Here is a 43,066-nt window from a genome sequence, read left to right on the forward strand (position 1 = left end):
CGTGGTGATGCGGCGGGCGAAGCGGTGGGCCTTGAGGATGTTCATGGTGGACTTGTTGATCAGGCTGCGCCCGTGGATGCTCGTGACCACGTTGTTCTCGCGGTACAGGCGCCCGATGAGCGGGATCATCGCCTCGGCCAGCGCCTCACGTTCCAGCCACGTCTCATGCGACCCGGCATCAGTCCCGGTATCGGCTCCGGCGTGGTTCTCGGTCCTGTCGTACGGCAAGGCGGCGTCCTTTCGGGCACCGGGGCACCCCGGTGCGGACTCATCCAGCCGGGCGGCGACGCAGGGGTAGCGCCAGGCAACAGCGACTGGTCGTGTCCCTTCATTAGACCGTCCCGCACTGCCCTGCACCAACTTCATGCTGAGTACGGCGGAATATGGAGCACGCGGCCCCGGTTGCACCGGAGAGACGACCCACCCACCACAAGGAGCACTGCATGAGCGAGTCCACCACCGTCGAGAAGGCCGATTTCTGGTTCGACCCCCTGTGCCCCTTCGCGTGGATCACCTCGCGCTGGATGGGGGAGGTGGAGCAGGTCCGCGACATCTCGGTGGACTGGCACGTCATGAGCCTGTCCGTCCTCAACGAGGGCCGCGATCTGCCGGAGGACTACCAGGCCCTCATGGAGAAGGGCTGGGGGCCGGTCCGCGTCATCATCGCCGCGGCCGAGCAGCACGGCGACGAGTACGTCAAGAAGCTGTACGACGCCATGGGCACGCGCATCCACATCGGTCAGAACAAGGACTTCGACGCGGTGATCCGCGAATCGCTCGACGAGGTGGGCCTGTCAACCGAGCTGGCCCGGTACGCGCACTCGGACGAGTACGACACGCAGCTGCGTGCCTCCCACAAGGACGGCATCGACCGCGTCGGGGACGAGGTGGGGACGCCCGTCGTCGCCTTCAACGGCACGGCCTTCTTCGGGCCCGTCCTCACGAGGATCCCGCGCGGCGAGGATGCCGGCCGGATCTTCGACGGCGCCGTGCTGATGTCCGGCTTCCCGGAGTTCTTCGAGCTCAAGCGCTCCAGGACGTCCCGGCCCACGTTCGACTAGATCTGCCGGAACGTGAGCAGGGGACCCACCATCCGGTGGGTCCCCTGCTCGTGGTCGGGCCGGGGAGCTACTCCGCGGGCTGCGGCACCAGCTCGACGTCGGAGACGGTCAGGACACCCTCGCCCTCCGCGAACCGGAGGTCCTTCGCGTTGCCCGCGGCCAGCAGGTCCGCCATGCCGGCCCTGACCTGCTCCACCTGGGCGGCAGGGGCGGTCACGACGGCCGTCTCCACCTCGGTGCGCTGCTTGACCTTGGCCTCGGACTTCGCCTTCCGGATGCCGCCGAGGGCCAGGGCCACCGAGGTCAGCACGCCGGCGTCGGACGAGTCGGGCAGCGCCGAGAGCGCGTCGGCACCCGGCCACGCAGCCTGGTGCACCGAGCCCTCCCGCCACCAGCTCCAGACCTCCTCGGTCGCGAACGGCAGGAACGGTGCGAAGAGGCGCAGCAGCGCGTCCAGCGTCGTCGCCAGCGTGATCTGGACCGACTGCGTCGCCGCATCCCCGGCGTCTCCGTACGCGCGATCCTTGACCAGTTCCACGTAGTCGTCCGTGAAGGTCCAGAAGAAGGACTCCGTGAGCTGGAGCGCCCGGGCGTAGTCGTACTTCTCGAACGCGGCCGACGCCTGCTCCGTCACGGTGCGCAGCTGCGCCAGCAGGGACAGGTCCAGCGCCTCCGTGACCCGTCCGAGCATGCCCTCCCCGACGGATCCCTCGGTGACACCGAGGTTCAGCACGAACTTCGAGGCGTTGAGCAGCTTGATCGCGAGCCGGCGCCCGATCTTCATCTGGTTCACCTCGTACGCGGTGTCCGCGCCGAGCTTCGCCGAGGCCGCCCAGTAGCGGACGGCGTCGGCGCCGAACTGCTCCAGCACGTCCGTGGGAACCACCACGTTGCCCTTGGACTTCGACATCTTCTTCCGGTCGGGGTCCAGGATCCAGCCGGAGAGGGCCGCGTGCTTCCACGGCACGGAGTCCTGCAGCGCGTCTGCGCGGACCGCGGTGGAGAACAGCCAGGTCCGGATGATGTCGTGCCCCTGGGGGCGCAGGTCGAACGGGAACACCTTCCCGAACAGGTCCTCGTCCCGCGCCCAGCCGCCGACGATCTGAGGGGTCAGGGACGACGTCGCCCACGTGTCGAGGACGTCGCTGTCGCCGATGAAGCCGCCGGGCCGGTTCCGGGCGGATTCCTCGAAGCCCGGGGCCGGATCGGCGGCGGGATCGACGGGCAGGGACTCGAGCGCGGGGAGGACGGGATCCTCGTACTCCGGCTCGCCGTCGGCATCGAGGCGGTACCACACAGGCACGGGCACGCCGAAGAACCGCTGGCGGGAGACGAGCCAGTCACCGTTCAGGCCCTCGATCCAGTTCTCGTACCGCGAGCGCATGAAGGCCGGGTGGAAGTCGATCTCCCGGCCGCGCTGGATCAGGGCCTCACGCTTGCCGGCGTCACGTCCGCCGTTGCGGATGTACCACTGGCGGCTGGTCACCACTTCGAGGGGCTTGTCGCCCTTCTCGTAGAAGTTGACCGGGTGCGTGATCTTCGTCGGTTCGCCGTCGAGGTCCCCGCTGTCGCGGAGCAGGGCGACGACGGCCTCCTTGGCGCTGAAGATCGTCTTGCCGGCGAGCTGCGCGTAGTTCCCGCGGGCGCGCTCGGTGGCGATCCACTCGGGTGTCTCGGAGCGGATGCGTCCGTCCCTGCCGACGACGGCGCGCGTGGGCAGTTGCAGCTCACGCCACCAGGTGACGTCGGTGAGGTCGCCGAAGGTGCAGATCATGGCGATACCGCTGCCCTTGTCGGGCTTGGCGAGCGGATGCGCCTTGATCTCCACCTCGACGTCGAACAGGGGGGAGGTGACCGTGGTCCCGAACAGCGGCCTGTACCGCTCGTCATCGGGGTGCGCGACGAGCGCGACGCAGGCGGGCAGCAGTTCGGGGCGGGTCGTCTCGATGTGGATCGGTGTGCCGTCGGGCGCGTGGAAGGCGATCCGGTGGTAGGCGCCGGGCTGCTCCCGGTCCTCGAGCTCGGCCTGGGCCACGGCGGTGCGGAACGTGACGTCCCACAGGGTCGGTGCCTCGGCGAGGTAGGCGTCCCCGGCCTTCAGGTTCTCGAGGAAGGCGCGCTGTGAGACGGCACGGGACGTGTCGTCGATGGTCCGGTAGGTGAGGTCCCAGTCGACCGACAGCCCGAGGGTGCTGAACAGGTTCTCGAAGACCTTCTCGTCCTCGACGGCCAGCTCCTCGCAGAGCTCGATGAAGTTCCGGCGCGAGACGGCATCGAAGTCGCGCTGGTTCCTGGCCGGTTCGGCCGGCGGCCGGTAATCGGCGTCGTAGGCCACCGAGGGGTCGCAGCGGACGCCGTAGTAGTTCTGGACGCGGCGCTCCGTCGGCAGGCCGTTGTCGTCCCACCCCATCGGGTAGAAGACGTTCGCGCCGTTCATCCGCTTGAAGCGGGCCATCACGTCGGTCTGCGTGTAGGAGAACATGTGCCCCACGTGCAGGGAGCCCGACGCCGTGGGCGGGGGAGTGTCGATCGAGTAGACCTGCTCGCGCGTGGTGTCGCGCCGGAAGGTGTACGTGCCGTCCTCGCGCCACTGCCGGGACAGCCTCTCTTCGAGGCCCTCGAGGGCGGGCTTGTCGGGAACGGAAACGGGCTGGGGGGAGGGCGTGTCTGTGCCCTGGGTGGTGTCGGCCATCCCTCCATTGTTCCCTACGTTGCATCCCGCACTCTCCGCGGGTCGAGGTCACGACACCCCCGGCCGCCTCAGGGCTCGGAGATGAGCGTGGCGCTCGGCCGCTCGAGCGATGGGGCCAGGGCCCTGATGACGATCGCGGCGCCGATCAGCGTGGTCCCCATCGGGATCAGCGCCCAGCGGACGAGCGTCATGACGATGTCCACGAGCCCGACGCCGATGGCTGCCGACGGCCCTGCTGATGCGGCGAGCAGACCGATCAGGTGCGGGAGCAGCACGAGGACGAAACCGCCCGCGATGACCAGCGTGATACCCCAATGGACACATCGTCGCGCTGTTGATTCCATGGTTCCCCCCGATGACGGACGACTGCGTGTCCGTGCAGTGTAATCGCGGCCGGGCGCCCACCGACGATTCCCGCGCCGCCGCTCGGGTTCCGGCCCCTCCTGGTCGCTGCTGCGTCAGGGTCGACAGCCGGCCCGGACGCCCGCGGCCCATGATCGCAGCCCCCTCGCTACAGTGGCTCCATGACCCCGACACCGCCCGCCACGCTCGGCGCCCCCGTGAATCCCGCCCCTCCTGCCCTGCGTGCGATCGTCACCGGGGCCAGCTCCGGGATCGGCGCAGCGACAGTACGCGCCCTGCGCCGCGATGGGTGGGACGTCGTCGCCGCGGCCCGTCGCCTGGACCGCCTCACGGCGCTCGCGGACGAGACGGGCGCGACGCCGGTGGCCCTGGATGTCACCGACCAGGCGTCGGTGGACGCCTTCGCCGCCGAGGTCACGGCGGCAGGCCCGGTCCACGCCCTCGTCAACAACGCCGGCGGTGCCTTCGGCGCGGACCGCGTGGCGGACGCGGTCACGGCGGACTGGGAGTGGATGTACAACGTGAACGTGCTCGGCTCGATGCGCATGACGCGAGCCCTGCTGCCCGCACTGCGCGACGGCGGCCAGGGCAGTGTGCTGTTCCTGACCTCCACCGCCGCGCTCGCGGCCTACGAGGGCGGGGCCGGGTACTGCGGGGTGAAGGCGGCGCAGGAGTCGATGGCACGCTCGCTCCGGCTCGAGGAGGCCGAGAACAACATCCGGGTGATCGAGGTGTCCCCGGGCATGGTGCATACGGAGGAGTTCTCGCTCAACCGCCTCGGCGGGGACCAGGGGGCGGCCGACAGGATCTACGAGGGCGTCGGACACCCGCTGACCGCCGACGACGTCGCCGGCGCCGTGGCCTTCACCCTCAATGCGCCGCACCACCTGAACATCGACCAGCTCGTGCTGCGCCCGCTCGCGCAGGCCGCGAACCACAAGGTCCTGCGCGGCTGACACCCCGCTCCGGTACGAGGGCGAAGCCTCAGACCCGGGCCGTCACGCCGAGCCGCACGGAATAGTTGTCCATGGTGCCGGGCAGCGGATTGCCCGGATCGAGCGCCTGGCCCTCCTCGATGCGGAGGTCGTGCCCGTCGACCAGCGAGGCCAGGGCGGCGCTGGTCAGGAGCAGCACCAGCTGCTTCCCGGGGCAGACCACCGGTCCGCCGCTGAAGGGCACGAGCGGCCAGCCGTCGTCCTCGTCCGTCAGCCAGCGCTCCGGGGCGAAGTTGTGGGCGCTGCGCAGCGAGCGCTCGTCGCGGTGGAAGTACGGCGCGTAGATCAGGATCCCGCAGTCGGCCGGCATGAGTCCCTGCGCCCACTGGACGGGCTGCGTGGTCTGGCGGAGGATCATCGGGGTGGTCGGCCACAGGCGCAGCGCCTCGAGGACGCTCGCGCGCAGGTAGGGGAGGTGGCGCCGCCCCGAGGTGTCGGCGTCGATCTCGCGCCGCGCCGCCGCCATGGCCTCGGGGTGGGTCGCGAAGACGGTCAGGGCGCGGAAGACCGCCATCCCGGCGGGGTCGAAGGCGAACAGCCACTGCGGCACCTGGTGCGCGGGCTCGGCGTCGTCGCCCTTGGGGGCCGCCGCCATCACGGAGGCGAGGCTCCCCGGCTCGGCGTTCGCGAGTTCGTCGCTGATGCCCTTCAGGAACCGGGCCCGCGTCTTCCTCCGTACGGGCTTGAGGAAGGACCAGTTCCCGTCCTTGCGCAGCCGGATGATCATGGCCGTGAGGTTCTTGTCATCGCGGGCGTGGTCGCCGAAGACCACCCGCCGGACCACGCGGTACCAGGCGTCGAGGAAGTCGCCCCACGGGAGGGACCCGGTGCGCATCGCCTCGTCCAGCAGCCCCTGCATCTCCTCCTCGACAACGGGGACGAACGTGGCCGCCAGGTGGTGCACGGGGTGGTCCGTGTCGAGCACCTGCTCCTGGAGCGCGCGGCGCACCGTGCGGACGGGGCCCCGCGAGATCAGGGAGTTGTAGGGCTGGAAATGCGAGAGCGCGGCCTTCTTCTCGCTGCTGGCGGGGGAGAACGGCTCGGGCGAGCGCGCCAGCACGGTGTTCGCGTCCCCGGGGGCGAGCACCATCGCCTGCTTGCGCACCGGCAGTTTCAGCATCAGGGGGCCGTCGGGGTACCGGGCGTGTACCTTCTTGACGATGCCCACGGCCCTCGTGTCCAGGTCCAGGCGCGCGGTCAGGCCCACCGCCCACGGCCGTCGGATGATGGGTCCCTTGGCGACGGTGGGCAGGAAGACGCCCATCAGCAGCCGCGCGGTGTCGAGCGCGGACGCGGTGGGGAGGCCGGTGGTGGGCATGCGGTATCCATCCTGTTGCGGTCGGGGACCCCTCCAGCCTGCCAAGCCCACGCCGCGACCACAACGCATTTCCGTACCGGTCACGGGCCCGGGTTCTGTGCAGCGGCGCTTTCGACAACGAATTGACCGCGGCGCTAGACTTGGCGTACAGGCTTCGACCCGGCGATCACCGGTGAGCCTCCGGAAGAAAGGCCGGCCTTCGCGGCGGCCCGTAGAACCGGACGGGACGGCCCGTCACAGCCGGGAAACGAGCGGCGGCCCCGCCCGCAGTGCCCGCGAGACGCGGCACGGCGGACGACGGCGGCAAGTGAGGTGGTACCGCGGGTCCAGTCCCCGGCAACCGGTCAGGCAACCGGTGGCAGGCGGAACGGATGCCCGTCCTCACGGCAGGATTCCTGCTCCACCCGACGCCGCCGTACACAGGATGAGAACCATGCCGCAGATCTACCCCAAAGCAGTGTCGCCCGACGAGGCCGGTACCCCGGCCACGGGGACCAGTGCCTCCCCGCGCTTCCCCGAACTCGAGGAGCGCGTCCTGCGCTACTGGCAGCAGGACGGCACCTTCCAGGCGTCCATCGACGCCCGTGAGGCCGGAGCGGACGGCTCCAACGAGTTCGTGTTCTACGACGGTCCGCCGTTCGCCAACGGGCTGCCCCACTACGGGCACCTGCTCACCGGGTACGCCAAGGATCTCGTGGGGCGCTACCAGACGCAGCGCGGCCACCGGGTGGAGCGGCGCTTCGGCTGGGACACGCACGGGCTGCCCGCGGAGCTCGAGGCGATGAAGCAGCTCGGCATGACCGACAAGCAGCAGATCCTCGCCATGGGCATCGACAAGTTCAACGACGCCTCCCGCGCCTCCGTCATGAAGTACGCGGGGGAGTGGCGCGACTACGTCACCCGCCAGGCACGCTGGGTGGACTTCGACAACGACTACAAGACCCTCAACCCCGAGTACATGGAGTCCGTGCTCTGGGCCTTCAAGACCCTGCACGAGAAGGGCCTCACCTACAGCGGCTACCGCGTACTCCCGTACTGCTGGAACGACGAGACGCCGCTGTCCAACCACGAGCTGCGCATGGACGAGGACGTCTACCAGGACCGCCAGGACCAGACCGTCACGGTGACCTTCCCGATCCTCGCCGGCACCACGGGGCTGTCGAAGGAGCTCGCCGGCGTGCAGGCCCTCGCCTGGACGACCACGCCCTGGACCCTGCCCACCAACGCGGCGCTCGCGGTGGGGCCGGACATCACGTACGTGGTGGTGGAGGGCGAGCGCGAGGGCGAGTCCGGGCGCTATCTCCTCGCGGAGGACCTGCTCGGCAACTACGCCAAGGACCTCGGCTTCGCCGACGCCGCAGCCGCCCGCGACGCCGTCACCTCCCGGCATCGCGGCTCCGAGCTGGAGGGCCTCACCTACGAGCCCCTGTGGGACTACCTCGCCGATCCCGAGGAGGGCGGGTACCGCAACGGGTTCCGGATCCTCGTGGCCGACTACGTCACGACGACGGACGGTACCGGGCTCGTGCACCAGGCACCGGCCTACGGCGAGGAGGACCAGAAGGTCTGCGAGGACGCCGGCATCCAGGTGATCCTCTCCGTCGACGAGGGCGCGAAGTTCCTGCCCCTGTTCGGTGCAGGGCCGCTCGCGGAGATCGTGGGCCTGCAGGTCTTCGACGCGAACCGGCACATCACCCGTGCGCTGAAGTCGGCGGGGCGCCTCGTGCGCCAGGCCAGCTACGTGCACAGCTACCCGCACTGCTGGCGGTGCCGCAACCCCCTCATCTACCGCGCCGTCTCCTCCTGGTACGTGGAGGTCACCAAGATCCGCGACCGCATGGTCGAGCTGAACCAGGACATCACCTGGATTCCCGGCAACGTCAAGGGCGGCCAGTTCGGCAAATGGCTCTCCAACGCACGTGACTGGTCCATCAGCCGCAACCGCTTCTGGGGCAGCCCCATCCCCGTGTGGGAGTCGGACGACCCCGAGTACCCGCGCACCGACGTGTACGGGTCGCTGGCCGACCTGCAGGCCGACTTCGGACGCCTGCCCCTGAACAAGCAGGGCGAGGTGGACCTCCACCGGCCCTTCATCGACGAGCTGACACGCCCCAACCCGGACGACCCGACCGGGCGCTCCACCATGCGGCGGGTCGAGGACGTCCTCGACGTCTGGTTCGACTCCGGGTCGATGCCCTACGGCCAGGTGCACTACCCGTTCGAGAACGGGCAGTGGTTCGACACGCACAACCCGGCCGACTTCATCGTCGAGTACATCGGGCAGACCCGCGGCTGGTTCTACATGCTGCACATCCTGTCCACGGCCCTGTTCGACAGGCCCGCGTTCCGCAACGTCATCAGCCACGGGATCGTGCTCGGCTCCGACGGGCAGAAGATGTCCAAGAGCCTGCGCAACTACCCGGACGTCTCCGAGGTGTTCGACCGCGACGGCTCCGACGCGATGCGCTGGTTCCTCATGGCCTCCCCGATCCTCCGGGGCGGGAACCTCGTGGTGACCGAGCAGGGCATCCGGGACGGTGTCCGCCAGGTGATCCTGCCGCTGTGGAACGTCTGGCACTTCTTCAGCCTGTACACCAATGCGGCGAACGGCGGCGAGGGCTACGAGGCGAAGGCCGTCACCCCGGAGGCGGCCGGGCAGCTGGCGGAGCCGATCGACCGCTACATCCTCGCGAACACCGGCAACCTGGTCCGGGATCTCACGGAGGCCCTGGACGCGTTCACCATCAGCGACGCGTGCGAGTCCCTGCGCCGCTACCTGGACACCCTGACGAACTGGTACGTCCGGCGCAGCCGTCAGCGGTTCTTCGACGAGGACACCGACGCGTTCGACGTGCTCTACACCTGCCTCGAGGCGGTGTGCCGGGTCGCGGCCCCGCTGCTGCCCCTCGTCACCGAGGAGATCTGGCGCGGCCTCACCGGGGGCCGCTCCGTCCACCTCACCGACTGGCCCGACACGGCGTCGTTCCCGGCCGCCCCCGAGCTGGTGGAGCAGATGGACCGCACCCGGCAGATCTGCTCCGTGGGCTCCAGCCTGCGCAAGGCGGCGAACCTCCGGGTGCGCCTGCCACTGCGCGAGCTGACCGTCGTCGCCCCCGGCGTCCAGGGCCTGTCCGGCCAGTTCCAGGCGATCATCGCCGACGAGCTGAACCTCAAGGGCGTCCGCCTCATCGATTCCGCCGACGCCGAGCCGGCCGAGTTCGGCATCACGCAGCGCCTCGTCGTGAATGCCCGCGCGGCCGGTCCGCGCCTCGGCAAGAACGTGCAGGGCGCCATCAAGGCCGCGAAGTCCGGGGACTGGTCCGTGGACGACGACGGCGGCGTCACCGCGGGCGGCCTCGCCCTCGAGCCGCACGAGTACACCCTGGACACCGTGGTGGAGGGCAACGACGCCGCGTCGAAGGCCGTCACCGTGCTGCCGGGCGGCGGGTTCCTCGTCCTCGACACGGAGGTCACCGCCGAACTCGCGGCCGAGGGCACCGCACGGGATGCCATCCGCGCCGTCCAGCAGGCGCGCCGGGATGCCGGCCTCGAGATCAGCGACCGCATCGTCACCACCATCCGTGTCGCCCCCGACCAGGTCGCCGCGCTCGAGGCGAACGCCGACCTGATCGGCGCGGAGACCCTGACCGTGGAGCTGCGCATCACCGCGGGCGAGGATGCGGACAGCGACTTCACCATCACCGTCGGAAAGCAGGAGCAGCAGCATGGATGAGATCAACGGCACCGGGGAAGCAGCAGCCGGTTCCGGGCTCGATGCCTTCTCGGTCGAGAGCGTGTATGCCGAGCTCCTCAGCCGCGCCCCGGAGAACAGGATGGAGCCGCGTATGGCCCCCCTGCACCGGGCCATGGAGATCCTCGGGGAACCGAACCGGGCGTTCCCGATCATCCACATCACCGGCACCAACGGCAAGACGTCCACGGCCCGGATGATCGAGAGCATCCTGCTGGCGCACGACCTGCGCACGGGCCGGTTCACGAGCCCGCACCTCTCGCGGGTGACCGAGCGGATCAGCATCGACGGCGAGCCCGTCGCGGACGAGACCTTCGTCCGCGTCTGGGACGAGATCAAGCCCTACCTCGACATCGTCGACGGCGAGCTCCTCGTCGCCGGTGAACCGCGCCTGACCTACTTCGAGTGCGTCACGATCCTCGCGTTCGCGATCTTCGCGGACGAGCCGATCGACGTCGGCGTGATCGAGGTGGGACTCGGGGGCGTCACCGACGCCACGAACGTCGGTGACGGACAGGTGGCGGTCGTCACGCCCATCTCCCTCGACCACACCGAGCTCCTCGGTGACACCGAGGAGGACATCGCCCTGGAGAAGGCCGGCATCATCAAGCCCGGCGCCTTCCTCGTCAGTGCCATCCAGCCCCGCGACGCCGCGCAGGTGCTCCTGGAGCGGGCCCGCGAGGTCGGTGCGGAGTTCCGTTTCGAGGGCGTCGAGTTCGGGGTGGAGTCCCGCACGGTCGCCGTCGGCGGTCAGGTGGTGTCCATCACCGGCCTCGCGGGCCGCTACGGGGAGCTGCTGGTGCCCCTGCACGGGGAGCATCAGGCGGAGAACGCGGCCGTGGCCGTCGCCGCCGTCGAGGCGTTCCTCGGCGCGGGAGAGCGGGAACTGCAGACGGACCTCGTGCGCAACGGCCTGCGGGCCGTGACGTCCCCGGGCCGCCTCGAGGTGGTGCGCACCGCACCGAGCATCATCGTGGACGCCGCCCACAATCCGGCGGGCGCCCGCGCGGCCGCGAAGGGCGTCAGCGAGGCCTTCGACTTCAGCCGACTCGTGCTGGTGATCGGGGTCCTCGAGGACAAGGACGCCGCCGGGATCCTCGCCGAGCTCCACGAGGAGCTCGGCGGCATCCTGGAGGACGTCTGCCTGACCCAGTCCACCTCGCCCCGCTCCGTCCCCGCAGCCGACCTCCTGCAGGCCGCCCTTTCGGCGGGGTTCGCGGAGGAGAACATCAACATCGCCCCCGGCCTGGACGACGCCCTCGAGTGGGCCGTGATGAAGGCCGAGGAGAACAACGACCTCGCGGGAGGCGTCCTCGTGACCGGCTCCATCACCGTGGTCGGGGAAGCCCGCACGCTCCTAGGGAAGTAGGCAGAGCATGGCACGCATGACCAGGGCGCAGCGCGAGTGGCGGCCCGGGATGCCGAAGAAGCGCCGGTCCACGAAGATCCTGTTCGCCTCGACGGTCCTCGTGCTCGAGGGCTTCGTGGTCCTGTTCGCGACCCTCGCCGTCTTCGGGCTGCGCCGCGACGAGATCTCGCCCGCCGTCATCCTGACCTCCGGACTGATCCTCAGCGTCGTCCTCATCCTCACCTGCGCCGTCCTGACGAAGCGGTGGGGGATCGCGCTGGGGTGGATCCTGCAGCTCGTGATCATCGCGGGCGGGTTCCTCGAGCCGGCGATGTTCCTCGTCGGGGCCGTCTTCGCCGTGACGTGGCTCTACGGCCTCCGCCAGGGCGCCCGGGTGGACCGCGAGAACGTGGAGCGGGACCGTCTGCAGGCGGAATGGGAGAAGGCGAACCCCGAGTAGCTGCGCCTTTAGTAGAGTCGGACGTGATATCCATCCTTCGCGCCGTCCCGGACGGCGCCCACCCCAGGAGTACATCATGAGCGTCGAGCGCACCCTTGTCCTCGTCAAGCCCGACGGCGTGGCCCGCGGCCTGACCGGCACCATCCTGTCCCGCATCGAGGCGAAGGGTTACACCATCGCCGAACTCAAGCAGGTCCACGCGAGCCGGGAGCTGCTCGAGGAGCACTACTCTGAGCACGTCGGCAAGCCCTTCTTCGAGCCGCTCGTCGAGTTCATGCTCAGCGGGCCGATCGTCGCCGCGGTCTTCGAGGGCCAGCGCGTCATCGAGGGCTTCCGCTCGCTCGCGGGCGCCACGGAGCCGACGACGGCGGCGCCGGGCACCATCCGCGGCGACTTCGGCCGTGACTGGGGTGTCAAGGTCCAGCAGAACCTCGTGCACGGATCGGATTCCGCGGAGTCCGCCGAGCGCGAGATCGGTATCTGGTTCGCCTGATCCCAGCGGGGCACGGATGCTCCGGGTCGTGTGCCCGGGGCAACCGCCTTGGTAGGTTAGGGCGATGATGACCTACCAAAGACTGGGTTCCTCCGGGCTCAGCGTCTCCACCGTCGGGCTCGGCTGCAACAACCTGGGCAGGGCCGGCACCACCTCCGAATCCCAGGAGGGCACCGACGCCGTGGTGCATGCCGCGCTCGACGCCGGCATCACCCTCTTCGACGTCGCCGACATGTACGGCAAGGCACCCGGTGTCAGCGAGGTCCAGTTGGGCAAGGCGCTCGGCAGCCGTCGCGACGACGTGGTCCTCGCGACGAAGTTCGGTCTCGACATGAGCGGCGTCAACGGTCCCGACTGGGGCGCGCGGGGTTCCCGCCGCTACATCGTCCGCGCCGCCGAGGCGTCGCTGCGGCGGCTGGGGACGGACTGGATCGACCTCTACCAGTACCACGCACCGGACGCCCTGACGCCCATCGAGGAGACACTCGCGGCCCTGGACGACCTCGTGACGAGTGGCAAGGTCCGCTACCTCGGGCACTCCAACTTCGCCGGCTGGCAGATCGCGGAGGCCGAATTCACCGCGCGGAGCGCCGGCTACACGCCGTTCATCTCCGCCCAGAACCCCTACAGCCTGCTGGACCGGCACCTGGAGCGCGAGGTGGTCCCCGCGGTCGAGGCCTACGGGATCGGCGTCCTGCCGTACTTCCCGCTCGCCAACGGCCTCCTCACCGGCAAGTACCGCCGCGACGAGGTCCCCGCCGGCAGCCGTTTGACCCATTCGCGGAAGAACGTGCTGGAGACCGCGGACTGGGACCAGCTCGAGGCGTTCTCCGCATTCGCCCGTGAGCGGGACCTGACCGAGGTGCAGGTGGCGTTCTCCTGGCTCGCGGCCCAGCCCTCGGTCGGCTCCGTGATCGCCGGTGCCACCTCACCGGAGCAGGTGCGCCAGAATGCGCAGGCCGCCGCGTGGACGCCGTCGCACGAGGACCTCGCGGAACTCGACCGGATCTTCCCCCGGCCTGCTGCCTGAATCCGGACGCCGCACGGGAAAGGCCCCGACCGATCGGTCGGGGCCTTTCCCGTGCCGTGCGGTGCGCTGGATCAGCCCCGGTGGAACGTCTTCCCGAGGACACGCTCGGACGCCCCGACGCGGTCGAGGTAGGGCGTGATGCCGCCGAGGTGCATGGGCCAACCCGCCCCCATGATCATGCACAGGTCGATGTCCTCGGGAGCCGCGACGACCCCCTCGTCCAGCATGCGCCCGATCTCGTCCGCGAGGGCGTCCTGCGTGCGGCGCAGCACCTCGTCGGCGGTCGACGGCGTGCTCCCACGCTCCATCAGCGCGAGGGTCTGCTCGGGGACGGTCTCCGTGCCGTCGTCCTGCTTCTCCCATAGGCTCTTGACGCCGGCGTCGATCAGCTTCTGCTGGTTCGCCGAGACGTGGAAGCGGTTCCCGAACGCGGTGTGCAGCGACTCCTGCACGTGCTGGCCGACGGGCAGGCCCACCAGGGCGAGGAGCCTGAAGGGCGTCATGGGCAGTCCCATGGGCCGCAGCGCGTTGTCGGCGGTCGCGGCGTCCGTGCCCTCGTCGAACACGGCCGTGATCTCACCGAACATGCGGCCGAGGATGCGGTTCACCACGAAGGCGGGAGCGTCCTGCACCAGGACGGCATTCTTCTTCAGGCCCTTCGCGAGGACGAAGGCCGTGGCGAGCACGGTGTCGTCCGTCGTGGGCGCGCGGACCACCTCGAGCAACGGCATGGCGGCCACGGGGTTGAAGAAGTGGAAGCCGACCACGCGCTCAGGGTGCACCAGGTCCGCGGCCATCTGGGCCACGGACAGCGAGGACGTGTTCGTCGCGAGGACGCATTCGGGCGACACGACGGCCTCGACCTCCGCGAAGACCTGCTTCTTGACCGACAACTCCTCGAAGACGGCTTCGATCACGAAATCGGCGTCGGCGAACACATCCTTGGAGACGGACCCGGTGACGAGCGCCTTGGTCCGGTTCGCGGCGTCCTGCGACAGGCGCTTCCTGCCCAGCATCTTGTCGATCTCGGCGTGCACGTACGCGACGCCCTTGTCCACGCGAGCCTGGTCGATATCCGTCATGACCACCGGCACCTTGAGCTGGCGGGCGAACAGCAGGGCGAGCTGGCTCGCCATGAGCCCGGCGCCCACCACGCCGATCTTCGAGACCGGGCGGGCGAGCTTCCGGTCGGGGGCCCCCGCCGGACGCTTGCCGCGCTTCTGCACGAGGTCGAGGAAGGCGTACACGGTGGCGTGGAACTCGGGTGTCTGCATCAGTTCGGCCAGGGCCGCGCACTCGGCAGCGGCGGATTCCTCCTGCGTCCAGGTCAGGCCCGCCTCGAGGAGGTCCAGGACCCGCGAGGGTGCGGGAGCGGCGTTGCCGGTCTTCGCCTCGACGAAGGCGCGTCCGGCGGCGACGGCGCCGGTCCATGCGGCGTCGTCGTAGTGTGCGAGTTCACTGCGCCGCCGTGCGACGACGTCGGCCTCGCCGTCCCTGAGCACGCGGGCGGCCCAGAGGAGGGACTGCTCCACGAAGTCGGCGGGCTCGAACAGTGCGTCGGCGATGCCCAGCTGGTGGGCGGAGCTGCCGTCCAGGCTGCGGTTGTTGCTGAGGGGGTTCTCGATCATGACCTTGACGGCGTTCGCGGGCCCGATCAGGCGCGGGAGGCGGTAGACGCCGCCCCAGCCCGGCACGAGGCCGATGAAGGCTTCGGGCAGTCCGATGCCGTTGGCGCCCGAGGACACGGTGCGGTAGTTGGCCGCGAGGGCGATCTCGAGTCCGCCGCCGAGCGCGACGCCGTTGATGAAGGCGAAGCTCGGTACGCCCATGTCGGCGAGGAGGTCGTACGCCTCGTGCCCGAGTTCGGCCATGAGGCGTCCGAGGTGCTCTGACTTCACGCTCTTGACCGTGCTGAGGTCCGCGCCGGCCACGAGGAAGTAGGGCTTGCCGGTCACGGCGACGGCGGCGATCTCGCCGCGCGCGGCGCGGTCCTTCAGACCCTCGAGGGTGCGGCCGAACTCGATCAGGGTGTTCGGTCCCAGGGTGGTGGGCTTGGCGTGGTCGAGGTCGTTGTCGAGCGTCACGAGCGCGAGGACGTCGCCGCCAGGGAGCGGGATGTCCTGGACGTAGGAGTGGGTGACGATCTCGGTGGGAACCAGTGCGGCCAGTTCGTCGTAGCGTTCGAAGCTCATGCTGCATCCTGTCCGTAGTTCGCGTGGTGGGGGTTCTCCCAGATGACGGTGGCACCCATCCCGAGCCCGATGCACATGGTGGTCATGCCGTAGCGGACGGCGGGGTCCTCCTCGAACTGGCGGGCGAGCTGGTTCATGAGCCGCACGCCCGAGGAGGCGAGCGGGTGCCCGACGGCGATGGCACCGCCGTAGCGGTTGACCCGGGGATCCTCGTCGTCGATCCCGAAGTGGTCGAGGAAGCTCAGCACCTGGACGGCGAAGGCCTCGTTGATCTCGAAGAGTCCGATGTCCCCGATGTCCAGGCCCGCCTGCCGCAGGGCCTTCTCCGTGGCCGGTACCGGACCGATGCCCATGACCTCGGGCTCCACGCCGGCGAAGGCGTAGGCGACCAGGCGCATGCGTACGGGCAGTCCGAGCTCGGCGGCGGCGTCGGCCGAGGCGAGCAGGGCCGCTGTCGCGCCGTCGTTGAGGCCGGCGGCGTTGCCGGCGGTGACCCGGCCGTGGGCGCGGAAGGGTGTGCGCAGGCTTCCGAGGTCCTCGACGGTGGTGCCGGGACGGGGCGGTTCATCGACGGTGTTCAGGGTCCAGCCGGCACCCGGCTTCCTGCCGGCGACGGGCACGAGGTCGGGCTGGATGCGTCCGGCCTCGTAGGCCGCGGCGAGCTTCTGCTGGCTGCGGACGGCGTAGGCGTCCGTGCGGTCCTTGGTGATCGCAGGGAAGCGGTCGTGCAGGTTCTCGGCGGTGTTGCCCATGTTCAGGGCGGCCGGGTCCACGATGCGCTCCGACTGGAAGCGGGGGTTGGGGTCCGCGTCGGCTCCCATGGGGTGGTTCCCCATGTGCTCCACCCCGCCGGCGATGACGACGTCGTACGCGCCGAAGGCGATGCCCGACGCCGTGGTGGTCACCGCGGTCATCGCGCCCGCGCACATGCGGTCGATCGCGAAGCCGGGGACGGTCCGGGGGAGCCCGGCGAGGAGGGCGGTGGTCCGGCCGATAGTGAGTCCCTGGTCGCCCGTCTGCGTGGTCGCGGCGATGGCGACGTCGTCGACGCGCTCGGGCGGCAGCGAGGGGTTCCGGCGCAACAGGTCGCGGATGCACTTCACCACGAGGTCGTCGGCCCGCATACCGGCGTAGATGCCCTTGTCACCCGCCTTGCCGAAGGGGGTACGTACTCCGTCGACGAAGACGACGTCGCGGACGGCGCGCGAGGCACTCCGCGTCGACGTGGTCCCGGTTTGTAGGCTCACCTGTTGCTCCTCTTCGAGATGTTGATCCGCGATTATGTTACTGGTCGGTAACATAGCGTGCAAGCGGTCGGTCCGAGGAGAGGTCGGGTCAGCCGGCGGACGCTTCCTGGTCGGCCTGCCGGCCCTTGGCAGCGAGGGGATCCGGGTCGAGGAAGGCCACCGTGATGATGGCCGCGACCTGCTCGATCTGCCACGGACGCGCGCCGAGCTCGGCCAGGGCCGCAGAGACGGACTCGAGCGAGAGGTCGGCGGGAGGCCGCCACGCGATGCGGCGCAGGTAGTCCGGGGTCAGCAGGTTCTCGACCGGCATGCCGAGCGTCTCGGCGCGGTGGGCCACCCTGGGACGCGCGGTCTGCAGGCGCGCGGCGGCCTCGGGGTCCTTTTCGGGCCAGACCCGCGGAGGTGGCGGGGCGTTCGTGGAGATGTGCAGCGGCGGGAGGTCGGTCACCTTCTTGGCCTCGCTGATGCACTTGAGCCAGCGCGGGGCCTCCTTCTGGGCCGCGCGGCCATGGAAGCCCTTCGTCGCCAGCAGCTGCGGGACCGTGGCAGGCATCGCCTTGGCGGCCGCGATGATGGCCGAGTCCGGGATGAGGCGCCCCGGCGCCACGTCGCGGCGCTGCGCGAGGTCCTCGCGCTCGGACCAGAGCTGCCGGACGGCCGCGAGCTGCCGCCGGTCCCGCAGCTGGTGCAGGCCGGAGGTGCGGCGCCACGGGTCGACGCGCGGCTCGGCCGGCGGGGTCCGGCGGATGTGTTCGAACTCCTCCTCGGCGATCGCGAGCTTCCCGTCCTGCTGCAGCAGGTCGGCCAGTTTGTCCCGCAGCTCGGTCAGGACCTCGACGTCGAGCGCGGCATAGCGGAGCCATGGCTCGGGGAGCGGGCGCTTGGACCAGTCCGCGGCCGAGTGCTCCTTGGCGAGGCTGAAGCCGAGCTGCGACTCGATCACGGCGGCGAGGCCCACGCGGGGCAGTCCCGCGAGGCGTGCGGCCAATTCCGTGTCGAAGAGCCGGTCCGGCCACATGCCCAGTTCCGCCAGGCAGGGCAGGTCCTGGCTCGCGGCATGCAGGATCCACTCGACGCCGTCGAGGGCGTCGTCGATGCTGCGCAGGTCGTCGAACGGCTCGGGGTCGATGAGCCAGGTACCGGCGCCCTCACGGCGGATCTGCACGAGGAACGCGCGCTGACCGTAGCGGAAGCCGGAGGCCCGTTCGGCGTCGACTCCTGCGGGCCCGGTTCCGGCGGCGAGTGCGGCCGCGGCCCGCTCGAGCCCGGCCGGGGTGTCGATGACGAAGGGGACGCCGTCGCGCGGCTCGGTCAGGAGGGGGAGGTCCTGGGGTCCGGGATCGACGGCGACGTCGGCTGCATCGGTGCTGTCCGTCTGCTCGGACGTGGAGGAAGTCATGATGGTTCCAGTTTAGCCCCGCGGGTCCCGGCACTCCGAAGCGGTTGGTGGGCGGCCGTCGTCCCTGGTCGACGGGTGCCGGCCGGCGTGTCGAGGTGCACTCCGGCGTTCCGGGGCGGAGCTGCGACCTCAGGGGGACGACAGCGAGGAGGCAGGCGCTTCAGGACCTGCGGTGGGGCAGGTGGGCAACGCCGGCGGGCAGGGGAGGCAGTCCGGCGAACGTGCACACCATGTCGGACCAGGCCTCGAGGTGGCGGCGGACATCCGAGGTCTCGGGCGTCCACGACGCCCGGAGTTCGATGTCGATGGTGTCCGGGCGGTCGTCGAGGGTCCCGTAGCTCTCGGACAGGATCCTCGTGGCGGTGCCGCCCGTGCTGTGGTGCCGTGCGCCGTGGCTCTCGAGGGCCTCCACCAGCCATGTCCATGCGACGGACCCCAGCAGGGCGTCGTTGCCCATGTCGGGTTCGAGCTGTGCACGGATGTAGGTCACGATGCGGAACCGGCCGTTCCACACCTCGGAACCCTCGGGGTCGTAGAGGAGGATGAAGCGGCCCGTGGCGAGCTCCTCGGGCTCGGACGCCGCGAGGAACGTGCGCGCGGGCCCGTGCAGCGGCAGCGGCGCGGCTTCGAAGACCTCGGCGCCGAGGGCCACCGCGAACGGGGCGAGCCGGGAGGGAGCGGGGATCTCCTCGAGCCTGATCTCGCTGCGGCGGACGGCCTTCCGGAGACCGGACAGGGCATCGAGGAATTCCGTGGGAAGCTGAGGCGCGCCGCCGAGAGAATTCACCTCCGCAGGCTATGCCCTCGGGGGATCGGTTCCGCGGCGACGCGCCGGTGTGATCGTGCCGACGCGCCGGTGGACGGGTCCGCTCGGCTGCCGTTCGCGGCGTGTCCCCGTGCTGTTCAGCGACCCGGCACCCCTGCTTCCGGGAAGGAGTCCGTCAGGCGGAGACCTCCCGGCGGATGGCCGCGACGAAGGCGTCCACGTCCTCCTCCGTGGTGTCGAACGAGCACATCCAGCGGACCTCACCGGTGGCCTGGTCCCAGTCGTAGAAGCGGAAGCTCTCCCGGATGCGATCGGCGGCTCCGGGGGGCAGGAGGGCGAAGACGGCGTTCGCGGTGGTCTCCTGCGTGAGGGTCACCCCGGGGATGCCGCGGACGCCCTCGGTGAGGCGCGCGGCCATGGCATTGGCGTGCGATGCCGAGCGCAGCCAGAGATCGCCCTCGAGCAGGGCGATGAGCTGGGCCGAGACGAAGCGCATCTTGGACGCCAGCTGCATGTTGAGCTTGCGCAGGTAGTCCAGCCCGGTGGACGCCTCCTGGTCGAGCACGACGACGCACTCGCCGAACATGAGGCCGTTCTTCGTCCCGCCGAAGGACAGGATGTCAACGCCGGCATCGCGCGTGAATGCCCGCAGCGGCTGCCCCAGGGCTGCGGCGGCGTTCGCGAGGCGTGCGCCGTCCATGTGGACGCGCATTCCGCGCGCGTGGCAGTGGTCGGCGATGGCCCTGATCTCGGCCACCGAGTAGAGCGTACCGAGCTCCGTGGTCTGCGTGATCGAGACGGCCAGGGGCTGCGCGCGGTGCTGGTCGCCCCACCCCCAGGCCTCCCGGTCGATGAGTTCGGGGGTCAGCTTTCCGTCCGGGGTGGGCACGGACAGCAGCTTGATGCCGCCGACCCGCTCGGGTGCCGCGTTCTCGTCGACGTTGATGTGCGCCGTCTGCGGGCAGATCACGGCCCCCCAGCGCGGGAGGATGGACTGCAGCGACAGCACGTTGGCGCCCGTGCCGTTGAAGACCGGGTAGATGGAGATCCCCTCGCCGAAGTGGTGCTCCATCACCTCCTGCAGCCGCGCGGTGTACTCGTCCTCGCCGTAGGCGACCTGATGACCCTCGTTGGCCGCCGCGAGCGCCGCGAGGACCTCCGGGTGCACGCCCGAGTAGTTGTCGGACGCGAAACTGCGCCGCGTGCGGTCGTGCAGGGGTGCGGGGACGGTGGCTGGGCTCATGGTGTCGGTCACCGTCCCATTATCCCCGAGCGGCACCTATGCCCCGACGGCGTCGATGCGGGCACCGTTGACCTCGGTGGCCGCCGCGCCGGGCAGGGACGCCAGGACCCGGGCGAGGTCCTCGACGTGCGTGAAGCCGGGGAACCTCCGTTCGGGGTGCTGCTGCCGCAGGGCGTCGTCGACGAGTGCCTTGACGACGACGGCCGTCGCGGCCGCCCCGGTGCCGCCCCCGGCGAAGCCATGGGCCACGGCCTGCAGCCAGGCGTCCACGGACGCCTTCACGGCGGCGTAGGAGGCGTTGCCCGCGGTCGGCGCGGCGACCGCCGTCGCGCTCACGGCGGCGAGCCGTCCTCCGCGCTCGGACAGCTGGTCGTAGAACGCCCGGCTGGTGTTGAACAGCGTGAGGAACACCGACCGGTGGAGGGCCTCGTAGTCCGCCGTCGTCTGCGTGGTGATGCCCCGACCGCCCCGCCAGCCGCCCACGAGGTGGAACAGGGCATCGGCACCCCCGTGGTCGGCGAGTACGCGCTCGGCGAGCCCACCGACGGCCGACTCGTCCGTGAGGTCGCACACCTGCCGGTCCACACCCTCGAGCCCCTCGAACGCCACCGCGAGTCGCCCGGCGTCGGAGCCGACGGCCACGACGCCCAGACCGTCCGCGAGGAGCCGACGGGTGAGGGCGATGCCGGACGCGCTCGTGGCACCGGCCACGACGGCCGTCCGGGCACCGGGTGCTGCGCTCATGCGGCGTCCGCGGTGATTCCGGCGGTGGACTCGATGACCGGCTTCATCTTGCGCTCCAGGGCCTCGAAGAACATCGACAGCGGGAACTCGTCGTCGAGCACGGCGTCGGTGAGGGCGCGCGGCGGCCCCAGGAGCTCGAGGGCGTCGGGTCCCTTGGCCCAGACGGAGGCCGGGTGCGGGGTGACCGTCGCGGAGACGAGCTCGTACGCGACGAGCCAGTGCGCGATCTTCGGCCGGTCGATGGAGCGCCAGTACAGCTGCTCGATCTGCTCGCCGAGGGCCATGACGACATCGGCGGCCTCGTCCCAGTCGATGGTGAGCTTGGTGTCCGTCCAGTGCAGGACCCGGTGCTGGTGCATCCAGGCGAACAGGAGCTGACCGCCGAGGCCGTCGTAGTTGCGCACGCGGCTGCCGGTGATGCTGAAGCGGAAGATGCGGTCGAAGATGACGGCGTACTGCACGAGTTTCGCGTGCCTGCGTGCCTCGGGGGAGGCGTCGTCGTCGCGTTCGATCCGGACGGACTCGCGGAAGGCCGTGAGATCGCACCGCAGCTCCTCGAGCGAGTACAGGAAGAACGGCATGCGCTGCTTGATCATGAACGGATCGAACGGCAGGTCGCCGCGCATGTGGGTGCGGTCGTGGATGAGGTCCCACATCACGAAGGTCTCCTCCGTGAGCTTCTGGTCGTCGAGGAGTTCCAGGGCGTCCTCGGGCAGGTCGAGGCGCGTGATCTCCGCGGCTGCCCGGACGACGCGGCGGAAGCGGGCCGCCTCGCGGTCGGCGAAGATGGCGCCCCAGGTGAAGGTGGGTGTGGAGCTGACGGCGACCGTCTCGGGGAAGAGCACGGCGGAGTTGGTGTTGTAGCCCTCCGTGAAGTCGAGGAACCGGATGGGGACGAACAGTGCATTGGAGTAGGCGCCGGCTTCCAGCTCGCCGACGAACTCCGGCCAGAGGACCTCGATGAGCACGGCTTCGACGAGGCGGCTGGTGCTGCCGTTCTGGGTGTACATGGGGAAGACCACGAGGTGCCGCAGGCCGTCGACCCGGTCCAGCTGGGGCTGGAAGGCCAGCAGCGGCTCGAGGAAGTCCGGGACGGAGAAGCCGCTCGACCGCCAGGCGTCGAAGGCCGTGACGGTGCGGTCGAGATAGTCGGCGTCGTGCGGGAACAGGGGGGCGAGCTCCTGTACGGCGGCGGTGATGGAGGCGGTGTACGTCGCGGCGGCAGCGTGGTCCTCGGGGTCCGGGATGGATCCGTCCTTGACCTGCAGGAGGCGCAGGTGCTGCACCGCGGTCTTCAGTACGTGCCAGGCGGCCGTCTCCTGCGGGGTGCTGTCCAGTGATGCGAGGGGGGTGAGGGTCATTGCTCCTGCTTCCGGGATGTGCGGTGGTCCGTTTGTCGCGAGCGTAGCAACATGAACAGCTCCGCTTACGCCCCAGTGCGCCGTAGGACAGCAAAGCTTATGCTCATGGACCTGCACGCCGACCCCAGGGCCAGCCGGGCTTAGCCCCGAGGAGCCCGGGGACGCACGAAGGCCGGCCCGTGGGCCGGCCTTCGTGTTGATCCGTGCGGTCGCCCGTCGGTCATCCGGCGGGTACCAGCTTCATGGAGATGGAGTTGATGCAGAAGCGCTGGTCGGTGGGGGTGTCGAAGCCCTCGCCCTTGAAGAGGTGTCCGAGGTGCGAGTCGCAGCGGGCGCAGCGCACCTCGATGCGCTCCATGCCCAGGGAGCGGTCGTGCAGGTAACGGACCTTGTCCTCGGCGAGCGGGGCCCAGAAGGAGGGCCAGCCGCAGTGCGAGTCGAACTTCTCGTTACTCGTGAACAGTTCGGCGCCGCATGCGCGGCACTCGTAGGTCCCCGCCGTCTTCGCGTCGAAGTACTCCCCGGTGTACGGGCGCTCCGTGCCGGCCTTGCGCAGCACCTGGAACTCCTGCGGCGTCAGCTCCTGACGCCATTCGTCGTCGGACTTCTCGATCTCGGGCCGGAAGGTATCGCGTTCGGTAGTCATAGTGCGTGCAACGTCTACGAGTCGCCAATAAATCCCGAGCCGGAGTACAGGTGCAGGACGGGGATGCCCAGCTTGTCCTGCGCCCTGTTGGCCCAATCGGTGTGGAAGGTGTCGGCCATCGCATGCGGCCGCGTGATGACGACGGCCTGAGTGGCCGCGGTGTCCGCGGCCTCCTGCACGAGGGCCTCGACGGGGTTGCCCGTGGTCGTCCGGCCGCGTGCGGCGAACCCCTCGTCCGTGAGCAGCCGGAGCGACGCCGCCAGGGCACTGCGGGCCGCGTCCTCGTCGTGGCGCCGGTCGTCGGGGGAGAAGGACCGGAAGGCCTCCCCGACCTCCAGCAGGCTCAGGTGGCGGAAGAACTCGCCGAGGACGGACTCGTTGCGGTCCTCCGGGATCAGGACGACGACGTCCGCGGGATCGTCCCCTTCCAGGGTCCGCAGGTTCACCAGGTCGGGACGGGTCAGGGCTTCCTCGGCCAGGACGATGATCGTTTGCGTCATGGCGTCACTGTACTGCGGGGCCCTCCCATCCGCCGCGAGTCGCGCGACGCGCCCGCCGTGCTCGGCCGCCCGGGGCGGAAGCAGGGTAGAAATGGAGGCATGGCAACTGAGATGTCGACGGCCGCGGTCCACCGGATCCCTGCGCCCTGGCTCAAGTGGACGGCGCTCGGGGTCGGGGCGGGGGCCGCCCTCGCGTCCTCGGCCGCCGGCGCGGTCTCCGGACTCGCCGTGTACTTCGCACGGCAGATCGTGATCCCGGCGCGTGGCCGCGACGAGAACCTGGACATCCTCGCCGTCCTCGGACCCGCCGGGAACCAGAGCGTGATCCTCCCCGCGAACGACGACACGACCGTCGAGGGCACCTACAGCCTCCACTTCGACAAGGGCACGGGCCACGCCCGGATCGGGGCCATCCGCTCCTACGTGCCGCGCGAGGGGACGGTCGAGCGCGAGGTGGAGAAGGTGTACACGGGCGATCTCGCCTCCGCGACCCGCGGCTGGTGGGGTGGCGCGGTCTACCCCTCGCCGTCGGCCATGGGGTTCGCCGACGAGGAGGTCATCATCCCCGTCGAGGGCGGCTCGGCCCCGGCCTGGCTCGTCCGGGCGGAGAAGCCCGCCCGGACGTGGGCGATCATGGTGCACGGTCGAGGCGCGTCACGCGCCGAGGCGCTGCGAGCCCTCACCCCCGCGCGTCGCCTCGGACTGACGAGCCTGGTGCTGTCGTACCGGAACGACGGCGAGGCGCCGTCGGCACCGGACGGCCGCTACGGCCTCGGCATGACCGAATGGCAGGACGTCGACGCCGCGATCGACTACGCGGTGTCGCACGGGGCCCGCGACGTGGTGCTGTTCGGCTGGTCCATGGGCGGGGCCATCGTCCTGCGCACCGCGGACCTCTCGCGGCACCGACGCCGCATCGTCGCCCTGGTGCTGGACGGCCCGGTCATCAACTGGATGGAGGTGCTCGCGCACCACGCGGAGCTCAACCGGATCCCCGCGCCCGTCGGCAGGCTCGGACAGTACCTCCTGGCGAACCCGCGGGCACGCAGGATCACGGGCCTGGCCGCGCCGCTGGACCTCAAGAGCATGGACTGGATCGCCCGCGCGGAGCAGCTGACCCTGCCCACCCTCGTGCTGCACAGCGAGGACGACGAGTTCGTCCCGATCGGTCCCTCCGCGAACCTGGCGGCGAAGAACCCCGCCTTCGTGACCCTCGAGCGGTTCCACCGCGCGCGCCACACCAAGGAGTGGAACGTGGACCCGCAGCGGTGGGAGTCCGTGGTCGAGCGCTGGCTCGACGGTCTCCTGTTCGGGCGGACCCTTCCCGGCGGGAAGGTGCCCGACGCCGGGACGCCCGAGCCTACTGCGCTTCCCTGATCTTGCGCTTGATGCGTCCGAGCATGGCGGCCATGCCGCGCATCCGCAGGGGAGTGATGGCGCGGGTCAGGCCCAGGCGGTCCGGCACGTCGTCCGGCACGGCGAGGACCTCGTCGGCCGGCAGCCCGTCGAGTCCCTCGAGGAGCACCCCGGCGAACCCGCGCGTGGTCGGGGCCTCGCGGGGTGCCGAGAAGAACAGGTGCACGGGCCGCTCGGGCTCCGCGCCGATCTCCATGGTCAGGAACAGCGGGCTCTGGCACTCGACCACCTGCTCCAGCAGTTCGGGGTGGTCGCCGTAGCGCTCGGGCAGGTCCGGGAGTTCCCGGGAGAAGTCGAGCAGGAGCTGCAGCCGGTCGGGCTCGGACAGGTCCTGGAAATCGTCGATGATCTCGGCGAGCTTCGCCGGGACGGCCCCGGCGGTCATCGGGCGGCCTGCGCCCTGACCGCGGGCACCTCGCCGGGCTCGCTGCCGCGGACGATCGGGACGCGCACGGCGTTGCCCCACTCGGTCCACGAACCGTCGTAGTTGCGGACGGTGTCGAAGCCGAGGAGGTGCTTCAGCACGAACCAGGTGTGGCTGGATCGCTCGCCGATCCGGCAGTACGCGACGACGTCGTCGCCGTCCTGCAGGCCCGCCTCGTCCCGGTAGATCGCATCGAGCTCGGCGCGAGGACGGAACGTGCCGTCCTCCGCCGCGGCCCGCGCCCACGGGACGGACTTCGCGGTGGGGATGTGACCGCCGCGCAGGGCGCCCTCCTCGGGGTAGGCAGGCATCGTAGTGCGGGCGCCCGTGTACTCGTCGCCGGAGCGGACGTCGATGAGCGGCTTGCCCAGATGCGCCAGGACATCGGTCATGTAGGCACGCACCGACGCGTCGTCCCGCTCGACGACGGGGTAGTCCGTGGGTGCCACCTCGGGCCTGTCCGTGGTCAGGGCACGGCCCTCGGCGACCCACTTGTCGCGGCCGCCGTCGAGCAGGCGCACGTCCTCGTGGCCGAAGAGGGTGAAGACCCAGAGGGCATAGGCGGCCCACCAGTTGCTCTTGTCCCCGTAGATCACCACGGTGGAATCACGCTCAATGCCCTTGGCGGCCATGAGGCGGGCGAAGCCCTCGCCGTCCACGTAGTCGCGGGTCACCTCGTCGTTGAGTTCGGTGTGCCAGTCGATCTTCACGGCGCCGGGCACGTGCCCGGTCTCGTACAGCAGGACGTCCTCGCTGGACTCCACGACCACCAGGCCGTCCGCCCCGAGGTTGTCGGCGAGCCACGCTGTGGAGACGAGACGTTCCGGGTGGGCGTACTCGGCGAACTTGTCCTGCGGGTCTGGAGACAGGGGCATTGCGGCCTTTCGTGGGGCTGTGAGCACGCGCGGCGCGCTCCTCGGGTGTCCTTCCACCTAGCCTAACCACGCGATGCGGCAATTGCTTCCGCGTCTGCTGCTGCGCAGCGACCGCCCTGCCCGGCCCCTGAGGGCAGCCCGGTCAAGGGCCCGCGGCCCCCGTCCTCAACCCGGCGGACGCGCCTGCTTGCCGTAGTCTTGCCTAGCGGAGCGGCACCTGCCGGGCCGCCGCCCTCGCCCCTTGCCGGAAACAGAAAGCGGTCCAGATCCGTGCCAGCCATCGAACACCTGACAGAGCGTTCCCCCAAGGTCTCCGTCGATGAATTGCTGGACGGGTTCTACCCCTCGCCGCGCTTCGGCGACGTGTCCTTCGACTCCTACCGCCCCGACCCGCAGCAGCCGTCGCAGTCCGCGGCCGTCGCCAAGCTCCGGGACTTCGCCGTCGCCGTCAACGAGCCGGAGCCCTCGGGACTGCGGAAGCTGTTCGGTGGGAGGAAGGACCCCACACGGGCCGGCCTGTACCTCGACGGCGGGTTCGGCGTCGGGAAGACACACCTCCTGGCCTCGCTGTGGCACGCGTCCTCCGGGAGGAAGGCGTTCGGCACGTTCGTCGAGTACACCAATCTCGTGGGAGCGCTGAGCTTCCGCAAGACGGTCGAAGCGCTCAGCGGCTACAGCCTGGTCTGCATCGACGAGTTCGAGCTCGACGACCCCGGGGACACCGTGCTGATGTCCCGCCTCATGCGGGAACTGGCCGACGCCGGCGTCAAGCTCGCCGCGACCTCCAACACGCTGCCCGGCTCGCTCGGCGACGGACGCTTCGCCGCCGAGGACTTCCAGCGGGAGATCCAGGTCCTCGCCGACCAGTTCGAGGTCGCGCGGATCGACGGCGAGGACTACCGCCACCGCGGACTGCCCCAGGCCCCGGAGGCGATCGACGACGCCGCCCTGCGGGACCGGATCGCCTCCTACTCGGGGGGCGTGCTCGCGGAGGACGACTTCGCGTCCCTCATCCGGCACCTCGCGGACGTCCACCCGAGCCGCTACCGGCAGCTCCTGGACGGCGTCGACGCCGTGGCATGGCACAACGTGCAGACCATCACCGAGCAGTCCGTGGCGCTGCGCTTCGTGGTCCTGGCCGACCGTCTGTACGACCGCGACGTGCCGATCATGGCCAGCGGCACCACCTTCGACAACCTCTTCACCGAGGAGATGATGGGTGGCGGCTACATGAAGAAGTACTACCGTGCGGTCTCCCGCCTGACGGCCCTCGCGCGGCAGGGGAGCGACGTCCCGAGCTAGGTGCTCCACGCTTCGCGGTGATCATCCCCGGACGCCAGGTCGATCACGTCGCGGACGGAGACGCAAGAAGCGCCGGTGCCGCCTCTCGGCGGGACCGGCGCTCCTTCATTGCCAGGCTGGGATCACACGGCCGGCGGAGGCGTGGGGGCGTTGCCGCCCTTACCGTCCTTCTTGTCGATCTGGTCGACCATCTGCGAAGCCTTCATCTGCACCCCGCTGATGTGACGCGAGTACTTGCCATGGGTCCTGCTGTCGACGAAGCCGCCAGCCTTCCCGATGCCGTTCTTCACCTTGTCGGAATTACCGCCGATGAATTCGGTCGCCTTACCCGCGAGGGTGCCGGCCCTGCCCTTGAGCCCGTCCAATAAACCCACGGACACCTCCTTTCGGTCGTGGAAACGCAGTCCCGTTTCCGCTCCTCCAAGCATAGGCGAGGAAGATGGGCGTGTCCTGGGAGGAAGAGCTACCGATCTCGGGCATGAAAATGGCCGGTCCTCGCGAGGACCGGCCGGTGCTATCCGAGCGGACGACGGGATTCGAACCCGCGACATCCACCTTGGCAAGGTGGTGCTCTAGCCAGCTGAGCTACGTCCGCAAAAAAGCGCCCCCGAGGGGGCGCCGTCGTGGGCGATACTGGGATCGAACCAGTGACCTCTTCCGTGTCAGGGAAGCGCGCTACCGCTGCGCCAATCGCCCATTTTCATGGTGCTCGTTCTGTAACGAGGTGGGGACGGGATTCGAACCCGCGTATACGGCTTTGCAGGCCGCTGCCTCGCCTCTCGGCCACCCCACCGTGACCGGAGGAGCTCCGGTCACCGGACTGATCCGGCCATACAGTGACTTGCGAGCGGACGACGGGATTCGAACCCGCGACATCCACCTTGGCAAGGTGGTGCTCTAGCCAGCTGAGCTACGTCCGCAGAAGAAAAACAACCTCCGAACCGCCGCTCGACGTGGTGCATTTCGCGGTAGTTCTNGCCGCTCGACGTGGTGCATTTCGCGGTAGTTCTTCGTTTTCCAACGAGAAAAAACTCTATAGGACGTTTGGGGGTTCGTCCAATCGGCGGCTCCCGGCGCCTACTGCGGTGCGCACCGGCACCGCCCGCAGGGCGCGGGTCCGCGGCGCGGCCTGTCAGAGGCACCTGAGAGACTGGACCCATGACCGCCCCGCTCCTCGCCCACGCGACGCCCCACGGCAGGATGTACGCCCGCTCGACGACGGAACAGCCCTCCGTCCCGTCGATCACCACGGTGATCTCGCAGCTTCCCACCTCACTCGGGGGCTGGTTCGGCCACATGGCGGCCAGCGCGCTCTCGCGGGATCCCCGGCTGCCCGTCGCGCTCGGCAACCCGTCCGAGCTGCGGTCGGCGGTTCGCGATGCGGCCTCCGCGGCCGAGCGCTACCGCGACGAGGCCGCCCTCCGCGGTACGCGCGTGCACCACTACTGCGAGCAGGTCGCCCTGCGAGCGCTGGGGCGTCCCGAGGAGCTCGACGCCGCCCGCCTGGCCCTGGAGGAGAACGGCGAGACGGGCTTCGCCGACCGGTTCGACGACTGGTGGGACCTCTACGACGTGCGGCCGGTGGAGCCCGAACTGACCGTCTGGAACACCGAGCTCGGCTACGCGGGAACCCTGGACCTCGTCGCCACCATCGGCGGGCGGACCTGCCTCATCGACTACAAGACCAAGAACACCGACCGGGACGGCTTCGTGAAGGCCCTCGACGACAAGGTGGTCATGCAGCTCGTCGCGGGGATGAAGGCCGAGGAATGCCTCGTGGACCCCGAGAAGGGTGAATGGCGCGCGTGGCCGCACGGGGACCAGCCGCTGCTGCTCGGCGTCGCCGTCGGGCAGACCGAGGTGCGGGCCATGCGTGCCAACCCGGAGGTGCTGAGGACCCACTGGCTCCGCTTCTGCGCGCTGCGGCGCGCCTGGGAGGCGGGGCTGCTCGCCGAGGAGGCCGGCCGCGCTCTGCTGCCCGTCAGTCCGCCGCCCTCCGCCGCCGTACCGACCGGGTCGGCCCTCCCCGCCTGACGCACGGGCGCGGATCGGGCTGCCCGGCACACCCGGTCGGCCATCCCCGCCTGACGCACGGGCGAGGGTTCGGCCCTGCGACGGTCGTCGGCCGTTCCGCCAGGGCCGCACGCGGGGTTGCCCCGGCGACCCGTCCGGCGACACGGCACTAGGATTGTCGGGAGCCTCGCGGCCGCAGCAGGACCGCGGGCATCCCGTACTCCTGTTCTGCGCGCCCCCGCGCAGCCCGTGACCGAAGCGAGGAACCGAGCACCGATGGCCGTCCTGAGTATCCGCATGATCGGTGATCCGATCCTCCGCACACCGGCCGCCGAGGTGACCGACTTCGGACCGGAGCTCGCGCGGCTGGTCGAGGACATGACCGAGACCATGATCGACGTCCAGGGTGCAGGGCTGGCCGCACCCCAGGTGGGGATCGGGCTGCAGGTGTTCACCTATCGCGTGGACGGGGTGCGGGGCCATGTGGTGAACCCGGTGCTCGAGACCGACGGTGCGTCCCAGGGCGAGTCCGACGTCGAGGGGTGCCTCTCCGTGCCAGGGCTCGGCAGCTTCGTGGACAGGACGGAATGGGCGCGTGTCACCGGCAAGGACGTGTCCGGGCAGGACGTCGTGGTCGAGGGGAGGGGCATGCTCGCCCGCGCCCTCCAGCACGAGACCGACCATCTGCGCGGCACCCTGTACATCGACCGGCTCCAGGGCGAGGACCGCAGGAACGCCCTCCGTGCCATCCGGAGCGCCGACTACAACCGCGTGACCTCCCGGACCGCGGCCGAGCGGTCCAGGACGCTCGGGTCGAGCTTCACACCGGGATCGCCTCCCGCTCCCGGCGGCACCGGTGCCTTCGGCCGGACCACCCGATGAGGGTCCTCTTCGCCGGAACGCCCGAGGTCGCCATCCCCTCACTGCGGGCGCTCGTGGACGCCGGGTTCGACGTCGCCGCGGTCCTCACGCGCGTCGACGCCCCGGTGGGGCGCAAGAGGGTGCTGACCCCGAGCCCCGTCGCTGTGGCCGCCGAAGCGCTCGGACTCCCGGTGCTGAAGGCCAACCGCTTCACGACGGAGCTGATCGGCGCACTCGCGGCCCTCGATCTCGACGCCGCGGCCATCGTCGCCTACGGGGGGATCGTCCCGCCGGCAGGCCTGGCCGTGCCGAGACACGGCTGGATCAACCTGCACTTCTCCGTCCTGCCCGCATGGCGCGGTGCGGCCCCCGTGCAGCACGCCGTGCTCGCCGGGGACGCGATCACGGGTGCCACGACCTTCCGTCTCGAGGAGGGGCTGGACACCGGGCCCGTCTTCGGCGTGATGACCGAGACCCTCGAACCCTCCGCGACGAGCGGCGAGGTGCTGGAGCGCCTGGCGTCGAGCGGCGCCGTGCTGCTCGTGCAGACCCTCGCGGGCATCGACGCCGGTCAGGTGACGGCGACGCCGCAGGCAGGGGAGCCGAGCCTCGCACCCAAGCTGAGCATCGACCACGCGAGGATCCGCTGGTCGGACCCCGCCCCTGCGGTGCGCCGCCGCGTGAACGCCGTGACCCCCGAACCGGGGGCCTGGAGCCTGCTCGACGGACAGCGGCTGAAACTCGGTCCGGTCCGCCCCGCGTCGGTCGGACACGGGGCGTCGGCCGACGTGGCCGTGCCCGGGGTGCTGGCGCCGGGCGCGGTGCGCCTGGCCGGGCGGGAGGTCCTCGTGGGAACGGGCACCGATCCACTGGCCCTCGGTGAGGTCCAGCCGGCAGGCAAGAAGATGATGAACGCCCTCGACTGGGCACGGGGCGCGATAGCGCGCGGAGAGCTGGTGTTCGAGTGAGTGAGACCGGAGGCAATGATCGCGGTTCCAGGGGAGCCGGCACGCCGCGCGGCCCGGGCGGTACCGGGCAGGGTGGCAACCGGCGCCGCAACGAGCAGGGGCGCGAGCGCAACCGCGGTGGTGAGCGCCAGTACTCCTCCTCCGCGCCGTCCCAGCGCACGCGGCGCGCCGACCCGGCACGCCTCGTCGCCTTCGAGGTCCTGCGTGCCGTCGCCGCCGAGGACGCCTACGCCAACCTCGTCCTGCCGGCGAGCATCCGCAAGCACCGCCTGGACCGGCGCGATGCCGGCTTCGCCACCGAACTCACCTACGGTGCGCTCCGGGGCCAGGGAACCTACGACGCCGTCCTGGCTCGCTGCGTGGACCGCCCCCTAGACCAGCTCGACCCCGCGGTGCTCGACGCCCTGAGGATCGGCGTCCACCAGCTCCTCGCCATGCGCGTCCCCGCCCACGCGGCGCTCGACCAGACGGTCGGGCTCGTCCGCGCGGTCATCGGGGCGGGCCCGTCGTCGCTCGTGAACGCGGTCCTCCGCAAGGTGGCAGCACGCGATCTCCAGGGCTGGATCGGCGAGCTCGTGTCCGGCATGACGGATGCGACCGCCATCGCGTCCCTGACCTACAGCCACCCCGAGTGGATCGTGCGCGCCCTGCGCCAGGCGCTCGTCGCCCACGGGCGCGACGTCGCCGAGATCGACGCGCTGCTCGCCGCCGACAACGCAGCGCCCGTGGTGCACCTCGTGGCCCTGCCAGGGCTCGCCACCGTGGACGACGCCCTCGCCGAGGGCGCCGAACCGGGACGCCTCGCGCCCGGCTCGGCCTACTACTCCGGCGGGGATGTCAGCCGGCTCCCCGGCGTCTCGATCGGGACCCTCCGGGTGCAGGACTCCGGCTCCCAGCTCGTGGCCCGCGCCCTGGCGGGTGTCCCGCTCGACGAGCGGGAGGCACAGGGCCCCGAGCGCTGGCTCGACCTGTGCGCCGGCCCCGGCGGCAAGACGGCCCTGCTGGCGGCACTGGGCCAGGACGCCGGCGTCCACCTGACGGCGAACGAGCCGGTCCCGCACCGCGCCCAGCTGGTCCGCCAGGCGCTGCGACCGCTGCCGGAGGACTCCTGGACGGTGCGGGTCGGTGACGGGCGCGATCTCGGACGGGAACAGCCCGGCGCCTACGACCGCGTGCTCGTCGACGCCCCGTGCACGGGTCTCGGCGCTCTGCGGCGTCGCCCCGAGTCGCGGTGGCGTCGCCGGCCCGCGGACCTGGTGACCCTCGCTCCGCTGCAGCGCGAACTGCTGGCCTCGGCCCTGGACGCCGTCGCGCCGGGTGGCGTGGTGGCCTATGTCACCTGCTCACCGCACCACGCCGAGACGGACGCCGTCGTCGACGACTGCCTGCGCAAGCGCGAGGGGTTCGAGCGCCTGGACGCGGGCGCTGCGCTCGACGCCGTGAGCATCGGTGGAGCGCTCGGGGCGGGACACGGCGCGAGCGCCCAGCTGTGGCCGCACGTGCACGGCACGGATGCCATGTATCTCGCACTCATCAGGAAGACTCCCTGACGAGGACTCCGCACCGAGGATTCCGCACCGAAGACTCCGCACCAAGGATTCCGCACCAAGGATTCCGCACCGAAGACTCCGCACCAAGACACCCGGCCGCTGCCCCCTGAGGGCGCGGGCCCCGGGGCAACGAAGGGAAGAACCGTGACGCACCTGCGTATCAACCCGAGCATCCTCTCCGCCGACTTCGCCAACCTCGAGTCCGAACTGCAGCGGATCGGCACCGCCGATGCGGTGCACGTGGACGTCATGGACAACCACTTCGTGCCGAACCTGACACTCGGCCTGCCGGTCGTCCGCCGGATCCAGGAGGTCAGTCCGCTCCCGCTGGACGTGCACCTCATGATCGAGGACGCCGACCGCTGGGCACCTCTCTATGCCGGGACGGGAGCGGCGTCCGTCACCTTCCACGCGGAAGCGGCGACCGCCCCGATCAAGCTCGCACGGGAACTGCGGGACACCGGGGCGAAGGCCGGGATGGCGCTGCGCCCTGCGACGCCGGTGGAGCCCTACCTCGACATGCTCGCCGAACTCGACATGCTGCTCGTGATGACCGTGGAACCCGGCTTCGGCGGGCAGTCCTTCCTGGACCTCACCCTGCCGAAGATCCGCCGGGCGGCAGCGGCGATCCGCGGGGCGGACCTTCCCCTGGTCATCCAGGTGGACGGCGGCATCACCGAGGAAACCATCCTCCGCGCGGCCGATGCCGGGGCGACCGTCTTCGTCGCGGGTTCCTCCGTCTATGGCGCCGACGATGCCGCCTCCGCCATCTCGGCCCTGCGCTCCGCGGCGTCCCGTCCGGCCTGAGGCCCGGCCCTGCCGGTCAGGTGGAGGGCGGGTCCGTCACCGTGATCCGAACGGACAGCGCCGAGCCGGCAGCCTCCTTCAGGACGGCGAACCGCGGGTCGGGCACGGTGAGGAAGGGGACCTGCGGCAGCTTCGCGAAGGCCGTCAGGGCGGGTTCGCCGAGCACCGCGGCCGCGAGCGTCCTATCGCCCCCGAGCTGGAGGCACGACGGCGGGTGCGCGCGGAACACCGCGGCCGCCCTCACCGCGGTCTCCTCGACGAGGGCGTCCGCCTGGTTGGCGCGTCGCCGGGCGAAGCGCTGCTGGGACCATCCGCCGGCGGCGGTCCTGCCCTGCACGTACCGCGTGCCCGTCTTCGAGGCCAGCACCTGACCCGCCGCGGCGACTCCCACCGAGTAGCCGCCCCGCCGGATCAGCAGCAGTCCCACGGTGGTGGCCGTGTCGATCCCCGACAGCAGCGAGGGAACGAGGCCGTCGGCATCCGGCGACGACTCCTCGGCTGCACCGGACGCGGGCGGAATGCTCCCCTCCGTGGTCGCGCGGGATCCTGTACCCGCGCGCGATCCGGCAGCGGACTCCCCGCCCGGTCGTGCCCGGGGCAGGAGGGGTGGGGTCAGGAGGGCCGTGCACCCGTTCCCGGCGACGACGTCGAGGGAGCCGTCGTCACGGCCCGTCGCGAGGCTCACGGTATACGGACCGTTCCGCGCCTCGAACCGTGCGAGCCAGCCGTCGAGCCGCCGGGCGTCGACGAGCACGGACCTGGTCGGGGACATGGAGCTCCTTCGAGGGCGACGGTGGAGGCTGCGGAGGCGGCACCGCACGGCACCGGACCCGTCAGAGGCCCACAGTAACGTTGGGGCTGTGAATGATCTATTCAGCGCGGCGGCCGACGACGACGCGGACGACGTCCCCTCCAGCACCTCCCGTGCAGCGGGGACGGTGCGGCCGCGCAGTCCCCTCGCCGTCCGGATGCGGCCGCGCACGCTGGACGAGGTGGTCGGCCAGCAGCACCTGCTGGGCCGCGGATCGCCGCTGCGCACCCTCGCCGGCGAGCACGACCCCGGCGCGCATGCGGCGCCGTCATCGGTCATCCTGTGGGGACCGCCGGGGACCGGCAAGACGACGCTCGCGCACGTGATCGCCCGCGGCCAGGGCCGGAAGTTCGTCGAACTGTCGGCCATCACCGCGGGCGTCAAGGACGTGCGGCGCGTCATGGACGAGGCGCTCACCTCCCGCGACCTGTACCGGCAGACGACCGTGCTGTTCCTCGACGAGATCCACCGCTTCAACAAGGCTCAGCAGGACGCCCTGCTGCCCGGCGTGGAGAACGGGTGGGTGGTGCTGATCGCGGCCACCACCGAGAATCCGTCGTTCTCGGTGGTGTCACCGCTGCTCTCGCGCTCGCTGCTGCAGACCCTCCGGCCGCTCGACGAGGCGGACATCCGGGGCCTGCTCGAACGCGCGGTCGACGACGAACGCGGGCTCGCCGGGACGGTGGAGGTCTCCGGGGACGCCCTCGAGCACCTCGTCCGGCTGGCGGCAGGGGACGCGCGGCGCGGGCTGACGGCCCTGGAGGCGGCCGCCGGCGTCGCCCGGTCCGAGCGGGAGTCGCACTCCGCCGCGCACCAGCCCGACGGGCCGGTCGGCCACGGGGGAGAGGACGCCGAGGACGCCGAGCAGGAGGACGGCCAGGAGGCGCTCCCCGCGCTCGTCACCCTGGACCATGCGGAGAAGGCGGTGGACGTCGCCGCCCTGCGCTACGACCGCGCGGGGGACCAGCACTACGACGTGGCGAGCGCGTTCATCAAGTCGCTCCGCGGGTCGGACGTGGACGCGGCGCTGCACTACGTCGCGCGGATGCTCGAGGCGGGCGAGGACCCGAGGTTCATCGCCCGCCGGCTGATGATCTCGGCATCCGAGGACGTCGGCATGGCCGATCCCACGGCGCTGCAGACCGCGGTCGCCGCCGCGCAGGCCGTGCAGCTCGTCGGCATGCCCGAGGCGCGCATCATCCTCGCCGAGGCGGTGGTGCACATCGCCACCGCGCCGAAGTCCAACGCGGCGTACAACGGCATCAATTCCGCCATCGCCGATGTCCGGGCGGGCCGCGGGCAGGGTATCCCCGCCCACCTGCGGGACGCGCACTACCCCGGGGCGAGCCAGCTCGGGCACGGCAAGGGCTACGTGTACTCCCACGACGAGCCCCACGGCATCGCGCTGCAGCAGTACGCCCCGGACGACCTCGTGGGACGGGACTACTACGAGCCCACCGACCGGGGTTCGGAGCGGGACATCTCCGCCCGCCTGGCGCGGCTGCGCAGGATCATCCGCGGGAAGTAGCAGCGGGGGCGGCGCCGTGTGCGGGCGGCGATTCGGCTGCGTGACCCGCGCACTGCTAATATTGGTCGCTGACTGGCAAGTCGTCGTGTACCAGTCGTCCTCCCGTGGTCCGCAGCAGGTCTCCTGCCGCGCGGTGCGGGTCGGCGACCAGGGTCGCGGCGGACTGTAGTACCGGGAAGCGGCCAATCCCGGCTCTCCGCATGTGGAGGCCAGCGACACCAGGAAGTGCGGACGCCCCCGTGGCTGTCCGCTTCTTCGCCGCAAAAATCATCGAAAGGTAAACGTGGCTAACAACACACGTGCCCGCCGGAAGGTCCGCATCTCGCGAGCCCTCGGCATCGCCCTCACCCCGAAGGCGGAGAAGTACCTCGAGCGCCGGCCGTACGCGCCGGGCCAGCACGGCCGCGCGCGTCGCAAGCAGGACAGCGACTACGCCGTACGCCTGCGCGAGAAGCAGCGTCTGCGCGCGCAGTACAACATCCGCGAGGCGCAGATGGCCCGCATCTTCGAGGAAGCCCGCCGCACCGCAGGCCTGACCGGTGAGAACCTGATCGAACTCCTCGAGATGCGTCTCGACGCCCTCGTCCTCCGTGCAGGCTTCGCCCGCACGAGCGCCCAGGCGCGTCAGCTCATCGTGCACCGTCACATCATGGTCGACGGCGCCCGCGTGGACCGCCCGTCGTTCCGCGTGGCCGAAGGCCAGCTCATCCACGTCCACAGCCGCAGCGAGACCATGGTCCCGCTCCAGGTTGCTGCCGCCGGTGCGCACCGCGACGTCCTCCCCGCCGTCCCCGGCTACCTGGACGTCCAGCTCGACAAGCTCCAGGCACGCCTCGTGCGTCGCCCCAAGCGCTCCGAGGTCCCCGTGACCTGCGAAGAGCAGCTCGTCGTCGAGTACTACGCACGCTAGACGCCCCGACGCCGGCGGAGTCCGCAGGCGCACAGCGCGAAGGCTGAACGAAGAGCCCGTGGCAACCGCCGCGGGCTCTTCGTTCTGTAAGGTACTAGGAGCACGAATTCCCATGCCGCTCGTTCAAGGCGGTGTACCCCTGCGTAAAGGAGACCGCCCATGTCAGGTGGAGATATTGCCGGCCTGATAGCTGCCGGCGTATTCGCCGTCCTGGTCCTGCTGCTGGCCGTGCCGATCTGGAAGCTCGGCCGCGTGTTCGACGAGCTGCGCAAGGCGATCCGCACCGTCACCGACGAGACGACGCCGCTGATCGGGGAGGTCACGAGCACCGTGAACACCACCCACCAGCAGCTCAAGGCCGTGGACGGCATCACCACCAACGTGTCCGACGCCTCGGCCAACATCTCCGCGCTGTCATCGCTCGTCGCGGCCACGATCGGCGCCCCGCTCATCAAGGTCTCGGCGTTCTCCTACGGCGTCCGCTCCGCCCTCGCCGGCCGCACGTCCCCCGCCCGCCGCCGCCGCAGCCGCTAGCACCCAACGAACGGAGAGAGAACGATGATCAGAAGAGTCTTCTGGCTCGCCGCCGGTGTCACCATCGGCGTCGTCGCCGTCCGCAAGGTGTCGAAGGCGAAGTCCACCCTCGGGCCCGAGGGAGTGAACCGCGCCGTCGGGCAGATCAGCGACAGCATCGCCGACTTCGCCGATGCCCTGCGCTCGGCCATGACCGAGCGCGAGAACGACCTCCGCGCCGCGCTCGGCGTCGAGGCGCCCGCCGCGCCCTCCGCGCCCTCCACCTCCGCTCCCGTCGACGCCGTCCCGGCCTCCCGCCGCTCGCTCCGCTAGGACGCACCACCCTCCCGACGCCGGCAGCGGGGCCGCAGCCTCCGCCCGCCCGGGCGGAGGCTGTCGCCTGCGACCGGGCACCCCCGCTCGGGCCGGAGTCTCCGCGTCCCGACCCACCACCGAAGGATCGCCCCCATGAAGTCCCACGAGATCGCCAGCCGCTGGCTGAGCTACTTCGAGAAGAACGGGCACACCGTCGTCCCCTCGGCGTCGCTGATTTCCTCCGACCCGTCACTGCTGTTCACCGTCGCCGGCATGGTGCCGTTCATCCCGTACCTCACCGCGCGCGAGGTGGCCCCGTACGCGCGGGCCACGAGCGTCCAGAAATGCATCCGCACGGGGGACATCGAGGAGGTCGGCAAGACCGCGCGGCACGGCACGTTCTTCCAGATGTGCGGCAACTTCTCGTTCGGCGACTACTTCAAGGCCGAGGCCATCCGCATGGCGTGGGACCTGCTGACCCGCGACGTCGCGGACGGCGGGTTCGGGCTGCCTCCCGAGAGGCTCTGGATCACCGTCTACCACGAGGACGACGAAGCGCTGGCGATCTGGCGCGACAGCATCGGCGTGCCGGCCGAGCGTATCCAGAAGATGGGCAAGAAGGACAACTACTGGTCCACCGGCCAGCCCGGGCCGGCCGGTCCCTGCTCCGAGATCTTCTACGACCGCGGACCCTCCTACGGCGTGGACGGCGGCCCCGAGGCCGACGACACCCGCTATGTGGAGATCTGGAACCTCGTCTTCATGCAGTACCAGCGCGGCGAGGGGACCGGCAAGGACGACTTCGAGATCCTCGGCGAGCTCCCGAAGAAGAACATCGACACGGGCCTGGGCCTCGAGCGCCTCGCGATGATCCTGCAGGGCGTCGAGAACATGTACGAGACGGACCAGGTGCGGCCCGTCCTCGACCGCGCTGCGGCACTCAGCGGCAGGACGTACACGAGTGCGGAGTCGCCCGACGACCCGCACCACACCGACGACGTCCGGCTGCGCGTCGTCGCCGACCACATCCGCTCCTCCCTGCTGCTCATCGCCGACGGCGTCACCCCCTCCAACGAGGGCCGCGGCTACGTGCTGCGCCGCCTCATCCGCCGGGCCGTCCGCGCCATGCGCCTCCTCGGCGTGGAGAAGGCCTGCCTGCCGGAGCTGCTGCCCTCCTCGCGGGACGCCATGAAGGGCGTGTACCCGGAGGTCGAGACCGACTTCGAGCGCATCAGCCGCATCGCCTACGCCGAGGAGAAGGCGTTCCTGCGCACTATCGCCTCGGGCACCGCCAGGCTCGAGGAGGCGGTCCGCGAGTCCCTGGCCGAGGAGCGACCGCTGTCCGGGCAGGACGCCTTCACCCTCCACGACACGTACGGGTTCCCGATCGACCTGACGCTGGAGATGGCCGAGGAGGCCGGCCTGGCGGTGGACGCCGACGGCTTCCGCTCCCTCATGCTCGAACAGCGGCAGCGCGCCCAGGCGGACGCCCGCGGCAAGAAGGCCGGCCACGCCGACCTCACGGCTTTCACCGAGCTCCTCGGCCGCGGCCAGACGGTGTTCACCGGCTACGACGAGCTCACCACCGAGGCGACGGTCGTCGGCGTGCTGGACAAGGGGCAGTCGATCCCGAGCGCGCTCCAGGGCGACGAGATCGAACTGGTCCTCGACCAGACCCCGTTCTACGCCGAGGCGGGCGGCCAGGCCGCCGACGTCGGCCTCATCACCGGCGACGGATTCGTCGTCGAGGTCCTCGACGTCCAGCGCCCGATCAAGGGCCTCAGCGTGCACCGCGCGGTGGTCCGCGAGGGCGAGATCGCCCCGGGCGCGACGGTGGTCGCTGCCGTCGACCGACAGCGCCGGCATGCGGGGGAGCAGGCCCACTCGGGGACGCACATCGTCCACGCGGCGCTCCACGAGATCCTCGGCCCCGAGGCGCTCCAGCGCGGCTCGTTCAACAAGGCCGGGTACCTGCGCTTCGACTTCTCCTGGGGCGAGGGCATCAGTGCCGCGGCGCGTTCGGAGATCGAGGAGGTGTCCAACATCGCGATCCGCAACAACTACGAGGTCGAGACGAAGATCATGTCCCTCGCCGATGCGAAGGCCCTGGGGGCCACCGCGCTGTTCGGCGAGGCGTACGGCGACACCGTCCGCGTGGTGGAGATGAACGCGGAGTTCTCGCGGGAACTCTGCGGCGGCACCCATGTGGCCTCGACCTCGCTCATCGGGAGCCTCACGCTGCTCGGTGAGCAGTCGGTCGGCTCCGGCAACCGGCGGGTCGAGGCCCTCGTCGGGCTCGACGCGTTCCGTCACCTCGCCGCGGAGCGGGCCCTCGTCTCCGAGCTCTCGGAGATGCTGAAGGTTCCCTCCGCCCAGCTGCCGGAACGGCTCTCGGCCACCCTCGGCAAGCTCAAGGCCGCCGAGCGCGAGCTCGACCGGCTGCGCAAGGAACAGCTCGCCGTCGCGGCCGCGTCGCTCGTCGACACCGTCGTGGACGTCGACGGTGTGCGCCTCATCGCACACGACGCCGGCGAGGTGGGCGGTGCGGACGACCTCCGCACGCTCGTGCTCGATCTGCGCGGACGGCTCGGGTCGGACGCGGCCGTCGTCGCCGCGACGGCCGTCTCCCAGGACCGCCCGCTCGTCCTCGTCGCCACCAACGAGGCCGCGCGCGCCGCCGGTGTGAAGGCCGGCGCCCTGGTGCGCACGGCGGCGAAGGTGCTCGGAGGAGGCGGTGGCGGCAAGGACGACGTCGCCCAGGGCGGTGGATCGGATGCCTCGCGCATCCCCGATGCGCTGTCGGCCATCCGCACCGCGGTCGCGGAACGCTGATCGACGCGGTGACGGGCGAGGCCGGGGGAGCGGGGGGCGCGCCCGACGCTCCCTACCCGCACGGCCCGAAACTCGGCGTGGACGTGGGGCAGGTCCGGGTGGGTCTGGCCGGCTGCGACCGTGACGGCCTGCTCGCCACACCGATCCGGACCCTCACGCGGGATCCCCGGAGGAACGGCGACGTGCGGATCCTCGTGCGGGAGGCCGTGGAGCGCGGCGTGGTGCAGATCATGGTGGGTCTGCCGAAGAACCTCAGCGGCCGGGAGGGCGCGTCCGCCGAGATGGCGCGGACCTATGCGGGGCTGCTCGTGGAAGAACTCCGGCGACAGGCCCACCCCGTGCCGGTACGCTTGGTGGACGAGCGGCTGAGCACGGTGTCGGCCCACCGCTCGCTGCACGCGGCTGGTTTGAGCAGCCGCGAGCATCGTAAGGTGGTGGACCAGGTGGCTGCCGTCGAAATTCTCCAGCATGCCATCGACATGCAGCGTTCACGTGGACGGGATGTGGGGGATCCGGTTCCTGTGCGTGAGGCGGAGGACGCCCGCCGCCCACTGCTGACCCCAACAGAGGAGCCAGTCATCAAGGACAGTTCGACGAGCAGGAGGGACCCGGAATCATGAACAACCGTACCCGGCAGACCCCTGCCTCCCCCGAGTTCGACGACCAGCACGACGCCTACGCCGGTGACCACGGGCATCCCGAACCCGTCGAGGAGTTCTTCGCATCGCAGGAGTCGAACCGGCGCCGCCGCCCGCCGTCGGACGCGAAGCGGCGCAGGCGCCTCCGGCGCACCGTCGTCATGGTCGTGGTCGTCCTGCTGTTCGCCGGCACCGTCTACGGTGCAGCGCTCATGCTGCGCGATTTCCTGGGCTTCAACGAGGTGACCGACTACGCGGGGCCGGGGGGCGAGGAGACCGTCTTCGCCGTGACCGAGGGCGCCGGTGCCCTCGCGATCGGCAACGGACTGGAGAGCGCCGACATCGTCGCGGATTCCGAGACCTTCGTGGCCGCCCTCGCCGCCATCGCCGAGGGCCGCGAGGTCCAGCCGGGCGAGTACGAGATGCGCCTGCAGATGCCCGCCGCCGATGCCGCCGAGGCCCTCCTCGGCGAGGATCCTTCCCTCGTCTCCTACGCCGCAGTGGCCCGCGACCTCCGCCAGGGCGAGGTGTTCGACATCCTCAGCACCTCCACGGGCATCCCGCGCACCGAGTTCGAGGCCCTCGCGGCGAGTCCCACGCAGTTCGGCCTTCCGCAGCAGGCGCTGTCCCTCGAGGGATACCTGCACCCGGGGGAGTACCGTTTCGACGTCGAGGCCACGGCCACGGACATCGTCACCGAGATGGTGAAGGCCACGACCGACCGCCTCGCGCAGGACGGCGTGACCGATCCCTCCGAGCAGTACCGGATCCTGACGATCGCGAGCATCGTGCAGGCCGAGGCGCAGCAGGGCGACTACGCCACGGTCGCGGGTGCCATCAACAACCGCCTCACGCCCGGGAACACGGAGACCAACGGCTTCATCCAGTCCGATGCCTCCGTCACGTACGGTCTCGGCAAGCGCAGCTACCAGCTCACGGACGAGGAGAAGCAGGACACCTCCAACCCCTACAACACCTACGCCAACCCCGGCCTGCCGAAGGGTCCCATCGGTTCCCCCGGCGACGAGGCGATCGACGCGACGGTCAACGCGGCGGACGTCCCGTTCTACTTCTGGGTGACCGTCGACCTGGACACGGGCGAGACCAAGTTCTCCGAGACCTACGCGGAGCACCTGCGCTACGTCGACGAGTACCTGGCCTGGTGCACCGACCACCCCGGGCGCTGCGAGTAGGTGGCGCCGGCCGGACCTGCCGCGCCCGCCCTCCGGGCCGCCGTGATCGGCTTGCCGATCGGGCATTCGAAGTCACCGCTGCTGCATGCCGCGGCGTACCGTGCGATCGGCGTCGACTGCTCCTACACGGCGGTCGAAGTCGATGAGGCGGGGCTCGCCGCGTTCATCGCCGGCGTCCGGGCCACGCCGGCCTGGCGGGGGCTGTCCGTCACGATGCCGCTGAAGGCCGCCGCGGCACGGCTCGTGGACACCACGACCGCGCCCGCGTCCGTCCTGGGCGTGATCAACACCGTCGTCGTCACCGGCGAGGGACGCGGCCGGGTCCTCACGGGCCACAACACGGACGTCGTCGGGGTGGCGCACGCGCTGGCCGGCGCCGGCGTCCGGACCCCTGGACACTCCGTGGTCCTCGGCGGCGGCGGGACCGCGGCGGCCGCCCTCGCGGGCCTCGCGCAGCTCGGCGCGCGGACCGCCGCCGTGCTGGTCAGGCGCCCCGAGGCG

General features: G+C 70.7%; 38 protein-coding genes, 4 tRNA genes and 1 pseudogene. 22 read left to right on the plus strand and 21 right to left on the minus strand.

Annotation, left to right across the window (positions count from 1 at the left end):
* Positions 1-156, minus strand: a pseudogene (locus tag CI785_RS00130) (glyceraldehyde-3-phosphate dehydrogenase); the annotation flags it as partial.
* 287 nt (positions 157-443) lie between these two features.
* Between CI785_RS00130 and CI785_RS00135 the strand changes: the two are divergent.
* Entirely contained in the window at positions 444-1,061 is a 618-nt protein-coding gene (locus tag CI785_RS00135) for a mycothiol-dependent nitroreductase Rv2466c family protein (RefSeq protein WP_105030090.1), read from the plus strand.
* Between the two features lie 67 nt (positions 1,062-1,128).
* Here the strand turns inward: CI785_RS00135 and valS are convergent, their stop codons facing one another.
* Entirely contained in the window at positions 1,129-3,753 is a 2,625-nt protein-coding gene (gene valS, locus CI785_RS00140; protein WP_105030091.1) for a valine--tRNA ligase, read from the minus strand.
* Positions 3,754-3,821: 68 nt separating this feature from the next.
* Complete coding sequence (locus tag CI785_RS00145) at positions 3,822-4,097, minus strand: hypothetical protein (RefSeq protein ID WP_105030092.1); 276 nt, start codon at positions 4,095-4,097, stop codon at positions 3,822-3,824.
* 180 nt (positions 4,098-4,277) lie between these two features.
* On the opposite strand from CI785_RS00145, the gene CI785_RS00150 reads away from it, so the two are divergent.
* Positions 4,278-5,072 (plus strand): SDR family oxidoreductase, encoded by a 795-nt coding sequence (locus tag CI785_RS00150; protein ID WP_105030093.1) that lies wholly within the window; start codon positions 4,278-4,280, stop codon positions 5,070-5,072.
* 28 nt (positions 5,073-5,100) lie between these two features.
* On the opposite strand, the gene CI785_RS00155 is transcribed toward CI785_RS00150, so the two are convergent.
* On the minus strand, positions 5,101-6,429 hold the full coding sequence (locus CI785_RS00155) for a cytochrome P450 (RefSeq protein ID WP_105030094.1): 1,329 nt from the start codon (positions 6,427-6,429) through the stop codon (positions 5,101-5,103).
* A 433-nt stretch (positions 6,430-6,862) separates the two neighbouring features.
* Here CI785_RS00155 and ileS point away from each other — a divergent pair, with 433 nt between their 5' ends.
* From ileS to CI785_RS00180, 5 genes are all read left to right on the plus strand, one after another.
* Positions 6,863-10,162: an isoleucine--tRNA ligase gene (gene ileS / locus CI785_RS00160; protein WP_240614908.1), complete on the plus strand. Its 3,300-nt coding sequence runs from the start codon at positions 6,863-6,865 to the stop codon at positions 10,160-10,162.
* Positions 10,155-11,549 carry a bifunctional folylpolyglutamate synthase/dihydrofolate synthase gene (locus tag CI785_RS00165; RefSeq protein ID WP_105030096.1) on the plus strand — a complete coding sequence of 465 codons (1,395 nt, stop codon included), beginning with the start codon at positions 10,155-10,157 and terminating at the stop codon, positions 11,547-11,549. The genes ileS and CI785_RS00165 overlap by 8 nt, the downstream gene beginning before the upstream one ends.
* 7 nt (positions 11,550-11,556) lie before the next feature.
* Complete coding sequence (locus tag CI785_RS00170) at positions 11,557-11,988, plus strand: DUF4233 domain-containing protein (RefSeq protein ID WP_105030097.1); 432 nt, start codon at positions 11,557-11,559, stop codon at positions 11,986-11,988.
* 76 nt (positions 11,989-12,064) lie between these two features.
* Entirely contained in the window at positions 12,065-12,481 is a 417-nt protein-coding gene (gene ndk / locus CI785_RS00175) for a nucleoside-diphosphate kinase (protein WP_105030098.1), read from the plus strand.
* Between the two features lie 64 nt (positions 12,482-12,545).
* Positions 12,546-13,511 carry an aldo/keto reductase gene (locus CI785_RS00180; protein ID WP_105030099.1) on the plus strand — a complete coding sequence of 322 codons (966 nt, stop codon included), beginning with the start codon at positions 12,546-12,548 and terminating at the stop codon, positions 13,509-13,511.
* Between the two features lie 71 nt (positions 13,512-13,582).
* Here the strand turns inward: CI785_RS00180 and CI785_RS00185 are convergent, their stop codons facing one another.
* The 9 genes from CI785_RS00185 to CI785_RS00225 all read right to left on the minus strand — a co-directional run bounded on the left by CI785_RS00185 (position 13,583) and on the right by CI785_RS00225 (position 23,609).
* A complete protein-coding gene (locus CI785_RS00185) occupies positions 13,583-15,703 on the minus strand; it encodes a 3-hydroxyacyl-CoA dehydrogenase NAD-binding domain-containing protein (RefSeq protein ID WP_105030100.1) in 2,121 nt (706 codons plus the stop codon).
* Entirely contained in the window at positions 15,700-16,950 is a 1,251-nt protein-coding gene (locus CI785_RS00190; RefSeq protein WP_105030101.1) for a thiolase family protein, read from the minus strand. The genes CI785_RS00185 and CI785_RS00190 overlap by 4 nt, the downstream gene beginning before the upstream one ends.
* An 88-nt stretch (positions 16,951-17,038) precedes the next feature.
* Positions 17,039-18,349 carry an HRDC domain-containing protein gene (locus CI785_RS00195; protein WP_105030102.1) on the minus strand — a complete coding sequence of 437 codons (1,311 nt, stop codon included), beginning with the start codon at positions 18,347-18,349 and terminating at the stop codon, positions 17,039-17,041.
* 160 nt (positions 18,350-18,509) lie between these two features.
* A complete protein-coding gene (locus CI785_RS00200) occupies positions 18,510-19,136 on the minus strand; it encodes a DUF3000 domain-containing protein (RefSeq protein WP_105030103.1) in 627 nt (208 codons plus the stop codon).
* A gap of 154 nt (positions 19,137-19,290) precedes the next feature.
* Positions 19,291-20,358 carry a threonine aldolase family protein gene (locus tag CI785_RS00205; protein WP_105030124.1) on the minus strand — a complete coding sequence of 356 codons (1,068 nt, stop codon included), beginning with the start codon at positions 20,356-20,358 and terminating at the stop codon, positions 19,291-19,293.
* Between the two features lie 36 nt (positions 20,359-20,394).
* On the minus strand, positions 20,395-21,102 hold the full coding sequence (locus tag CI785_RS00210) for an SDR family NAD(P)-dependent oxidoreductase (protein WP_105030104.1): 708 nt from the start codon (positions 21,100-21,102) through the stop codon (positions 20,395-20,397).
* On the minus strand, positions 21,099-22,463 hold the full coding sequence (locus CI785_RS00215; protein WP_105030105.1) for a DUF6421 family protein: 1,365 nt from the start codon (positions 22,461-22,463) through the stop codon (positions 21,099-21,101). Before CI785_RS00215 ends, CI785_RS00210 begins: the two co-directional genes overlap by 4 nt.
* A 220-nt stretch (positions 22,464-22,683) precedes the next feature.
* The gene (gene msrB, locus CI785_RS00220) at positions 22,684-23,109 is read right to left on the minus strand and encodes a peptide-methionine (R)-S-oxide reductase MsrB (protein WP_105030106.1); all 426 of its coding nucleotides are present in this window, start codon (positions 23,107-23,109) and stop codon (positions 22,684-22,686) included.
* 14 nt (positions 23,110-23,123) lie between these two features.
* On the minus strand, positions 23,124-23,609 hold the full coding sequence (locus CI785_RS00225) for a hypothetical protein (RefSeq protein WP_105030107.1): 486 nt from the start codon (positions 23,607-23,609) through the stop codon (positions 23,124-23,126).
* A gap of 99 nt (positions 23,610-23,708) precedes the next feature.
* Here CI785_RS00225 and CI785_RS00230 point away from each other — a divergent pair, with 99 nt between their 5' ends.
* Positions 23,709-24,986, plus strand: a complete 1,278-nt coding sequence (locus CI785_RS00230; RefSeq protein WP_240614909.1) for an alpha/beta hydrolase family protein — start codon at positions 23,709-23,711, stop codon at positions 24,984-24,986.
* On the opposite strand, the gene CI785_RS00235 is transcribed toward CI785_RS00230, so the two are convergent.
* Both CI785_RS00235 and CI785_RS00240 read right to left on the minus strand, forming a co-directional pair.
* Positions 24,970-25,410 carry a SufE family protein gene (locus CI785_RS00235; RefSeq protein WP_105030109.1) on the minus strand — a complete coding sequence of 147 codons (441 nt, stop codon included), beginning with the start codon at positions 25,408-25,410 and terminating at the stop codon, positions 24,970-24,972. The genes CI785_RS00230 and CI785_RS00235 overlap by 17 nt on opposite strands.
* Positions 25,407-26,324, minus strand: a complete 918-nt coding sequence (locus CI785_RS00240) for a sulfurtransferase (RefSeq protein WP_105030110.1) — start codon at positions 26,322-26,324, stop codon at positions 25,407-25,409. Before CI785_RS00240 ends, CI785_RS00235 begins: the two co-directional genes overlap by 4 nt.
* Positions 26,325-26,594: 270 nt before the next feature.
* On the opposite strand from CI785_RS00240, the gene zapE reads away from it, so the two are divergent.
* Entirely contained in the window at positions 26,595-27,626 is a 1,032-nt protein-coding gene (gene zapE, locus CI785_RS00245) for a cell division protein ZapE (RefSeq protein WP_105030111.1), read from the plus strand.
* A gap of 122 nt (positions 27,627-27,748) precedes the next feature.
* Here zapE and CI785_RS00250 read toward each other — a convergent pair whose 3' ends face one another.
* From CI785_RS00250 to CI785_RS00270, 5 genes are all read right to left on the minus strand, one after another.
* Positions 27,749-28,000 carry an antitoxin gene (locus tag CI785_RS00250; protein WP_240614910.1) on the minus strand — a complete coding sequence of 84 codons (252 nt, stop codon included), beginning with the start codon at positions 27,998-28,000 and terminating at the stop codon, positions 27,749-27,751.
* 147 nt (positions 28,001-28,147) lie between these two features.
* Positions 28,148-28,221: transfer RNA gene (locus CI785_RS00255), tRNA-Gly, on the minus strand.
* 29 nt (positions 28,222-28,250) lie between these two features.
* Positions 28,251-28,322: transfer RNA gene (locus CI785_RS00260), tRNA-Val, on the minus strand.
* A 26-nt stretch (positions 28,323-28,348) separates the two neighbouring features.
* Positions 28,349-28,419: transfer RNA gene (locus tag CI785_RS00265), tRNA-Cys, on the minus strand.
* A 53-nt stretch (positions 28,420-28,472) separates the two neighbouring features.
* Positions 28,473-28,546: transfer RNA gene (locus tag CI785_RS00270), tRNA-Gly, on the minus strand.
* Positions 28,547-28,784: 238 nt separating this feature from the next.
* Here CI785_RS00270 and CI785_RS00275 point away from each other — a divergent pair.
* The 5 genes from CI785_RS00275 (at position 28,785) to rpe (ending at position 33,825) form a co-directional block, all read left to right on the plus strand.
* Positions 28,785-29,660, plus strand: coding sequence for a cytochrome (locus CI785_RS00275; protein ID WP_105030113.1), 876 nt, complete (start codon positions 28,785-28,787; stop codon positions 29,658-29,660).
* Between the two features lie 255 nt (positions 29,661-29,915).
* Positions 29,916-30,521: a peptide deformylase gene (def, locus tag CI785_RS00280; protein WP_105030114.1), complete on the plus strand. Its 606-nt coding sequence runs from the start codon at positions 29,916-29,918 to the stop codon at positions 30,519-30,521.
* The gene (locus CI785_RS00285) at positions 30,518-31,468 is read left to right on the plus strand and encodes a methionyl-tRNA formyltransferase (RefSeq protein ID WP_105030115.1); all 951 of its coding nucleotides are present in this window, start codon (positions 30,518-30,520) and stop codon (positions 31,466-31,468) included. The genes def and CI785_RS00285 overlap by 4 nt, the downstream gene beginning before the upstream one ends.
* Positions 31,465-33,018 (plus strand): RsmB/NOP family class I SAM-dependent RNA methyltransferase, encoded by a 1,554-nt coding sequence (locus CI785_RS00290; RefSeq protein ID WP_105030116.1) that lies wholly within the window; start codon positions 31,465-31,467, stop codon positions 33,016-33,018. The genes CI785_RS00285 and CI785_RS00290 overlap by 4 nt, the downstream gene beginning before the upstream one ends.
* A gap of 144 nt (positions 33,019-33,162) precedes the next feature.
* The gene (rpe, locus tag CI785_RS00295) at positions 33,163-33,825 is read left to right on the plus strand and encodes a ribulose-phosphate 3-epimerase (protein WP_105030117.1); all 663 of its coding nucleotides are present in this window, start codon (positions 33,163-33,165) and stop codon (positions 33,823-33,825) included.
* 16 nt (positions 33,826-33,841) lie between these two features.
* Here rpe and CI785_RS00300 read toward each other — a convergent pair whose 3' ends face one another.
* A complete protein-coding gene (locus tag CI785_RS00300; RefSeq protein WP_105030118.1) occupies positions 33,842-34,597 on the minus strand; it encodes an acVLRF1 family peptidyl-tRNA hydrolase in 756 nt (251 codons plus the stop codon).
* An 88-nt stretch (positions 34,598-34,685) separates the two neighbouring features.
* Here CI785_RS00300 and CI785_RS00305 point away from each other — a divergent pair, with 88 nt between their 5' ends.
* The 8 genes from CI785_RS00305 to CI785_RS00340 all read left to right on the plus strand — a co-directional run.
* Positions 34,686-36,164, plus strand: coding sequence for a replication-associated recombination protein A (locus CI785_RS00305; RefSeq protein ID WP_105030119.1), 1,479 nt, complete (start codon positions 34,686-34,688; stop codon positions 36,162-36,164).
* Positions 36,165-36,447: 283 nt separating this feature from the next.
* Positions 36,448-37,074 carry a 30S ribosomal protein S4 gene (gene rpsD / locus CI785_RS00310; RefSeq protein ID WP_055771608.1) on the plus strand — a complete coding sequence of 209 codons (627 nt, stop codon included), beginning with the start codon at positions 36,448-36,450 and terminating at the stop codon, positions 37,072-37,074.
* A gap of 159 nt (positions 37,075-37,233) precedes the next feature.
* A complete protein-coding gene (locus tag CI785_RS00315) occupies positions 37,234-37,608 on the plus strand; it encodes a DUF948 domain-containing protein (RefSeq protein ID WP_105030120.1) in 375 nt (124 codons plus the stop codon).
* A 24-nt stretch (positions 37,609-37,632) separates the two neighbouring features.
* Positions 37,633-37,920: a hypothetical protein gene (locus CI785_RS00320; RefSeq protein WP_338064861.1), complete on the plus strand. Its 288-nt coding sequence runs from the start codon at positions 37,633-37,635 to the stop codon at positions 37,918-37,920.
* 135 nt (positions 37,921-38,055) lie between these two features.
* Positions 38,056-40,734: an alanine--tRNA ligase gene (gene alaS, locus CI785_RS00325; RefSeq protein WP_105030121.1), complete on the plus strand. Its 2,679-nt coding sequence runs from the start codon at positions 38,056-38,058 to the stop codon at positions 40,732-40,734.
* Between the two features lie 77 nt (positions 40,735-40,811).
* The gene (ruvX, locus tag CI785_RS00330; RefSeq protein WP_240614911.1) at positions 40,812-41,354 is read left to right on the plus strand and encodes a Holliday junction resolvase RuvX; all 543 of its coding nucleotides are present in this window, start codon (positions 40,812-40,814) and stop codon (positions 41,352-41,354) included.
* Positions 41,351-42,565, plus strand: coding sequence for an endolytic transglycosylase MltG (gene mltG, locus CI785_RS00335; protein WP_105030123.1), 1,215 nt, complete (start codon positions 41,351-41,353; stop codon positions 42,563-42,565). The genes ruvX and mltG overlap by 4 nt, the downstream gene beginning before the upstream one ends.
* Positions 42,566-43,066: shikimate dehydrogenase family protein (locus CI785_RS00340; protein WP_420808200.1), on the plus strand; the 501-nt coding region annotated here is incomplete at its 3' end.

The sequence above is a fragment of the Arthrobacter ruber genome (assembly GCF_002954225.1).
Taxonomy (GTDB): Bacteria; Actinomycetota; Actinomycetes; order Actinomycetales; family Micrococcaceae; genus Arthrobacter_D; species Arthrobacter_D ruber.

Coding starts and splice junctions, on each gene's coding strand:
- alaS (WP_105030121.1), top strand. CDS start 38,056: ATGAAGTCCCACGAGATCGCCAGCCGCTGGCTGAGCTACTTCGAGAAG.
- CI785_RS00240 (WP_105030110.1), bottom strand. CDS start 26,324: ATGCCCCTGTCTCCAGACCCGCAGGACAAGTTCGCCGAGTACGCCCAC.
- CI785_RS00205 (WP_105030124.1), bottom strand. CDS start 20,358: ATGAGCCCAGCCACCGTCCCCGCACCCCTGCACGACCGCACGCGGCGC.
- CI785_RS00170 (WP_105030097.1), top strand. CDS start 11,557: ATGGCACGCATGACCAGGGCGCAGCGCGAGTGGCGGCCCGGGATGCCG.
- def (WP_105030114.1), top strand. CDS start 29,916: ATGGCCGTCCTGAGTATCCGCATGATCGGTGATCCGATCCTCCGCACA.
- mltG (WP_105030123.1), top strand. CDS start 41,351: ATGAACAACCGTACCCGGCAGACCCCTGCCTCCCCCGAGTTCGACGAC.
- ndk (WP_105030098.1), top strand. CDS start 12,065: ATGAGCGTCGAGCGCACCCTTGTCCTCGTCAAGCCCGACGGCGTGGCC.
- CI785_RS00225 (WP_105030107.1), bottom strand. CDS start 23,609: ATGACGCAAACGATCATCGTCCTGGCCGAGGAAGCCCTGACCCGTCCC.
- CI785_RS00230 (WP_240614909.1), top strand. CDS start 23,709: ATGGCAACTGAGATGTCGACGGCCGCGGTCCACCGGATCCCTGCGCCC.
- CI785_RS00285 (WP_105030115.1), top strand. CDS start 30,518: ATGAGGGTCCTCTTCGCCGGAACGCCCGAGGTCGCCATCCCCTCACTG.
- CI785_RS00215 (WP_105030105.1), bottom strand. CDS start 22,463: ATGACCCTCACCCCCCTCGCATCACTGGACAGCACCCCGCAGGAGACG.
- CI785_RS00185 (WP_105030100.1), bottom strand. CDS start 15,703: ATGAGCTTCGAACGCTACGACGAACTGGCCGCACTGGTTCCCACCGAG.
- CI785_RS00155 (WP_105030094.1), bottom strand. CDS start 6,429: ATGCCCACCACCGGCCTCCCCACCGCGTCCGCGCTCGACACCGCGCGG.
- ileS (WP_240614908.1), top strand. CDS start 6,863: ATGCCGCAGATCTACCCCAAAGCAGTGTCGCCCGACGAGGCCGGTACC.
- CI785_RS00145 (WP_105030092.1), bottom strand. CDS start 4,097: ATGGAATCAACAGCGCGACGATGTGTCCATTGGGGTATCACGCTGGTC.
- CI785_RS00300 (WP_105030118.1), bottom strand. CDS start 34,597: ATGTCCCCGACCAGGTCCGTGCTCGTCGACGCCCGGCGGCTCGACGGC.
- CI785_RS00210 (WP_105030104.1), bottom strand. CDS start 21,102: ATGAGCGCAGCACCCGGTGCCCGGACGGCCGTCGTGGCCGGTGCCACG.
- valS (WP_105030091.1), bottom strand. CDS start 3,753: ATGGCCGACACCACCCAGGGCACAGACACGCCCTCCCCCCAGCCCGTT.
- msrB (WP_105030106.1), bottom strand. CDS start 23,109: ATGACTACCGAACGCGATACCTTCCGGCCCGAGATCGAGAAGTCCGAC.
- CI785_RS00235 (WP_105030109.1), bottom strand. CDS start 25,410: ATGACCGCCGGGGCCGTCCCGGCGAAGCTCGCCGAGATCATCGACGAT.
- CI785_RS00195 (WP_105030102.1), bottom strand. CDS start 18,349: ATGACTTCCTCCACGTCCGAGCAGACGGACAGCACCGATGCAGCCGAC.
- CI785_RS00135 (WP_105030090.1), top strand. CDS start 444: ATGAGCGAGTCCACCACCGTCGAGAAGGCCGATTTCTGGTTCGACCCC.
- CI785_RS00165 (WP_105030096.1), top strand. CDS start 10,155: ATGGATGAGATCAACGGCACCGGGGAAGCAGCAGCCGGTTCCGGGCTC.
- CI785_RS00150 (WP_105030093.1), top strand. CDS start 4,278: ATGACCCCGACACCGCCCGCCACGCTCGGCGCCCCCGTGAATCCCGCC.
- CI785_RS00180 (WP_105030099.1), top strand. CDS start 12,546: ATGATGACCTACCAAAGACTGGGTTCCTCCGGGCTCAGCGTCTCCACC.
- CI785_RS00320 (WP_338064861.1), top strand. CDS start 37,633: ATGATCAGAAGAGTCTTCTGGCTCGCCGCCGGTGTCACCATCGGCGTC.
- CI785_RS00275 (WP_105030113.1), top strand. CDS start 28,785: ATGACCGCCCCGCTCCTCGCCCACGCGACGCCCCACGGCAGGATGTAC.
- CI785_RS00315 (WP_105030120.1), top strand. CDS start 37,234: ATGTCAGGTGGAGATATTGCCGGCCTGATAGCTGCCGGCGTATTCGCC.